Origin of the sequence: Nostoc sp. C117, assembly GCF_043099735.1 — a bacterium.
Taxonomy (GTDB): domain Bacteria; phylum Cyanobacteriota; class Cyanobacteriia; order Cyanobacteriales; family Nostocaceae; genus Nostoc.
Genome location: NZ_CP170991.1, coordinates 5,482,301 through 5,539,971 on the forward strand (window position 1 = coordinate 5,482,301; position 57,671 = coordinate 5,539,971).

Sequence of the window (57,671 nt, forward strand, 5' to 3'; positions counted from 1 at the left end):
TAGCTGATTAACCATAAAAGGGACAGCATACATAGTAGGAAATAAATGAAATGCGTGCCCTCCATCGCGTAATAAGTTCCAAACATTTTTGTGAAAAAGATGTCCATTAGGAACATGCTCTGCCAGCATTATACTGAAGATTAAATCAAATTTTCCATCCAAATTAAAGGTAGGAGATGAAATATCCGCTTGAATCTTGTCATATTCCTTTGGTGCTTTGGCTAGTTCTTCTGATGAGATATCAAGTAGGGTGTAATTTAATCCATATTTCTCAATCACATCTAAAGGAATAGCTGGCTTAGCACCACCACCTACTTCACAAATCTTTTTTACTTCTGGACTGACTACCAATTTATTCAAATAGTTTCTAAAATCTACATAATGGGCATTATTTTTTGCTTGTCTGTATTCAATCTTCATGGAGTTTTGAACGTCAATCTTCATGGGTTTCTCAATTATTAACTAAATGTTATTACTAGAAAATAGTTTCCAGATTTAAATTAATTTCATTCATTAGCTATTGAACTTCAGCGAAAAAAACAGAAAAAAGTCTCTATATCTGAGAATATATACTGCATTGGCTTTGCGGCTAGAACAGGGGCGGCTGTCCTCAAAATGGGTATTTCCAGTCGGAAACTCTTATCAATTAGCGTATAAACCGTTATTGAGCCATTTACTAATCATCCTGGGAAAATTAATGACGATTAGCTTCATGAGGCATCAGAGCAGGTTTAACTCATTTTTTCTGCGCCGCTTAATTAGTTCAAGTTTAGTTCATAAAAATACAAATCTTTGATGCAAGTATAACAGAGAATTTATGGAATAAAAATCTGACCGAAACCTTAAGCATTCAGCCTAAGACTATATATTCGTGTATTCCCTTTAAAGGTGTTCATTAACGATGCAGAGGCAACGCCGCAAGCAAGCTCTCTTGAAATCTGGACAGAGGCTTTAACTTGACACCAATGGCAACATAAGCGCCCTAATTATGCAAATCAAAAGCATATCATGCTTAAAAACCTTTATTACATCCACTAACTAACGTAACCTTATTTTAAAATATTTAACATAATTTAACATACTTTGACTTATTCTGTGATAATATTATCACCGTAAGCTTGATGTAAGTAATTATTCGTAAAGAAACAAAGAAGCTTATAAGCAAAACTAAATCGATCTAGTTAAACATGTTACAGTAATTTTGGAAAGCATGCTGTTTATCATATAAACCTCTGTAATAGAAGGATCTAATTGAGTTTAAATATTACACAAGTTAAAAATTCCGTATCTTTGAGTTCTCTTGTTTTATTATCAAGATCGCGAACTTGATTAAAGTATAATTAAATCATAAATAATTACTCTCTTTTAGTAGCATCAAAGCTCAAAGGTTCAAAAAAAATTGATGATATTCCTTCTGTAAAAAGCTAAATACCTGGGTGGTGGCAATTTTTAAATTTCCCTTTAAAAATGCTCGTAATCCAGAATTAGGATAGAGTTTTTTTATAATTTTAATAAATTGGGTAGCAAATAACATAACACAAAATTGAAGTTTCCTTTAAAAAAATACGATATATCACATTTTTATTAACCATAGCATCAAGAAAATATTGGAACAAAAATTATCAAAATTAATCTAATTACTATATGGGAAAAAACCGTAAATTAATAAGTAATTCCCTATCAATGATAATTAATCGTCTAGCACAAAGTATTACAACCTTTGTGTTAACAGCATGTATTGCTCGCATTTTAGGTGCTGAAGCTCTAGGGCAATATCTACTGGGATTTACCTACTACTTTATATTTGTAAACATTGCCTCACAGGGGCTAAAGACTTTATTTACTAGAGAAATAGCCCGTGAACCAGAAAAAACACCAGTTTATTTAATCAGTGGAACCTGGTTGCAGCTAATTTTCGGTTTCTTAAGTTATGTAGTTTTGGTAATTGTAGTATTTTTACTTCCTTATAGTTCCGAAACATCCACTGTTTGCTACATAATGGGCTTAGCGATCATTCCATTTTCGCTTTCCAATATTACTGAGGCAATTTTTCAAGCGAAAGAAAAGATGCATTTGATTGCGATCGCTACAGTTCCAGTGTATGTCATACGCTTATTGATCATGCTTTGGGCAATGCGAATGAATTACGGAATTGATTATCTAGCAGCAATACTAGTTATTTCAGAATCAGTAATTCTGATTATTGAATGGATTTTAATTACGGGAATAGTAAAAACAAAATGGGAAATTGATGGAGATTTTGTCTGGAATACAATCAAAAATGCACGTACCTTTTTGGCTATTGAAGCACTAGCTGTAGTCAATGGCAGAATTCAAATTTTGATTCTTTCATTATCAGGAAGTGAGTTTATAATTGGCGTATATGGTGGAATAATGCAATTATTTCAACCATTTTTTATTATTTCCAATAGTATATGTATAGCAATTTTTCCTGGTTTATCAAAAGCAGTAAGCCAAGGACGTGAAAACCAGCAGAGAATTATCTCAAATTGTATTGAGATATTATTAATAATCGCATTACCTTTATGTATCGGTCTGCTGTTTATTGGGAAAAATCTACTAACTTTTATCTATAACCCTAGCTTTGCTCAAGGAAGTTTAGCTCTTAGTGTTATTGCCTTATCATTAATTTTCACACCCTTCAATCAGTCACTATCTTTTTTACTTGTGGCAAATGGTTTCGAGATCGTAAACCTGCGTCAAGTAGCTATTAACACTACACTAGGAAGCTTGGTAGGTATAGTGTTAGTTTCCCAATATAACTTACTAGGTGCAGCAATAATGACTTTTTTAATGAGTTTTATTGCTTTTATCCAGTATGTTTACTTCAGCTATACTCTTTTATTCCCGTTAAACCTATGGCAAATTGTGCGCTCCCCCCTGCTAATGAGCATTCTGATGGTAATTGTATTTATAATATTAGAAAAAATTCATCTAAACTTTTTATGGACTTTGGCGATCGCTACTTGCTCCTATACTCTATTTGTTAACATTCTGAGTATTCATACATTAGGTGGAATGCATACTGTCTGGCAAAAACTTGTTAGAAAGGGATGAGAGTTAAATTACTAACCAATTTGCAAAATTAAAGTCGCTAACATACGTAATAAATATGGAATTTATTCAAGCAGAAAAAACAGCAGATCAAAATTTGGTAATGCTCAACGAAAGCAATCAACCAGTAGTGAGCGTTGTTATTCCTACACTTAACAGACCACAAATTGTTGTCAGGGGTGCGAGAAGCGCGTTAAGTCAGACCGTGAAATCAATTGAAGTGATTGTCATAGTAGATGGTCCAGATCGGGAAACAGTCAATGCACTATCTCAGATAGGCGATCCAAGACTCAGAGTAATAGAACTACCAAAAAATATTGGACCATCAGGGGCCAGAAATACTGGGGTCAGAGAAGCTAAAGGTACTTGGATAGCCTTTTTAGATGATGATGATGAATGGTTTCCACAAAAATTAGAGCGTCAACTTGAACTAGCAAATAATTCCGATTATGATTTTCCAGTTATCGCTAGTCGTTTCATTTCACAGACACAGAAAGGTGACTTTATTTATCCGAGAAGGCTGCCTAACCTCTCTGAACATTTAAGTGAATATCTTTTTGCGCGTCAGTCTTTTTTTCAAGGAGAAACTTGTATACAAACCTCGACTATTTTCGTAAAAAAAGAATTAATGCAAAAAATGCCTTTGGAAGAAAAATTTTACAGACACGAAGATTGGGAATGGTTGCTTAGGGTTAGTGCGCTCGAAGGTGTAGGACTAGAGTTTGTGCCTGAACCTATGGCAATCTGGCATTCAGAAATGGGAATTAAGCGCTTAAGCAACATCAAAGACTGGCAATATTCCTTGGATTGGATTCGTTCCACCCGCAATTTAGTAACACCGAAAGCTTATTCAGGCTTCATTGCAACAATTATCACTCCTTCTGCGTCTTCAGTAGGTGATTGGAAAGCCTTCTTTCCTTTGTTGTGGGAAGCTATACGCTGGGGCAAGCTTAGACCAATTGATATATTCTTGTACTTAACTATGTGGGTGTTTCCTGAACAGGTGAGGCAGAAAGTTCGCTCTATTTTCATCAAAAAGTTCAAAACATAAGAGGCTCTTTACAAGACAAAAGTAGAAGGCAGAAGATAAAAAAATGACAAAAAATCTTGAAGCGTTAATTGAAGCACTTTGATAAAAGGTAGTTGTGGGTATAAACATACCGCAATCTGCAAAATATCTCTGGTGAAAATATACACTTTAAAGGTTACTTTCTTTCTGTCTTCTAGCTTGATAAAAAATCTGAATCGTCAAAAGATAAACACAAAAGTGAGTCAATTATTTTTCAAACGCAACTAACTGATTATTCCTAATGATAATTTAGTCAATTTATTTAATATTAAATATAAATTTATACGATTCATAAAAAATGAATAAAAATTTAATTTTTGCTGAAAAATTACTTACAATAGCTTTTTTGATGATCTATTCAGGAACTCCACTAGATCCCTTTGTAACGGATGGATTTACCCTCAAAGACGGTGATAGAGGTATATTTCGGTTGCTTTTCATTTCTACGTATCTAGTTAGCCTTTTCTTAATTAGTCTACGTTGGAAGAAGGTTACTTACGTCTTTAGCAGAGATAAATTTATTTGGCTATTACTGGGAGTTTGTGCACTTTCTAGTTTTTGGTCTTTTGATTCAGATACTACTATCCGTCGTGTTTTTGGTCTGGCAGGAACAATGGTATTTGGGCTTTATTTCGCTTCACGATACACCTTAAAAGAACAGCTCAAATTATGTGCATACATGTTTGGTATTTCAGCAGTAGTTTGTGTATTATTCGTTCTATTAATACCACACCTAGGTATTGCAGAAGATGGTTCTTGGAAAGGAATTTACCCACAGAAAAATATTCTTGGCAAAAGATTTGGACTTAGTGGAGCAATATTTTTCTTCCTCGCAATGACTAATCGAGAAAATCGCTGGGTTTTATGGCTTGGCTATGTTACTTCTGCAATACTTGTCTTATTTTCAAAATCAACAACATCTGTCCTGAATCTAATAATTCTTACATTAGCTTTTTTTGTATACGATCGGGTTTTACGCTTAAATTATAGGATAATGATGCCGGTTTTGACGTTTATTTCAACTGTAAGCATAGTCCTTTATACTGTTTTTGTAACTAGTGCTGATAAAATTCTAGGTTCAATAGGTAAAGACACAACACTCACAGGACGTTCAGAAATATGGCCAGTTGTGTTGGAACTGATTGCAAAAAAACCGTGGCTAGGATATGGTTATGGAGCATTTTGGCTAGACGATAATAGTGACGTTGTTACTCTTAGAGAAGCACTACAATGGGATGCTCCTAATTCTCATAATGGGTTTCTAGATGTCTGCCTAGGGATAGGTCTGTTAGGAATTTTAGTTTTTACAGTTGGGTTCGTTACTAATTGGTTAAGAGCAGTATATTCAATCCGCTCGAATCCAACATCCGAAACTAATGTGTGGCTCTTAATTTATTTTACATTTGTTATCATTTCAAACCTAACTGAAACTACAATGTTAGAGCAAAATAGTATTGAATGGGTACTTTATGTATCAACAATATTATCAAGCAAGGTCTCTCCACGTGCTAATTTGTAATAAATCAATTAATAAACTTAAGTCTTTGAAACTTCACTTTAGGGAATAAAACGAGAATAAGTATTTTTTATTCTAGATATTAAAAAACATTCTGATTTACTATTTATGGTTCTTCAGTACCTGTTATGCCAAATTATTAGTTAAACATCAAAACTAGACTTTAAAATCAAGTTTAGAACGCTTAAGTCCCAACAATGGACTAAAATGTTAAAAACAATGCCTATTTTTGTTGTGCAGCAATGTTTTCAGCTTTTTAGCAGATTAATTTAGCATACTAAGTACTGAAGAGCCCTATTTATTTTTTGTGCCAGTATGGTTCAAGTTGCTCAAAAGTACAAGTATCATAATTTTGACTAACGCGATCGCTATCGTGAATCGTGACTTGCAAAATTCTCCCCTTGGTGATGAGGCTAAAGTAAAACCTTCTACCACTGAAATACTAACTGCAAGCTAAATTACCATAAACTTGTAGCCCATATACTTTTAATGACGTTCCTCAATACTCATAAAGGTTGAGTTGAGATTTATGAAACTAAAGCCTGTAGGTGATTTCAGGGCTTTGTAACTCAAATAGTCTATACTATATGTCATATTGTAAAATAGCACTAGTTTTATTCATACCTGTGCTTTGTACTTAGCTTAGATATACGTCAAGATTGAATTTTTCGCTTAAAACCTGTACTTTTGAAGATTTATGTCACAAAAATCTATGGAATCTAGAGAATCTATTGATTTAGACCTTAGTCGTTACTTATTGATATTGAAACGTTGGTGGCTACCTGCTACGGTTATATTTGCAGCTACAGTTACACTCAGTGTAATAGCTACACAATTTATGAAGCCATCCTATGAAGCAGAAGGGAAACTATTGTTCAAAATTCCCTCTTTTAAAGTAGTAGGAAACAATCTTTTGCCGACAACCTCTGAAGGCGGGTCTACAGGAGATTTGAAGTCACTGTTAGCAAGTCAAAATCCGATAAACACTCAAATAGAAGTTATTTCTTCGCCCGCTTTATTGCAAAAGACAATAGATAAACTACAACTTAAAAACAAAGAAGGCGAACCTGTAACAGTAAAAGCTCTACAAAAATCGCTGGTATTAAAAATTATCAGCGGAACAGATGTATTGCGAATTACTTATGCCAGTATTGACCCTGAAGAAGCTGCGGCAGTGGTCAACACAGTCATGAATAATTATTTACAAAATGATATTCTCGTAAATCGGTCTGAGGCAGCAGCAACTCGTCGCTTTATTGCTAAGCAGATTCCTCAAACTCAAGAAGCTGTTGAGAAAGCAGAACGAGAACTACGTATATTCAAACAGAAAAACCGCATTGCAGATTTATCAGAGGAAACAAAGTCAGCAGTTACCATTATTGGAAATCTAGACCAGGAGATTAATACTGTTCAGGCTCAACTTGACGAGGTAAACGCCCAAACAAATGAACTCCGCCAAAAAGTAAATCTCAATTCCCGAAACGCCCTCGCAGTAAGTGCCCTCAGTCAGTCACCTGCTGTACAAGGGATTCTCGCACAACTTCAAGATATCGACCGACAATTAGCGTCTGAGCGTAGCCGTTTCCAAGATGATAACCCTTCAATTATTAATCTAGAAGCAAAAAAAGCTAACTTAAGAACCCTCTTACAACAACAAATTTCCCAGACTATTGGTAACAACACAGAAGTTCCCCAGAATCTATTACAGATTGGAGAACTCAGACAAAGCCTAATCCAGAATTTTTTGCAATCAGAAGTGCAACGCTTTGGATTAACAAAAAGACTCTCCTCTTTGTATAATTCTCGTTCTAGCTACGAACAACGTGTGAAAAACATACCTCAGTTGGTACAAAATCAGCGGGAGTTAGAGCGGAAAGTTGAAGTTGCAGAATCCACATATCAAACTGTATTAACAAAGGTTCAAGAATTACAGCTAGTTGAGAATACAAATAGTCCTAGTTCCCGGATTATTTCTCAGGCATTAGTGCCCACTGACCCAGTAACAGGCAAAAAAATTATCGTTGTCCTGATAGGAGTGATGTTGGGTTTATTTTTGGCTACTACAACTGTTCTCTACTTAGGTATGAGAGATAGATCTTTAAAAACACTCAAGGAAGTCAAAGATATATATAGATATACTTTGCTGGGAATTGTTCCTTTGTCTGTTAAAAAGGTTCGCTCTCGTTATTCGAGTACAGAATCAATAACTCAAAAAATTGCTGTGAGAGATACGCCTCACTCTTTAACGAGTGAAATGTATCGGATGATTCAAGCTAATCTAAAATTTCTGAGTTCAGATAAAGTACTGAAAACAATTGTAGTAACTAGCGCAGTTCCGAAAGAAGGCAAGTCTACAGTTTCAGCTAATCTGGCAGCAGCGATCGCCCAACTAGGACGTAAAGTTTTACTAATTGATGCAGATATGCGAGTTCCTTCTCAGCATCATCTGTGGCAACTAACTAATGCAGTTGGTTTAAGTGAGGTTCTTGTAGGTCAAGCCGAATTTAACATCGCTGTATCTAAAGTAATGGATAATCTTGATGTCTTAACCGCTGGAGTTAGACCTCCCAATCCCCTTGCTTTGCTTGACTCAAAACGTATGGCATCACTCATTGATAACTTCTCATCTCAATATAACTATGACTTTGTGATTATTGATGCCCCTCCGCTTCTTTTAGCAGCCGATGCTCTGACTTTAAGTCAGATGACTGATGGAATTTTATTAGTCGCTCGACCTGGGGTAATTGATTCTAACAGTGCTAACGCAGCTCAAGAGATGTTAGAGAGATCTAACTATAACGTCTTAGGTTTAGTTGTGAATGGAATCACTGATAAAAATGAATCTAGTACCTACAAATATCATAATCACGAATATTTTCAACCCAGAGAGTTGACAAAAGAGCTTAAGGGACTTGCAAAAAAATAAAACCTCCAAAATTAATTATGTTGGCTCTAACTATCTCCTTATGGGAATTAAACCATAAGTAAAGTGAAAGCCTTACAAAGTGAGTGTAAGTTATGAATAGGTGCGAAGGAGTTTCAAGCTAATTTAACTTATGGGTTAAAACTTTTACTACCTCGACAAAAACCACGAATAAGCTGATCTTGTAATGACCACCTCATGATTTTTAACGGCATCCAGAGGATGTCGGAAGTTTAACTCTCAACTTTCTGAAATTGGTATTGGTATAAGTTCCAAAGAAAGAAATGAGTGAACGATGAATTACAAAAATGGGTTGTAGATAAAAGCCCTGTAGAAATCAGGATTTTGCCATACAACCCAATAATAGTATCCTCTTAACTATTTATTATTGATTTTCGTATGCTCCTCTATCGGGTGCTAAACCCTCTACACGAGGACCGCCTAGAAAATCGTTTGTTACACTGGGAAACCTCACACCACTATTGATTGCCGGACTTGTCGATTTGACTCTAAAGTCACCACCAGGGGCATTTACAAACTGTGGATCTGCGACAATATCGTTCGGTCCGGGACGATTTGCAGTATAACCGTTGTTGTTGTAAATGTTGTAGTTAAAAACAGTGTTGGTATTTTTCGACGGATTATAGTTTATTGGTACGCCACGCTGAGAATAAAGGATGTTATTGAGAACTCTGACATTCTTTCCATCATTAATCGAGATTTGTCCGTATAAAATTTCTGGACTTTGGCTATTCTGATAAGAAGTGTTGTTGATAATGTCGATATGATCGCTTTTGAATGTATGAATGCCGCCACCACCATTTTTATATGTGATGTTGTTGGCAATCAAAATACGTCCTTGATATGCACTCAATTTTGATCCAGCCTGATCGTTTCTTGCACGATCAACAATAATCCCATTGCCGTCTTCGATTTTTCCGTTCTTAAACCAAGGAATATACATTCGATTGTTATAGACCTTGTTCCTTGTCAGAACCATTCTATAGCTATCGGTGTTGTTATTGTAATTCCAATTGTTGAGGAGTGAAATACCACTACAGCCGTAGACTGCATACCAGGCATTATTGTACACCTCATTGTTATCCAATGTCAGATAGTCAGATTCCAGCGCTCCAATTCCTGCACCACCGCAATCATGTACCTTATTGTTCAGAATACGTATGTGATGAGTATGACCCCTTCCTCGCCCAGAAATAGTGATACAGTTTCCATTCGTCAGGGGATTTGATGCATTGCTCCTCTGACTCATGGCATAATCCAAATTTGTATTATTATTGTTCCCTACAACCTCTAGCCCGTTCACCTCTATATAGGCAGCTCCATCTGTAATCAAAATTCCATGCCATCCATTGTGCTGAATTTTGGGGGAATCTCCAGGATAAGCTGTATACGTAATCCATGCATCTGGAGTGCCAGAGCGTGTAATTCCTAGTACTACACCACTGGGATGGCTATTCTTATAGACTCCGTTCATAATGAATACCGTGTCACCAGGGTTGGTAAGGTTTGCGGCTCTTTGAATAGTTCTAAATGGGTATTTAGTAGAAAGTCCGTTATTTTTGTCGCTTCCACTACCACTAACGTAGTATTTTGTCCCAGTCGGAACTGCGCCGATCAATTTGCGATTGGGTAGTGTCTTTTCTGGAACACTCGATGACTGAGGAACGTCTCTAATTGCAGACCCTGTTATTTTCTGTCCTTGAACTAGACCAGTTAGTGCCCAGGGAAGTACAACAGAGGCACTCAAACTGAGAAAACTCAAACCATGAATCATCATAGGGTAAAAAAAGAAAGGTTATGTTGCAAAAACTGAACTGTCAATGGTTACTCACTCTAGCCTTAGTAAGTAACTGATTAGTGGATACGGTCGTATGACTGCCGTTTGTAAGTTTATACACGGTTTTTTAGGTTTGCACCTGCGAGTTTCCTCGCAAATATTCCTCAAAGTGTTTTTGAGCTTGTGTTCCAAAAATTGTCTAATATCTGGTAATAATACTGAGAATATATTATTACTAATCAGGATTACCCTTTTAATGGACATCAAGCAACCGTACAAATGGCGTCATTTCTAATTCGACATCATTCTACTGTGTGTATGTGGGATCTGTGGTTAAGATAGTGTATCTCTCATCAATCAGTTAATTTAGTTAAATAATTCTTATGATAATAAGAATCAAAATATGGACGAAAACAAGGTAGAAAGCAGTACAGCTTACATATACTTGTAAAGTATTCTCATTATCATAAAAATTCAGAGTAACTACAATAAGCTTTCAAAGATTCTATGAATGCAGATTGAGAATTTTCAGTAAGGACTCTAAGTAAGTTGGCTAAGATCGAGATAACTATATTAAGAAGGGTAAAGAGAAAGGGAAAAGGGGAAAAACTTTTATCCCTTTCCCGTTTCCCCTTAACAAAACTTTAGATCATTGATTTAATTGCGTCTGAGTAAATAAGATATCTAATATTTGTCAATGAGTAATACTACTTAAAAATTGCCAATGATTTTATTTTCTACCCAATTTTCGGTGAGCAATGCCTAAAGTCAAGCAATTTTTTACCGCAGTATTCTCTAATTGCTTCAGCATAAGTTTAAAAACTTTTAAATACCAAGTTGGCTGATATCCCTCTCCCAAGCAAATACGGTTTCTTAGGAGAAGGATAAACAAGAATTGTAAGTTAATAAATCCGTGTTCCTTAGAGTCAACACCCTACTACGGCGCTCCTAGAGAGGAAATCGACTCTTGGAGCGATCGCCATTGTAATTTCTCCGTGGATGATGGGTGATGGGCAGATTGCATAAAACTTTCAACACCAAACTATAAGTCAATGTATTGGTGTTCATCTCAAATTATTTGCCATCAAGGCAGGAAAAACACGCAATGTACATTCAGAAACTTTCTGCATCTCTATTTTCGGCAACTGCCTTATTAACTGGAACTACTTTGGCTGTCTTGGTTAGCTCTACAACTCTTTCACTTGTGTTTGGTCATTCTGCTCAAGCCCAAGGACTACCTTATGGGCCAGATACTTGTCGTCAAGGCTATGTTTGGCGCGAAGCCGTTCCTAATGACCATGTTTGTGTCACACCCAAAACCCGTTCTCAAGCTGCAAAAGACAATAGTCAAGTCGCTAATCGGATTCAGCCTGGTGGAGGCCCCTATGGTTCTTTCACTTGTCGTCAAGGCTATGTTTGGCGCGAAGCTGTTCCTAATGATTATGTTTGTGTCACACCCAAAACCCGTTCTCAAGCTTCAAAAGACAATAGTCAAGCCAATAATCGCCGAGCTTCAAGTGGTGTGACCATTGACAATGGAACCCAACTCAATCCAGTTCGCGACTAATTGTATGGGCCGATAGCTCAAAGTCTTCATCTTTTGTAACCATTCAGGGGGTAGAAAAGCGTTGCTTGCGGCCGTTAGGCATCGCTCCCCAGCAAATACAAGCGAACGCCTAGAACATCGCCCCCATCAAATCAAGAGAGGAAAAGTTACACCAAACAGCGATCGTTGCAACAAAGTTAGTCCAGGGGGCGATCGCCTAATTCAGCCAAAATCCACCTATTTTTCCATCTTTGAGGCTAAGTCTAGCTAAGACATCATCACCACCATCAAAAAATGTCAGTTTCCATAAATAAACTTGATACCCTTGCTGTTTCAGATTTGCCAAGAAAACTGCCGAATACCCTTTTTTGATGCGAGGAGCTAACTGTCCACTAACTTGTGTAAATGTTTGCTTTGTAATACCTTCTTTGAAAGCAGCATTTCCAAGAGAAATAAACTGAGTGTAGTTGTTTTGTTCAAGAGCATTTATCAGGCTTGTAAAAGTTCTTTGCACAGACTGTTCTGGTTGATTACTATGAGTTGGTTTTACTTGCTCGTTCACAGCTTGTACATTTTTTACAGCTAAGGTCAAAGGTGACATGATAACAACTGCTGCAACTACCAATCCGATCTTATTCATTTATTTTGTTGACCTCCTTGAAGACTTATTTAGTTAAATATATTCGTAAAAGCAGGGTGTATATACTAAAAACGGCTTGAAACTTTACTTTGAAACGCTAGAAATATTTAAAATATAATGCTTAAATTTTTTTATAGTATATAAATACTATGAAAAGTTAACCCGATTACTTCTAAAACAGTGAGTATCGAGTATGATGGCTGCGCCGTTTCCTAAAAGAAAAACTACCGACCCTTAGTAGTTTTAGCAATAGCGATCGCGTTGGAAAAAAAAATGGATAACGATAATGGAATTACGGGGGCAAGAAAGTTTGACTAACGCCCCCAATTGGTACGTGTATCTTAAATCTAGATGCCGAACAATCTCAAAAAACTAAAGATAACACCTAAAGGTCCAGTTATAGTGTTTGTGGTATCACCGACTTGCGCTATGCCAGAGCGGCCAACTACTACAACATCATTATTGCGGAGTATAGGATTAGTTTGCTCGTTGATCCCAGCGGAGAAATCCATTTTTACTATACGTTTAGTGACAGAACCATTAGGGTTGAGGCGAATCAAATCAACAGCCTTACTATTAGCTCTCGCATCATTAAATCCGCCAGCAGCGAGTATGGCTTGATTTAAAGAGCTATTTGGCTGAACGTTTGTTAACCCTGGTTTTTTAACTTCGCCGACCACACCAACTTGAATGCTTGTAGGAGACAAAGTAGTGGTAGCTAATTGAGTAGCTTCTGCGGGGTTGATTTCAGTTGCTGTCGGAATAACAATCGTATCTCCGTCTTGCACGATGATATCTTGGTTGGCATCACCACTTTGCAATAGTTGCCAAAGATTGATATCTATAGCTTGTTCTGAACCAGTTCTTGTAGATCGGCGTAGCTTGAGATGACGAACATCAGCTTGTGCTGTAATTCCCCCAGCTAGTTGAATAACTCGTGTCACATTTGGTAGACCAGTGGGAGTAGAACTACCGCTGTTAGTGGCTCCGGCTCCCTGGTCAGTTACGCTACCTGGGGTGACAAGATACGAACCGGGACGGTTAACTTCTCCAATAATTGTTACCGTGCGGGGTGTGGTTTGGCTGGCGGCAAAGTTAGCAGCAAATAAATTGCGCGATTCTGCTATGTTGAAGTTAGTCGCAGTTGGTACAACTATAGTATCTCCATCTCGCAAGGTAATATCCTGTGATAACTTACCTGTTTGGATCAACTCTTTCAAATTGATGGTGACGGTTTGCTCTGAAGAGCGTCCTAATTTACGCCTTAATTGCACTTGAGTCACATCCGCAGCTAGAGTGACTCCCTGAGCTGTTGTCAATGCGGCTAATATCGTGGGGTATTGTACACCTGGATTGTTCCCTGCACCTCCGCTCAAGCTTAGAGTATAAGCTCCTGGACGTGTCACTTCCCCGGCAACAAAAACATTGATGGGGCGAGGCGATAACAAATTAACTGAGATTAAGGGACGTTTGAGAAAGCGAGAATATCTTCTGGCAATTTCATCGGATGCCTGTTCAGTTGTTAGCCCGAGGACTGGCACACTACCAACTAAAGGTAGGTTGATGGCTCCACCTGGAGGAATTTGGTATTCACCTGTATATTCGGGTACTTCAAATACATTTACACGTATGAGATCGCCTCCTCCCAATGAATAATTAGTATCTAATTGTGTTTCTGTGTTTGGTGTAGTTGGTGATAATGGTTGTGTCTGAGCTTGGCTGGCAGATGACACAGCAACATTGACAGCAGTTAACAAAGCCACACCCACAAATGACTGGGTAAGGAATTTAAACAAACTTGTGTTAAGCATATTTTTCTAATACTCTGAAACTACGATCAATAAAGTACTGTCTAAACATTTTTCTTTTGACTATACCTAAGTATTCAAGTTCCCCGACACTCTTATTTTCCTAGAAAAGTGTGATTTTCCGGATAAAATTTGTCTGTTGAATTTGATTTTTTAATGAAGTTAATTTAAAGTTAACTTTGTTGAGATATAGCAATTATCAAAAAAACATCAGACTTATACAAATTAAGTAGGTCTATACAATAGTTTTTTTTGTTGTCTAATGAGGCAATTATGAATAGATTTTTTTACCAAAGTCAACTTAATGATACTTTAAGTTTGATTTTATTAAAAATTACAGTAAGTAATAATTTTTCCGATAATTTTTATGCCTAGATATTCACTTTGCGGACAGAGAATTATTTGGCAATAAGCTTAATTGAGGGAGTTCTTTTTTCCTTGAATTTGTTCAATAAAAAATTCTTCTAGGGAGTGACGGGACAAGTTCATCGCAATAATTTTACCCTCCATCAGACGAAGACTAGCAAGAAAATCATAGTAATCATTTTGTAGTGTACCTTGCCAGGAACCATCAGGCTCAAATATGAGAGTGGGCATCCATTTTTTGAGAATTTCCCAATCACCACCTTGACCTTTAACGTGATATGTGTCGTTTCGGTCTAAAAGTTCATTGAGAGAACCAGAGCAAATTAATTCACCTTGAGCGAGGATAGCAATGCGATCGCAAATCTGTTCTACTTCACTCAGAATATGGCTATTGAAAAAAATCGTCTTCCCAGCTGCTTTAAGTGCCAGGATAATTTCCCGCATTTGATAGCGCCCCACCGGATCGAGACCAGACATTGGTTCATCCAGAAAAACTAATTCTGGCTCGTTAATTAGCGCCTGTGCCATGCCAACACGCTGTAGCATACCTTTGGAGTAGCGACGTAGTAGCTTTTTCCGGGCATCGACTTGGGATAAACCCACTAACTCCAACAGTTGGGGAATGCGTTGGCGTTGGACGCTGTGAGGAATTTGGAATAATCCAGCGGCTAACTCTAAAAACTCCCAGCCGGTGAGATAGTCATATAAATAGGGATTTTCAGGCAGATAGCCGATATGTTGCTTAACACTGCGATCGCCTATAGGCTTACCCAATAATAATCCTTGTCCAGTGGTTGGACGGATAATCCCCAACAATAATTTTAAAAGGGTGGTTTTACCTGCGCCATTTGGTCCGAGCAAACCAAAGGTTTCGCCTTTGTAAACTTTTAAAGAACAGCTTTTAAGAGATACGACTTTTTGATTGAGCCAAAAACCAGTGCGATAAACTTTTCGCAACTCAGAAGTTAGAACTACTGGCTGAGTGTCAGTCGTATTAAGTTGAGAATCAGAGTCATCTGCAACAGACTTCATCTCGGTTAAATCACTATTTACCAGCTTAATATTAATTACAATTTACCCAGTAGGCTGATAATAACCATCTCCATCTGGTCTGTCAATCATCCCAAATTGGGGAGTAGAGACGCGATTAATCAGGTATTTACAGGAGTAAACAGTTTTCTCTTCCCCTACTCCCCCTGTCTCTCCCCACCTCCTACAACACGCCCTTAGAACTGGGAATTACGCCAGCACGACGGGGGTCGATTTCCACCGCCAATCGCGTTGCCCTGGCAAACGCCTTAAATGTCGCCTCAATAATGTGATGGGAATTAATGCCATCCAGTTGGCGAATATGGAGTGTCATTTGGCTATGGTTTACTAGTGCCACGAAAAATTCGCGCACCAGTTGGGTGTCATAAGTTCCTACGCGTTGGGTAGGAATTTGCAAACCGTAGCTGAGGTGAGGGCGTCCGGAAAAGTCTAACGCTACCTGAACTAAAGCTTCATCCAATGGTGCGAGAAAATTACCAAAGCGGACAATACCTTTTCTGTCGCCTAATGCTTGATGCAAAGCTTGTCCCAAGGTAATGCCTACATCTTCGTTGGTGTGATGGTCATCAATTTCCCAGTCTCCCTTGGCTTGGATATCTAGATCGATCAGTCCGTGAGAGGAAATTTGATGCAACATATGATCCAAAAATGGAACACCTGTTGTTGCTGTGCATTTTCCTGTCCCATCAAGGTTGATAGTAACTTGGACATTAGTTTCCCCTGTGGTGCGTTTAACTGTAGCAATCCGAGGGGTTTTAGTTGACTGATCGTCGTAGTTTGAAGAATTAACTTGCCGATTAGTTGTTTGCATAGGGAATGGGAAATGGGGACTGGGGACTGGGGACTGGTGGGAAATGGGGACTGGGGATGGGGACTGGGGACTGAATTCTTCCCAATACCAAATCTCCAATCCCCAGTCCCTAATTACATTCCCATAATTTCATATCCTGCATCTACATACAGAATTTGTCCGGTAATGCCGCTGGACAAATCACTACACAAAAAAGCCGCAGCATTGCCTACTTCTAACTGAGTGACTGTGCGTTTTAGGGGAGCTACTTGCTCTACATGATGAATCATATCCAATATTCCGCCCACTGCTGAAGATGCCAAGGTGCGGATTGGGCCTGCGGAAATGGCATTGACGCGGATATTTTGCGACCCTAGTTCAGCAGCTAGGTAACGCACACTCATTTCTAAGCCGGCTTTGGCAACTCCCATAACGTTATAGTTAGGGATTGCTTTGACACCGCCTAAATATGTGAGAGTGACAATACTACCGCCCTCTGTCATCAAGGGTTTAGCTGCACCACTTAACTGCACTAGAGAATAGGTACTGATTTCTAAAGCGGTGTTGAAGCCAGAACGAGAGGTTTGGCTAAAATCTCCGGTCAAATCGTCTTTGTTGGCAAAGGCAAGACAATGGATGAGGATGTCTAGTTTTCCCCACTTTTCGCGTACTGTCTCAAAGGTAGATTGAATTTGTTCGTCGTTTTGGACATTACAGGGAAGAAATAAGCTGGGATTAAGGGGTTCTACTAATTCCGCAACTTTTGTCTCCATTTTGCCGCGTTCATCTGGGAGGTAAGTAATTCCCAGATTAGCTCCTGCTTTATGTAATTGCTGGGCGATGCCCCAGGCGATGGAGCGGTTATTGGCAATACCTGTAACAAGAGCATTTTTTCCAGTCAGATTAAGCATAAAAATTGTAAATGCGATCGATGATTAGGAGCATACTAGAATCTGAGTCACGTTTTGTCTTTGTTTTATACACGATTTGCAAAAATGAATATTGCCAGGGGTGTTTGCTGTCACAAAATTCTTGATTCTTTCTAAAGATATTCTCAAATTATCTTTATTTGTTCTTCAAAAAACCTTTTTAATACACCTAGTTAGAACTAATTATCAACGATTTATAGCTGAATAGATCAACAATTATGTATCATTATAAACAAAGAGTTAGGAAGCAATTAGTTGGAGTATAGGAAAGAACAGAAAGGTTGACGGTGCTTTATTGTTTTTTCGGGTGTATTCTTAGGTAATCAGTTTTTGTTTTTCCGGCATTGGGTAGGGGAAGGGAGATGATCGTGGTACAAGATAAAGCCCTAGCAAATGTTTTTCGTCAGATGGCGACCGGGGCGTTTCCGCCAGTTGTGGAAACGTTTGAACGCAATAAAACGATCTTTTTTCCTGGCGATCCTGCCGAACGAGTTTATTTTCTTTTAAAAGGTGCTGTTAAACTTTCCAGGGTGTACGAGGCAGGAGAGGAAATAACGGTAGCGTTGCTGCGAGAAAATAGTGTTTTTGGTGTATTGTCATTGCTGACGGGAAATAAATCCGATAGGTTTTACCATGCGGTTGCATTTACACCTGTGGAATTACTGTCAGCGCCAATTGAACAAGTCGAGCAAGCACTCAAGGAAAATCCAGAATTATCAATGTTAATGTTGCGGGGTCTGTCTTCGCGAATTTTACAGACGGAGATGATGATTGAAACTCTTGCTCACCGAGATATGGGTTCCAGGTTGGTAAGTTTTTTATTAATTCTTTGTCGTGATTTTGGAGTTCCTTGTGCAGATGGGATCACAATTGATTTGAAATTATCTCATCAAGCGATCGCTGAGGCAATTGGTTCGACTCGTGTTACAGTTACTAGGCTACTAGGGGATTTGCGTGAAAAAAAGATGATTTCTATCCACAAGAAGAAGATTACTGTGCATAAACCCGTTACTTTAAGTAGGCAGTTCACATAAAAACAATTGGAGGAAGGGGAGTCGGCGCGTGTTGTGTTTTTAAAGATCGCACAAATAGCTAAAGGAAAATTGAAAATTGACTAATTTCAGCTATTGCCAATCTCCACTTCCGCACAGACAATGGTCAAAAGTAGTAGGCTGTATCTGGAAGGATTTCCGTAGCTAAAGATGACCACCGGATACATCCTCATCGCAGCAATTTTAATTCTGGGAGGCGTAATTGCAACCGTGGGCGATCGCATCGGCACACGAGTTGGCAAAGCCCGCCTCTCACTTTTTAACCTCCGTCCGAAAAATACCGCTGTAGTAGTAACTATTTTTACAGGCGGCTTAATTTCAGCATCAACCTTAGGTATTTTATTCACTGCTGACGATAAATTGCGGCAGGGAGTCTTTGAGTTAGAAGATATTCAAACAGACCTCAGACAAAAGCGGGAACAACTAAAAACCGCAGAAACTCAAAAAAGTCAGGTAGAAAGTGAGTTATATCAAGCAAGAATTGCCCAAGCAAAGGCACAGCAAGACTTGCAAACAATTAATCAATCCTTGCAGGCGGCAAATACCAAGCAAAGGCAAACCCAAGCCCAGCTAAATCGCACCATTAGCCAACAAGCCCAAACTCAAACTGAACTCCAACGCACTCAAGGGCAACTAGATCGAGTTGTCAGTCAGTATCAGAAGGCCATAGCTGAACTACAAAGCGTTTATAACCAGAGAAAGGAACTACAGGCGGCAGTTGAATTATTGAAAACAGAACGTCAACGACTCTATGCTGACGCCAAAAAAGCAATTGATGAAGCCAAAACAGCAATAGAAAAACGCGATCGCGAACTTGCTAACCGCCAAGAAGCTATAGAACTGCGCGATCAAAAAATTGGGCAACTAGATCAACTAATTCAAAAGCGTAATTTAGAAATTACAGCTAGAGAACAAGTGATTGCCAAACGGGAATCTCGCCTGAAAGAATTAGAAGCACAACAGGAACAACTAGAACAAGAAGTAGCAAGATTAGAAAAATATTATCAGTCCTACCGCGACCTGCGTCTGGGTAAACTAGCTTTAGTTCGCGGTCAAGTTTTGGCTGCTGGTGTAGTTCGTGTCACCCAAGTCGCTGCTGCCCGTCAGGCAGTGATCCAAATTTTACAAGAAGCCAATCGCAACGCCAACCTGGAATTGAGTGAACCTGGCGCAAATTCTGCAAATGTAGAGCTTGTGCGCGTGACTGAAGAGAGGGTTGAGCAATTGAGCAAGCAAATTGAGGATGGTCGAGAATACGTGGTGCGAATTTTCTCAGCTGGTAATTATGTCAGAGGAGAAAAGCAAATAGAATTTTTCACCGACATAGCGCGAAATCAATTGGTCTTTTCTGGGGGGGCGCAGCTAGCTACAACGAATGCTGACCCCAGAACCATGACATCCTATCAGTTACAGCAGCGATTGGAAATACTGATTTCTGCTTCCCAATTTCGGGCGCGTAATGCTGGAATTGTCGAAAATGTGCAAGTAGATGGAACTTTCTTGCGTTTTGTCACCCAACTCAGGCAATATAATCAGGCATTGGAAATTAGAGCGATCGCCGCAGAGGACACTTATACAGCTGGTCCCTTAAGAGTGAAACTAGTAGCAATAGTCAACGGACAAATTATTTTTAGCACTTAAATTAAAGAAGTCAGGAGCCAGAATTTAGGAGTTAGAAGTCAGAATACAATTGAGATGAGTGCGGAAAGTCACGACTCGGCGGCTTACGCCCTATACGCCGAGAGGGCAGTTTGCCTTAGGCATTACAACTTGCCAAGACAGACTCGCCACTAATTGATTCTGATTACTGTTAGCGCAGCGGGGCGTAGCCCATTTTGAATTCTGAATTCTTCTTTTTAATTACTTATGACTTTTCGTGAATTTTCACCCACGCAACCAGTAATCTTGGGCTTTGATCCAGGTCGAGATAAGTGTGGTCTAGCGGTGATGGGACTCGATCGGCAATTGTACTATCATCAAGTCGTGCTGGCAAAAGAGGCGATCGCCACCATTGAGACACTGCGTCAAAAATTTCCTATCTCCTTAATGGTGATGGGCGACCAAACTACAGCCAATCAGTGGAAACAGCAACTGTATCAGAAATTATTAGAACCGCTTAATATCATTTTAGTAGATGAGCGTTACACAACCTTAGAAGCACGCGATCGCTATTGGCAAATGTACCCACCGAAAGGGCTAATAAAACTATTGCCACAGGGTATGCGACAGCCACCAAGACCGATAGATGACATTGTTGCTATCCTCCTCATCGAAAGATATTTAAATCGCCTCACTGAATCAACAGTCAATTAGTTTTAGATTTTGGGTTGCACAAAAAATATGCTGACGGCACAAGTTAGATTTTGGATTGAAGAAAAAATCTCAAATCCAAAATCTTAAATCCAAAATTGAATGGCTTCTAACTTTTAAAGTTCCGCCCGAATAGTAAAAGCATAGTCTCCTCCAGGCTCCAACTGATAATCTTGTTTCTCCAAAAATCGACCGAGAGGTTCTTTGATTAAGGCGCGACCTTGGGAAGGCTTGACGGCAAGTTCTCCCCGCCGAAAATGCCACTGGAAATGCCACTCAAACTCACCGGCACTGACTTCACCCTCAAGGAAGCCGTGTTGCCAGGATTGGCGGGTAATTTTGACATGGGCAATGGTTTCTGGTAGACGTTTCGCACTCACAATGCTTTATGTCAAGTGTGGAATAACAGCCAATTATTTAGGCTACTTATTTTATTTACCAAACATAGCTTAAATAGACAAACTGACAAAATAGGTATTTGTCGTTGACTGGGTTGTGTTAATCAGCCGAAATATTTGAGGATAGGGAAGTTGGGGCGATCGCTAAAAAATCTTTCACTAGCTGGTTCATAATTGAGTCAGAAAGCTGTGACTAAAAGCATGGAAACCAAACAACTAGGAAAAACTGGTATCTTTGTGAGTGCCATCGGTTTAGGTGGTATGCCGATGTCAATCTATAATCGCCCTCCCGAATCGGAATCTATCCAAGTTATTCATCGAGCTTTAGATCTGGGTATTACATTGATTGACACTGCTGACTCTTACTGCAAAGATGAATCAGATAAGCATCACAATGAGCGGCTAATTCACAATGCACTTGGTAGTTACAAAGGCGATATCAGCCAAGTGATTGTCGCAACCAAGGGTGGTTTAATGCGTCCTGATGGTAACTGGACAGCCAATGGTAACCCAGAACATTTGCGGCAAACAATTAGAGTCAGCTTTGAGGCTTTGGGTGGCACTAAACCCATCGATGTTTGGCAACTCCACTCCCCAGATCAAAATTACACCATTGAAGAATCACTTGCACCAGTTAAAGAAGCAGTAGAAGCAGGTTTAATTCGGTTTGCGGGAGTTTCTAACTTTTCCGTGGAACAAATTAAGCGGGCGCAGGATGTGGTGGATATTGTCTCAGTGCAGAATCAATACAGTCCTTGGCAACGACAGCCAGAAATTGACGGGGTATTAGAGTATTGCGAACAACAAGGATTGACTTTTTTGCCTTGGAGTCCCTTTGGTGGTAGGCGTCGTCATCAAAATTTACAAGATATCCCCGCGATCGCTCAGTTGTCTAAAGAAAAAGGCGTATCAGTGTACAATATCGTTTTGGCGTGGTTGCGTTCCAAATCGTCTGTTATTTTGCCAATTCCTGGTGCTAGCAAAATTTCCAGCATTGAAGACTCAGTACAAGCTATCAATGTGAAACTATCCGATCAAGAAGTGCAAAAAATTGATCGCGCAACTTAATCATTGCTCAACCTCAGTAATAACAATTTCTCCAAGACTATTATCTAGTAATTAATGTATTTTTATGCAGCCTTATTCTGCAAATTACAAATTTAAGCACATAGTAAAATTATTTGCAGTTTTCCTATTGCTTTTCCCCTTTTACTGGCAAAATATGGTAGAGGCACAGCCAGAACAAGAGACTAAACTTCTGCCATTCTTCGATAATGTAGATAACCCAGTTCCTGTTCACTTCCCTCCCGGAAAACAGGTAGATATTACACCACCCCCACCGCTACTAAACTCTTTTGATCGAGCTGTATTAAAAATTTGTGGACCTATTGGCGCGAGAGTTAGCTCTAATAATTTTAAAAAATTGTTATATTCTTACCCAGATGTGTTGCAGAAAGTTCAGCAAGCTAGCGGCGGGGAACTGCATTCGGGACGGAGAAATAAAGCACAATTTATCGAAGATTTAACCAATATTTGGTTTAAACATCGGGGGTTTGAACATATATTTTGTGGGGAAATATATAACGCCAATGATATTGGTGGCTTACATTTTTACGGCAGATATTTAGAGTTGCAAAATGAAGGTATAGGGGGACGCCTACCGAATAATCAAGGACGAGAAGAAGTAATTCCTGGGATCGTTTATACAATGGGTATAGTAATTAAAGAGAGAAATCGTACTGTAACAGATGTTATCAAAGGGTATGGTTATCTCAGCAATGCCGAAGAAATACTTTCAGATGCCACGAAAATATTTAAGCTTCAAGGAAACAATGAGGGCTCGTGTATTTATAATGTACGCGATCGAGAAACGAACAAATCCTTTCCTACAGTTTTTGTGAGGAAAGAAAAAGGAATCATTACCTATTATCCTGACGCTACTCCTCAAGGTGCAAAATGTAAAAATTGAACAATTTTGACGGTCAGACGTGTTTGTAGTAAGGACTTTAGTCCTTGATTTTTCAACACTAAAGTCTTTACTATGAACCTCTCAAAAATAGCTTAGCAAAGTACTACCAAAAATTAGAGCAATTGAATCTTATTTGCTGCTCTAGTGGCTTTTTCTCTAGCTTCTTCGACATTCAGAGCTTTCGCTAAAGCTACTCCCATACGCCGATAAGGATGGGCATTAGGTTTGCCAAATAATCTGATATCTACATCTTTCTCTGATAAAGCATCTGCTACACCACTAAAAGCAATAGAATCAGATTTTTCAGAAGCTAAAATTACCGCACTAGCTGATGCTCCTAACTGTTCTATATGAGGAATTGGCAAGTTTAAAATAGCTCGTAGATGTAGTTCAAACTCGTTAAGATTTTGTGAGATTAATGTCACCATACCCGTATCATGGGGTCTGGGAGAAAGTTCAGAAAAAATCACTTCATCTTTAGTAATAAAAAATTCAACACCAAAAATTCCGGCTCCTCCTAAAGCATCGGTAACTTTTATCGCTATTTCTTGAGCTTTTAATATTTTATCTTCCGAAATTTCTGTGGGTTGCCACGATTCTTGATAATCGCCTCTTTCTTGACGATGACCAATGGGAATACAAAAAATAGTGGGGTCATTCCACTGTTTAATTGTCAGTAAAGTTATCTCAATTTCAAAGTTAATAAATTCTTCGACAATGACTTTTTGACTGTCACCTCTAGAATTAGCGATCGCATAATTCCAAGCTTTCTCAACTTCACTCTTATCCTGCACTACAGACTGACCTTTACCAGATGATGACATCACGGGTTTGACAACGTTAGGAAACCTAATTTCTTCAGAAAGTTTAATCAATTCTTCTAAAGTTATTGCATAACCATATCTAGCAGTTCTAATGCCTAATTGTTGATGTACTAGTTCCCGAATTCTATCGCGGTTCATCGTATAGTTAGTGGCAGCCGCAGTTGGTATAACTGTAATTCCTCGCTGCTCGAATTCAAGCAGTTTTTCTGTTCTAATAGCTTCAATTTCAGGTATAATAAAATCAGGCTGATGTTTCGTAACGATAGCTTCTAAATCATCGCCATTCAGCATTGAAATCACTTCATATGCATCAGCAACTTGCATCGCTGGAGCATTGGGGTAACGGTCAACAGCAATTACATAATTACCAAGACGTTGAGCAGCGATCGCAAATTCTTTGCCTAGTTCCCCAGAACCAAGCAGCATCAATTTTTGGGGCAGCTTAATACTCATTAACTTATCAGGTGAAAAAAGAAAGGGTAGAAGGGTGTAGGGAATAAATAGAGACGCGATTAATCGCATCTGTGATTTTAGACCACCAAATCTACAAATTTTCTATTTTTTGCCTACACCCCGAATGTTTGTCAATCTCAATTTAATCATCTTATAACTTTTTGTATTTTAATTATCACTAGAGTTAAATTTACCTCCGCGCAGTTGTAAATCTTGGCATTGCAGATCTGTTAAACCAATACCTGTACCAAATTGACACTCATCTACTAAAGTATCTAACCAAATCGTTTCATTCAAAGTTGCACCTCGTAAATCTGCATTTCTCAAGTCAGCTTTCGTGAAATTTACAAATAATAAATCGGCATTTACTAAACTACTACCTTGCAGATTTACTGCTGATAAGTTTCCCCGTATAAAGTTTTCCCCATCTAAACTTAAACCAGACAAATCTGCTCCTTGAAGATTAGGAAATTTTAGCTGAGTTTGATACTTTAAAAACCGCATCATAGAAATAATATTTGCTTCATTAAGTCGTATTTTAGTTAAAAACTCATAACGAGCGATACCCAATTGCTTAAGAATTTGCAGACGTTGTGAGGGAGTTTGTTCTAAAAACTGGATGGCTTTATAGCGTAAGTCTTGAGTCACGATATTTAATATGATTATGAGATTATTGTGCAGATTTGACTTTTAAACGTTGATGTGTACAAATCAAGATAATAAGCTGAAAAATATCTAATTTATATGACTGAATTAAAAATAAATTTTGTGGGTTATACATCTTACCCGCGCTGATTATGCAATTTAAATATGAACACCTTATATTGTTGCTAAATGATTCGTGAAAAACAAAATCCCCAACTTTTTATAAGTTGGGGATATAACCTATCTCAACTACTAAATTAACGTCCTGCTAACAACGCTTTTGTTGCAGATTCACCGGCTAATCTCACCTGTTTGGTTAACTGGAAGTTTAATAATGCTAGAACACTCAACTGTGCTAGGAATGCCATAAAAATTGTCGTCGTTCCAGAATATTGGATCGCTACCCAAGGAAAAGTTGAAAACAGCCAGATAGTGGGATGTTTCACCAAGGACATACCAATAAGTTCTAAAATTATCGGTGGGAGAAACATTACTGCACTAATAGTCCCAAGTGCCCAAAAAGAACGTTTGGGAGTTTTTAACAAAAGCATTAATTGAGCAATAGTAGCATAAATCAAGATGATGCTGATAGACAAAGCTAGGGCTAAAAGTAATTTAAACTTGTCAAAATTGTCACCTGCCCAATTTGGGGTACGATCTGTATTGAAAACAGATGTAAATGTAATCCAGACTAGCCAAGGAATACTAACAATTGTCAGATTAATGGCGATCGCCACCAGTGCAGGACTTTTTTCGCTCCAAATTAAATCTTGCCAAACACTCTTGTGGCTAGAAACTTCTTGATGTCGATATCTTGCCCAATCTTGTACATCTTGACGATGAGGAGAAAGAATCGCAATCAAACTGAAAAGTAAGACCAAGTTGTATAATCCTAGAAAAACAAAATTTCGCTCAATGTGTTCATCCAAATTGTAATGTTGTAAGGTAAATCCCCACATCATTACCTGGGAAAAACATACTACTACATAACTTTGTCCCTTACTGATTATTGAAGCTTGAGGATTACGGAAGCAACGTTTTAGTGCTTGCAAAATCCCATAAGTACACAATCCAAAATTAAATAGATGGAAGCCAATGATAGTAACAGTATTTGTCCCTAATGATACATAGAAAAACTGCAACTCTTTCAGGGGAGAACCTCTGTATACATGAAATAAGTTAGGAAACAGATAATTTGTTACATCCCAAGGATTAAAAAGTCTCAACCAAGTACCTGCATTATTCAAACTGTTGCCATAAGACAATGCTGTTACCATTGTGAGGAACAAGAAAAATAGAACTGCACCACTACCTAACCAAGGCTGAAAACCACTAAACCAACGACTAACTAAGCCAAATAGTAATGCAGCACTGTAAAAGAAAATACAGTTAGCAACAAGAATAGCGTAGTAACTGAAAATGTTACCAAAAGCGATGTTGGCAGAATGTCCAGCCCAGAAATGTAAAGGAAGTGCTACTAAGACTACGAGATAAATTAAACTCGGAACTCCTAATAACTTGCCAGTCAATACGCTTGTTTCTGATTGGGGACTCAGACGAATGAAATTGAGCGTACCGCGACGTTCTTCTTTCGCTAAATCATTAATTAGTAAATAAGTTCCGGCAACTAATAGTGTAAATACAAAAATTACACTAAAAGAAAAGAATATATATTCCCAATGATCTCGCCACCACAACTGCCAATCAATTTCGTTTTGGAGGCAGAAATTATTAGAGAGAAAATCATTTATTTCAGCAATTTTAAATTGATCTGATTGCCGATAAGCCTCTGTTTGTCGCTGCTCATATACTTGACGTAAACGACAATATGTCCCAATTAGGGAATATCTATTATCAGGAAAATCGCGGAATTGACATAAAACAACTACTAGTTGCAGTAGTAGGGAAAATACAACAGCGATCGCCACATTCAAAAATTTCAGGCGTCCTTTGAGTTCCCGCAATAGTTGCGGATTCCAATCGCCGATTTTGTCTATCCAATTGAGCATCATAGGAAAAAAATCTCCAAAAACGGGGAGTGATATTTATTGACGAATTAAGATGCTTGTTTGTGACCTAATTTTAAGAAAATAGTTTCTAAGTCTTCTTGTGTGCAGTGGAAATCAGTCAGAGGAATGCCAATACTAATTAGCGATCGCAACAACTGGGCACAATCTTCCTGTGTCCCCGAAAAATTCACCCGCACGCTGTTTGTTCCTGGTATTACCTCCCATTCTTCTACTAAAGGATGATGTTTCACTTCCTTCAAAAGTGTCTCTAAGTTTCCCAAAGTGGATAACACAATTTGTTGGCGTGAAAGACGTTGGTAAAGTTGCTGTAGCGATGTACTTTCTACCAAAAAGCCAAGTTCCATAATTCCCACAGAAGTACACAGTTCCGCTAAATCACTGAGAACGTGGGAGGAAATTAATATTGTCATCCCGGCTTCTCGTAAGGCTTTGATGATTTCTCGGAAATGCATTCTCGCAATGGGGTCAAGTCCAGAAACCGGCTCATCTAGTAGTAGTAAAATTGGTTCGTGAATAATGGTTCGCGCTAAACTCAAGCGCTGTTTCATCCCCCGCGACAAAGTAGAAATCTGACTATGACGTTTGTTACCAAGTTGGATTAATTCTAAAACTTCATGTAGACGTTGGGTGCGGCGGGGTTCTCGCAACCGATACAAACGCGCAAAATAATCTAAGTAGTCCCACACTGTTAAATCTTCATACAGTGGATAGTCATCAGGTAGGTAACCAAGACGACGCTTGAGTTTGGGGTTACTCTTGTCACGTAGTAGGCGATCGCCATTAATATAAATCTCACCCGTCGTTGGTTCCTCAGCGGTTGCCAACATTCGGATCAGAGTAGTTTTACCCGCGCCATTGGGCCCAATCAATCCATATACCTCACCCGCTTGGATTTCTAAATCAACATCATTAACAGCAACATGTCGATCGAATTGCTTAGTTAGTCCACGGGTGCAAATTGCTAATTCTTTTACCATCGCTGCTGGGGTGCGGCTTGTGATTAACAGTTAAGCTAACCTGTTTCTACAGTATTTGTCAGGCTTGTTACGGAAATTGAAACTAGTTTTGAAAAAATTTGCAACATAAAAAAGTAGGTAAGGTATATGCCTTAACTACTTTTTCATTCTTATTCTGCTATGGGACAAATATTTGCAAATGAAACCTAGACTTTTTACTCAGTAACCTTTTAGAAAGGGAACAAAAAAGAGTGAGCAACATATCTCACCCTTTTTTGTTTATTCGCTCATAACGGAAGCACAGGCTTGAGCTTCCTGCCAAAGTTTGTGCAAAAAGAACTCAGCGCGATCGCTCATTGTGGTAATAAACACACCCTCAGCATCTTCAGAACCATCAGATAACCAAGAACCCCGCAAGGTGACTTCCACATATTCGCTATCGCAGACACACAGAGCAATTATTTCTCTGTCATCTCTTCTTACCTCAGCTTTCAGCACTTCTACTCCCGATAAATCAACAGGAAGCAAAAAGGAAGCTGTACTAGGTTCAACACTAAGAGTTTGACCAACTCGTAGTGCCAAAATCACTCGCTGCGCTACCCATTCTTCTAGCGACAGAGTGAGGCATTCTAAATAAAAGCTGTTTTCGGTGTAAGTTAATTTCAGCATTCCTCATGCTCTCCTGTTATTCCAGGTTTGCTGGCATATTTATCCAAAACTGTTTATCGCCAGGCTGGTGCTTTTGGCTTGATACGCAGTTGCATACCAGCCTCACGAGGGATGTGTAGACGCACAGCAGCGAATTAGTAGACATCATCTTTTAATGAGAGCTACTTTTTTGACAAAACTTAATACTCGGTGAGTAAATTCGCCATCGGCATTCCGTGGTAAAACTCAGAGATTCGGTCTTGTTTGTTACTAATAGCACAATCACCCGCTTGATATTAACCCAACATAGTGGTAAATAACTTTGATAAACCACCACTACGGATTTCTCTAACACTTGTATTGCACTCGTCACAGCTTCACTCCTTATAAAAAACCCCCGCTTCTTCTTTTCCTGAAGCGGGGGTTAGAGATTGACCGGAAAACTTTCTGGTCTTATATCGGTACAGTATTCCTTTGCCTGTACCCCCCGCTTTCTTCATCTAGTTGTGGTTTTGCAATCAGTGCGCTAATGCTGAGATGTTTAAAATCATCTTTACCCTCTGTGATTTGCCCATGATTTCGGCTAATATCCCCCATAAATAAATACTCCACTCCCACAGCAGCTGATTCCCAACCGGCTCGACAATTGGTAGCGCATAAGGAAGTGGAGATGGGGTAAATGGATTTCACAGAAAATTTCACCTATTGAACATTCCTTTAAACATACTACACTTGTATTACTATCCTGTCTATACCTTTAAGGAGAAAAACTCATGCATACAATCGCTCGCACCCCAACCACCGATATGGAAGTTACTAGCATCCGCCTAGAGCGGGAACTCAAAGATAAACTCAAAGAAATAGCTGGCAATCAGGGATATCAAGCGCTGATCAGAGATATCCTTTGGAATTATGTCCAGCAAAAATCAGGTGAGTGGAAGCCGCGATTTTCGCGATCCGACATTCGAGCTAGCATAGCTGCCACAGCTCAGCAGGAAGAACGCTGTGTACTCACTGGTCAATTAATTCAACCCCAACAACCAATGTTGTTAGGACTGACGAGGAATGGCGATATGGTTCCCTTAAGTGTCGAAAGCTTGGCTGGATAGTTTTATATCCAGGCGAATGCAGTTCAGTTGTTCTGACTAAATAATTGGGCTGCATTTAAAACTTCGGTTTCTTGTCTCCTCTGAATCAATAGTTATATTTAAAAAAGTTATAAATTATTTATTTAAATTAAATTTTAATTATACATCTAAGAGTACTGCTAATCGAGAAATTACTCATAATTTCTTGCCAATTAGCAAACCCAAAGACCACACCTGCCTAATATGCATTTAAAGCCGATCCGAAAATCCGGCTCGATCCTTTTAAAAGGAACAGGGAATAGGGTTGCGGAATATGACAGGTGTTGGACGGAGCTCAATACTTGTCGGGTTTTGGGGAAAAGGGGAAGGTGGGGTCCCAAGAAGGGGATAAGGGGCGGGGAAAAGGGGAAAGAAAAAATCTTTAACCTTTACCCAAAACCCAATTCCGAGTTAAAAATGCTTTACCCGAGCAGTATTGGGACGGAGCTTCTAACGCGATGAGGGTAATAATAACCTGATGCGCGTCTAAAGTATATAAACACTCTTGATGGTCGTTGACTGTTGACTGTTGACGGGTTTTCAGTCATCAGTCATCAGGTGAATTTATATTGAATTTTTCTTGCCGACTTACTTAGGTTCTAAGTTTAATTTTTTTGAAGCTTCGGCTTTTTTATACCTTTCTGACACTAAGAGAGATAAAAGGTATTCTGTCAATATATTTAAATTGAAATAAATCTTACAAAAATTTTAAATTGATATAGTGTTTTTACGGATGAAACTATCGGTGACTGTGGTTTAATTCTAGAGAAATTACGGTTTATGTATACTTACAGACAAGATATTCTGAGGTCAAAGTTACTTAATCATATCAATAATCAATATAAAGAAACCCAAAACAAGTGGACTGAGGCATTTTAGGATATCTTAAAGTATCTCAGTACCTGTGTAGCAATTTGCTTGATGCATTCGGAAACTTGGCCATCTGGCATAGAAAAGGGCTATAACAGGTGAGAGAAACGATTCATACAAAATTTGTCAATTATCAAGGTGTAGCAACACAACTAACGGTGAACAATATGCCAAAAGGTTGGGTGCAAAAAGAATGGGTTTATTATCCAAGGGCGTGCCAGGAATGAAAAAGCCTGTATCATCATCGCCACCACACTACTTAAATGACGTAGATCTACTACAACCTTACCAAGTCAAGCTGATGCAGCATCAGGAACAACCAGCCCGCCAGTTGGTACAAAAGATTAACCAAATCATTGCTAATAGCTCGGCTACAGCATTGATGCTGCAAGATATTGCCCAATTGCTAGGAGTTGCGTTTCAAGTAGATTGCTGCTGCTTGGTTTCAGTAACGGGTGAGATATCCGACGAACCGACTGCTATTAATTGGTGTGCTGACGAGTATTTAGGGTTGCCACATCCAGAAGAGATTTTTTCGATGGAACGGTTGCTGATGCACTCGCCAGTGCTGCAATGTGCTGCTGAACCGTTGACTATTGAAGATGTTTCCACGATTCAGAAAAGCTTGGTAATTGGGTGTCGATATTTGCCACTACCGATCAAAGCAGTTTTGGCAATTCCTACTCGGTTTGGTGGCAATAACAACGGGGTGATTTGTCTGATTAAATTCCAACCCTATGATTGGAGTGAATCAGAAAAACAACTGATCAAAGAGGTAGAGTCGTCTTGCGCGATCGCTTTTTCTCAAGTCGCACAAGGCCAGTTAATTGCTCATCAACAGCGGGACTTACAAAAGACCAGTCAGCATCAAAGTTTGATTAAGCAATTAACTGTATTAAGTCGCAGCAACTTGGAACTTAATCAAATGCTCCAAGTAGTTGTCGGGTCTACTGCTGAATCTTTACAGGCAGATCGGGGTTTGCTGATCATGCTCAAATATACAGATCCCCTATTTAGAACTCAAGCGAAAAAACAAATTCCTAAAGCCAGAGCCACGGTAGTTGGAGAATGGGCAAAGACAACCCAAAATTCCGGGGCTATTAAACCAGATATCTTGCAGCAGTCTTTCTTGCTTTCAGAGTGTGGTTTATGTGAGCGTGTCTTCATGGATTCTGGAAAACCAGTAATTGTGGATGACTATACAGCCGAAAAGGATAACTCCCCAGCTGCTCCATTATTTAGGGTAGAGGAATTGCCTGCGGCACTGTTAATGCCATTAGAGAGTCAAGGTAAAATCTTAGGATTCTTGGTGCTACAGCAATCGGTTGCTCGCAATTGGCAAGCAGCAGAATTAAATCTTGTGGAAATGGTTTGCGCTCAAGTGAGTAACGCCATCATTCAATCACAGACATTGCGCCAAGTGCAAACGTTGGTAGATGAGCGGACGGCGAAATTACAAAGCAGTCTGGAACTCCAAGCCAAATTGCATGAAAGAACGCGGCAATATGTCGAGCAGTTGCGGAAACTTAACGAACTCAAAGATGAATTTTTGAGTAATATGAGCGATCGCCTGCGCTACCCCCTGACAAACATGCTAATGTCAATTCGCAACTTACGTTTGCCAGGAATAGCACCAGAGCGTCAGGCTAGATATTTCGATATCCTCGAGCAGGAATGTACCAAGGAAATCAATTTAATTAATGATTTGTTGACACTCCAGAAACTAGAGTCGCCTCACGAAGCTCCGCAATTAGAAACTATAGATTTAAATACTAGAATCCACCATATAGCAGCCTCTTTTGAAAAAAAGCTGGGTGAAAGGGGGTTAAAAATTTCTTTAAATTTACCAGAAGAATCGCTAAAACTCCAAACTGAATTAGAGAGTTTTGACCGCATTCTCCAAGAGTTGCTAACAAATGCCTGTAAATACTCAGAGCATGATACGGTAGTTCACCTGCACGCCTTTCATCAAGTCGATGAACAAATCGATCGAGTTATCATGAAAGTGACGAATACAGGACGCGCCATCTCTGAGGAAGAAGCGACCTATATCTTTGACAAGTTCCGTCGCGGTAAAGGACGCTGGACTCCAGGAACCGGCTTGGGACTTGCTCTAGTCAAGTCTTTAGTACAGCATTTGAATGGGGCGATCGCAGTTGAAAGTCTAGAAATCCCAAATTCTCAACAGAGCGAAATTTGCTTCACCTTGACTCTGCCCCAATTTTCTGACGAAAGCAAACCATAATTCTGACAGTGACTAAAGAACATAACACAACAGAGAACCCTGATTTCCCGTCTCCTAGTGATGACATAAATCTAGAAGGGGATTATTTATCTCCTGATGCAGCTACTTTGTTGGCTAAGGTAGAAGTGGAAATTGAGAAGACAGCACAACGACAGCGACAAATCAGCGCTAAAGTCCAAATTCCCCAACCAGTGGAAAAAATCTGGAAGGTTCTAACGGATTATGAGGCTTTGGCTGACTTCATTCCTAATCTTGCCAAGAGTCGTCTTATGGAGCATCCTGAAGGCGGTATTCGACTCGAACAAATAGGCTCTCAGCGCGTACTCAACTTCAATTTTTGTGCGCGGGTAGTTTTAGATTTGGAAGAATACTTCCCTAAAGAAATTAATTTCCGCATGGTAGAGGGAGATTTTAAAGGCTTTTCTGGAAGCTGGTGCTTAGAGCCTTATTCCTTCGGTGAGGATGTAGGAACAAATCTCTGTTATACAATTCAAGTTTGGCCTAAACTCACTATGCCAATAGGAATGATTGAAAACCGACTGAGTAAAGACCTGCGCTTAAATCTTCTAGCTATTTACCAACGTGTAGAAGAATTAGCCCGCAAAAAAGATGATGGTTAGTTACATTATCATTCAGGGTTAAACCTGAATGATAAATTTCATTCATAGATGCACTCTACAAAAAAACATCTTTGTGATTTGTTTATTAGTACCCCCAGGGGAATTCGAATCCCCGTTACCTCCGTGAAAGGGAGGTGTCCTAGGCCTCTAGACGATGGGGGCATCGGACTCAGACCTTTTATAAGGTAACTAATTTCCTTGGTGATGTCAACAGGTTTTGCGAAAAAAAGTTTGTGGCAGCTAAACTGGTTGGAAGCAAAAGTTTGAAGAGGACACACAGAGATGGATACACAAAAAAAAGCCCGTAGATGCTGGTTTGGCTTTGGGCAGATTGCGTCAACATCCGGCGCTGGGAATTTTGGCGGATGCCCAAATAGAAAAAACCCGAAATTCAGGAAAGGAGAAAGGGTATGATGTTGTACCCTGTAGAGTTAATATCTACGTTTTTTTTACAAAAGATTTTGAAATAAATAGCTCAAAATCTACAACATGGAAGCATCTCTTGAAATCACTCTACAGATGGCGATCGCTGTGCTTGCAGGTATCAGCGCCCAAGTGTTGGCTGCATACCTCCGGGTACCCAGTATCGTCTTGTTATTGCTGTTGGGCATCCTCTTTGGCTCTGATGGCTTAGGACTATTACATCCCCAGTTGCTTGGCAGTGGACTGGAAGTTATTGTCGCCCTAGCAACGGCAATCATTTTGTTTGAAGGTGGACTGAATTTGGATCTGCGAGAGTTAGGCAGAGTTTCAGTCAGCCTACAATTGCTCGTCACTCAAGGAACCCTAATCACACTCCTTGGTGGGAGTATGGCTGCTCATTGGCTGGGTGAATTTCCTTGGAACATAGCTTTTCTCTATGCTTCGATAGTTGTGGTTACTGGGCCAACGGTGGTTGGTCCTTTGCTCAAACAAATCAATGTAGATCGGCAAGTGGCAACCCTTTTAGAAGGAGAAGGGGTTTTAATTGACCCTGTAGGAGCTATCCTCGCCTTCGTTGTCCTGGATACGATTTTAAATGGTGATGCCGATCCAATTAATGCGATCGCAGGTTTACTCATGCGGCTCGGTGTTGGTGCAGCAATTGGTGGTGCTGGCGGTTATCTGATGAGTTTGATTTTCAAACGCGCTAGTTTTCTGTCATTCGAGCTTAAAAACTTAGTAGTGCTGGCAATACTTTGGAGTCTGTTTACCTTATCGCAAATGATCCGTAGTGAATCTGGAGTAATGACAACAGTAGTTGCAGGAGCAGTCTTTGCTAACTCCTCAGTGCCAGAAGAACGTCTGTTAAGGAGCTTTAAGGGTCAGCTAACAATTCTCAGCGTCTCGGTTCTATTCATCCTATTAGCAGCCGATCTATCCATTGCCAGCGTGTTTGCTTTGGGCTGGGGTAGTTTATTCACTGTTTTGGTGCTAATGTTCGTTGTTCGCCCAATTAACATCCTCTTGTGTACTTGGAACAGTGACCTAAATTGGCGACAGAAATTGTTTTTAAGCTGGGTTGCGCCCAGAGGAATTGTTTCTGCCTCCGTTGCTTCTCTATTTGCGATTTTGCTGACACAACGGGGTATCAATGGCGGTGACTCCATCAAAGCTCTAGTTTTTCTCACAATCATCATGACTGTGGTTTGCCAAGGGCTAACAGCTGGCTGGGTTGCTAGGTGTCTGCAAATTACCTCAAAAGATGCAACTGGGGCGGTGATTGTCGGTTGCAATCCCTTGAGTCTGTTAATTGCCCGATTCTTTCAAGAACGGGGAGAAAACGTAGTCATGATTGATACTGACCCGGAATGTCTTGTCCAAGCTGAAGCCCAAAATCTCCGGGTGATTGCTAGTAGTGCTTTGGATGCTGCTGTTTTAGAAGAGGCCGGACTTGCCTCTATGGGGACTTTTTTGGCCATGACAAGTAATGGCGAGGTGAATTTTGTTTTGGCTCAACGAGCGGCTGAGGAGTTTAATCCGCCCCGTGTCTTAGCAGTTTTCCCCCGCGATCCCCAAGCGAATAGCTCAGCGAATAATAAAGTTCATCAAGCTTTTATCTCAGACTTAGCGATTAAGACTTGGAATGAGTATCTCAATGATGGCCGAGTCAAGCTGGGGACAACCACCCTGACAGATTTAGAATTTTCCACTCAATACGATCGCATTCAAGAAAAGATTCGGACTGGGATATTGATACCGCTATTGGTAGAGCGAGAAGAACGCTTACAGGTAATGACAGCTAACCAAGATTGGGAAATTGGCGATCGCATTATCTACCTTTTGCATGACCCCAGACCTAGCCTTTTAAAACGTTTATCTGGCGCTACCCAATCCACTCCCCTGTCTCTGGAAAAGTTACCAGAGGTTGAAGACTTAGCCCTTGCTCAGTTAACTCAACTTTCCGCTAGCGAGAGTGGGGGGAGATGAGGGGGATAGGGAAGGAAGAAAAAACTCCTAACTCAGCCGTCAGCACTCACTTGCCATTCTTGCCACAGTAAAGCAGATAAATGCACTACGGCAAGAAGTAGCGTTGTCATCGCAATTAAATAACTATGTATTGTGTAAAGGTGTTCAACGGTAACTGTGCTAATGGCTCCACCGCCTGTCAGGATGTCGCGCAGTTGTCCGCCAATAAAGGGAATTGCTTCGATGGTTCCTAGCTCAATGCTAAAACGCCAGTATCCTTCCTGAGTCCAGTCTAGAATTATGGCTGTCCAATCCAGCCCGATGGCACTTAGGGTAAACAAAATCCCACTAATCCAAGCAGTCAGCCAACTCTTGCGAAATTGCCGACCTAAAAACATCACTACAATTTGAATTAAGGCGATCGCAATTACCACGTTACCAGCAAGATCGTGCGCTCTCCGAAACAACCAGCCATACGGCAGTTGTGTATTAATCATCTTCAATGAGTTATAAGCACCGCCCGCTGTCGGTTCGTAGTAAAAAGAAAGCAAAATTCCGGTAGAAACGTAAATTAAGCACAGAGTCAGAATTACAACCGATAATATCGTCGCTATTCGCCGCAAAATTCTGTCGAACTGGGTGCTTTGCATAATTCACCCCTCCTGTCCTTAAGTAGGTATTTATTCTTATACAATTTTAGCTAATAAATCTTAATATATTTTGCTTTTCTTATATAAAAGTAAAGTTTTTTAAATCAAATATTGCACCCAAGCTTTTAAGGGTTCTGGTGAGCCATACCAAATTCCGGCGCTTCTAGGAGAATGCTTTACACCTTCAATCACAAGATTTTCTGCGCCTTCAAGGTGGGCTGCTTCTATTGGCGTGATTCCATCTCCCCAAGTGTTACCCTTACCACAGGTTAATTGATAGCTACTGTAAGCTAACCAGCTACCAGGCCGCCTTTGTCCAAAGATCGTTTTGCCAGCCACACAAACGTAACGAACGTTTTTGTAAAAAGCTCCAGGATAGTTATTAGTGACAAAATCGAGATTTGAGCGTGTCCAGCGTTCTTGGCTGATGTGGGGTGTACCTAAGGTGATGAGAGTCGCAACCAGGGGATGGGCTTCCCAAAGGGATGGTTTGAAATCGCCGCGTGGCAAATAAGGTTTTTCTCCCATGTAAATGCGCGATATCCAACCTCCGGCCGAGTGACCAATCAAGTTAATTTGAGTAACGTTATATTGCTGCAATATTTGCTTGACTGTGCGATCGAGTTGTTGCAAAATTCGCGTTATCGGTCTTGTGCCAATAGTGGGAAGCCAATCACGCCTCCGCAGTGGTACTGTGACAACAGGAAAACCAAACTGTTCTAGGGATTGTTCTAGTTGACGATAGGCGATCGCGCTTTCTAGATATCCAGGCACAATAACTATTGGTAACGGCATTTGAATTTTTGGCTACAAGGATTGAAGGGTTGGAATTTTTGAATGAACAACTACTCAGTAGTTAGAAGCTAAAATCGCCATTGTCTGGCTGACTCCTAAATCCTGAATCCGCCGATGAAAAAGCAAATACCTCTGGCACGGTTTTACAGCTAGAATGTCAAGAAAATGGTACAAGTTGTAACAGTTTTAGGGTAACCTGATATGGTAGGATTTTTATGAAGGGTTTACTCTATATTATTGAAGCGTGACATTTGTTAAATAAGGTTGGCTGACTGAAAAACAGTGCCAAAAACAGCTCGACCTTTTGGCAAATGTTGTGATTGAATCAAACGTCTACAAGTTCTTAGACTTTAATGAATAACCGAGATATTAGTTTTAATTGTGCGTTTTAGAACAAAAAAACATCAGAAGTACTAATTTTTCAAAACTCTCTTTAGTAAGTCAAACTTGAAAATATGATACAGGATCGTTAAGAAAATAAAAACTTGAATAAGTGGCAACCTTAGCGTTTGGATTGCCAGCATAGGAAGTTATTATTTCCTTAAAGGGAAGCATCTATTGCAAGATATTGCAATATAGTCTGAAAGAAAAAATTTGTTAGTCAACTGCAACTGAGCCGAGTGAACGATAACAGCTATGTCTTACGTCTCCCTGCTGAAAAGTATACCAGAAATCATCAGCCAGCCAATTGGGATAGCAGCTATAGCGTCTCTTGGCATCCACGGTGCGATCGCCATGTTTGTGCCATTGATGCCTATGGACTCTAGCAAGCCCAAAGAAACAGCATCATCAAAAACAGTCGGACTTCTGGAATTAAGCCAAGCCGATCAAAGCCGCTTGCCCCAAACGACACCCCAAATTGGTTTACAACAATTACCGCCAGTAGCGCCACTTTCTCCTCCAAACTTTAGCGCTCAAACTCTTCTACCTCCATTAGCACCACCGCCATCAAGTCAGTTAGTACTGCCTCCGCTGCCTCCATCATCAAATAACTATCGGGTATCTTCGTTGCCTACAAGGCAGTCATTACGGATGATTCCTAGTGACAATTTGCGATTTGATGCCTCTAAATTTGATAGTTCTAAATTCAATAACACCGCCAAATTCACGCGTCCAGTTACCCCTTTAAATGAGAGTGATGGCAAATACGAGGCACCTAAGCTCCCAGCTCAACCTGGGTTGCCGAATTTGCAGCCGCAGCCAATCTCTAACGATCTTCTCCAGAATTCCCAATCTCAGGCTCTCGCTGAGACTAGCCCCATTACCACACCACAGCTAAATCCGACTTCAGCAATGACGCAGGTGGGTAATAATGATGGGTCTAAAATTGCTCAAAACTCGTTAATAAACTCTCTAAAACAAGCTCCAAGGAATGGAAATACCTTAATTGGAACTAGAGGAAGCACGCCTCAGGCAGCCGATTTATTTGGAAAAGGAACTCAACAGATTTCACAACTAGATTCTTATGCTGTTCTTAGAAAAGAAGTCCAACAACAGTACCCCAGCGCTGAACAAAAACCAGTTATCCGCGAAACACTAGCCACCGATAAGCCAAATCTAGAAGGCAGCGTTTTGGGTGTATTAGTAGTAGATGCTGATGGCAAGGTCTTAGATATCAAGTTCCAAGACAAGTTAGTTTCCCCGGAATTGCGAACAAAAGCTAGGGAATACTTTAGCAAGCAATCCCTCAAGGGAAATAAAAATATCAGCTCTTATCCATTTAACCTAGTTTTTCAAAACAACACTAGCAACACTACTGGAACTAATAGCCAAGGGCAAAAGTTAACACCATTATTTGCGCCTGGAGTCAATGGCAGTCAGCGGACTCCCTCAGCAGTACCTACTTCTAAGCCATTATCTGAAACACCAATCAGAACTAACTCACCTGCGTCTTTACCCACAGGTACTCTTAAACCATTAGTTTTACCAGGCTTCAATAAGAATCAGCCTAGTTCCTCACCGACAAGTACTCTCAGACCATTATCTGTACCGAGAGTCAATAGCAATCAGCTGCGCCCTTTCCCAACAGCTACTTCTAAACCATTGTCAGAAGTGCAAATCAAAAACAATCTGCCCACGCCTTCATCAGCAGCTAGCACTTCTCAACCATTAGCGCCAGGAGTAAATAAAAATCAGCAGACACCCGCTGCTGAAACTGAGCAAGAACTACTAGAACAGTTGCGCCAACTGAAGACAAAGAGAGAAAAGTCTAATCTAGAAAAATAGTTCCTGGCTATTGAAAGAATAATTTATTTAGGGAACTCCAAGAAATAAATTATCCCGCTTAAAGTTGCTTACTGTTGACTGTTGACCGTGAGCAGTGGGATATTTTTTTATTTGTTAGTCCCTTATTGGAAATATTTCAAACCCGGTTTTGAGACTTATAGTTGTTCCAATACTGCTCGGGTAAAGCATTTTTAACTCGGAATTGGGTTTGGGGAAAAGGTTAAAGGGTAAAGGTTAAAGGTTTTTTCTTTCCCCTTTCCCCTTTTCCCCTTAACCGACAAGTATTGATAGCTGTTCTCATTTGTTGAATGAGTTACATACACAGGTAGGGGGCACAGCTAGCTGTGTCCCCTAGTTATTGCTTAAAGTCATAATTTTTGTCTACTTACCAACCTTGTTCCGCATTCTGAAAAACGTAAGCAGCTAGGTCCAGAATCTCCTGAGAAGTTAACTTGTCTTTAAAGGCAGGCATAGCATTTTTACCATTTTGTACTTGATGGATAATCGCTTCGATTGAGTCGCTATCATAATCTTTTAGGTACTTTGACAATGCTTCCTTTTTCAAGGTTTTCTCGGTAATCAGGATGTTACCGCCACCGATATGGCAAGAAGCGCAATTAGCCTCGAAAATTTTAGCACCGTTGGATATTTCGGCAGCTAGTGCTGGACGAATGAATGTTAATTTGAATAGGGCGATCGCTAACAGTAGAATTAATAAAAATATTCTCAAAACAATTTCCTCGTAACAAGCCTCCAGGAAGAGTATAAACGCGATTAATCATTGATTAAGTCAAATTTGAGCAAAATTGGCGGTAACGAGTTCACCCCTCAATCGCCCCAGGTTCTTTAGCGTATTAAGGGGAGCAGGACTCGTTACCGCCATTTATCCATTTTGTGCGTCACTCTGGGAATGTGGCGTGTTGCTAGTTAGTAGCTCTATTTCACTGAAGCAAGCTGAGAAAACCGTCTTGTGTCAATAAGGATATTTCTAGCTTTTAACAGTGATTGTACCAATCATACCAGCACCACGGTGAGGTTCGCAGTAGAAGGTATACTCACCAACAGGTGCATCTGCGGGGAAAGTGGTTGTTTCCTTTTGACCAGGACTCATCAACATCTTTTTATGAGACAGAGATGCTGCTAATTCCTTGTTCTGACCTGGGTTTTTGCCAGGATCAAACACAACATTATGGGGAGGAACTTTATTGTTTATCCATTTAATCGTGTCACCTGGTTTAATTGTCAACTTTTTCGGTTCAAATGCCAGCATTCCTTTATCGCTACCCAGTTTCACCTCGTAGGTTTCAGCCGAAGCACTAGGAGTAAAAACAGCAAAGCTGCTAACAACTAAAAGGATTGTCAACACAGCTAAACTGAGGCGTCGCCAGCTTGCCGAAATTAATTTCATGAGTCTCTCCTGACCAATAATTTTTTTTCCTTTCTCATTTTAAATAAAATCAACACCAAATATGACAGATTGTCATAGATCAAATTTTTTTTTAAGAATGGAGAGCAATTTTCAGGAAAAAGCTATGCAAACAGTCATAAATACTAGATTGCTCTAGTCAAAAAGTTCGTGAATTATGGTAATGGATAAAATAAGAGATTGTTATTTTTTTCACTGTGAAAACAGGGTATTGGGTATTGGGTACTGGGAATTGGGGACTGAATTGTTCCCTATACCCTATGCCCTATGCCCAATACCCAATACCCAAAAACTCAGCACTCAGTACTAGTTCAGAGATTTAGTAATAAATTTTTCCGCCTCCCCACTTATTACCGACAACTTTCGGTTGTAGAAGAATATAACCGGCGATCGCTACCAAGTCGTCATCTGTCAGATTTCGCATTTCTGTGAAAATATCTGCGCTCTTAGTGCTTGGATGTAGTTCGGAAATTTCGTCTACCCCGTCATAAGTGGTGGGGTTTTTCATGTAATCCACCAAACCTTCAATATTATTACGGTTTGGTGTTGCCAATGCCAGAGCTTCTGGTTCTAGTCCCACATTCTGGTTGACCTTGGTAACGCCACCAACATGACATTGGGCACAAGCGTATTGAAATAAGGCTTTGCCTTCTTTGACTTGTTTGAGGCTAAGTACAACGGTATCTCCCTGAGCGTTTAATGCCACTGTTCGGGTAGCTTTGTCCAATTCCAGTGCTGTCGCGCTACCGACAACTAACTGAAATGTGAGTAAAAAAGTAGCCACAACAACGCCAATTAGTCTTCTAAACATGTTTCCCCTTAAAGATTTTGACGCTCAACACAGCTAAATAAAGCGATCCTCAATCTCCATAGCCTGCATCGTGAGACAGCCCTTGAGGTGACTTCGGTCACCCACCGAGTCGCTCACCTTTTAGGTCTGTTTGAGACGATATTTGAGAAATAATTGCCTTTGCATCCTCTAACGCCAAACGGGTCTTTTGGTGTTTGTCGGCAATTAAAAGTTGGTTGTACAGAGAAAACAATTTTTCTACAGGAATGCTGTAGTCATCTGCTATCTCTGCGATCGATAGGTCTGCAAAACCCATAATGCTTGTTAACTGATAGATAGAGATTGAGTCACTGTAATACCAATATCACGTTAGGAGTGCAATTTGTTGCCGAAAATACGGTTTGGGCAATGGGGAGTATAGGTAGATGGGCAAAGGAAGAATAACAACTCCTAACTAAGCACCCAGTACTGCCAATGCCTAAGATTATTAACCTTTCCCCAGGTAAATGTAACGCTTTAGATAAAGTAATAATTAAAAAAGGCTCATATATCAAGCTGGGTGGCTTCCTGTAATTCTTTAGGAAAATTAACGAAAAACTAACGTATCGTAACGCTGATGGCAATCACTCCCTACTGTAGCGATGGGTAGTGCATGATGAATTATCGTACTTCTGCAAAAAAGCTTAACCTAATTAAATGAGTATCTATAAGTTTGGAAAGCAGATACCCAAAGCAGTTAAGCTGTTACGCATTTAATTTGTACATTTACCTGATGACTGATGACTGTTAAGGGACTTCCAAATAAAAAAAATAATCAATCGCTTTGGAGAGACAAGGGAGAGGTATTGCTACCTTGTCTACCTTGTCTACCTTGTCTACCTTGTTCCCCTGCTCCTATTGGATGCAAAAATTGAGTAATGTAATTTTTGGATGTCCCTAAGCATTAACCGTCAACAGTCAACAGTCATCTAGAGTGTTTATATACTTTAGACGCACATCAGCTTAATCAAGAGATATTGCTTGTGTGAGTTAGCTACATATGTAAGTTAGGGAACTATATATTTATAGCGTTTCCTAGTAAGCCGGTGAGGTTAACTTGTACTCATTTGCTTAGGAAAGGCTATATGGGGATTTAAGAGATCGCCTGAAGCCGACGCTCCGACTTTTGGCAAAATCTAAAATCCAAAATAGTATGAGTTTACTTAAAAATACTAATTAATCCGAGTCAAACAAGAGGATAAACAATGTCATATACAGCCTACTTACGTTCAATTAAAAGTGAACTTCAAAGAACTGGTAAAACTCAAAAAAACTTACGAGTCAAAACTATCATAGAACAGTTTGGCTACCAGCGTAGAAGTCAATCATTCATAGATAATTTTAATACTGCTCTTGATGAAATAGGGCTTTGTGCAAATCCTAAATTTGATTTGTATATTCCATTAGATACAAAGATAGCTATTTCTATTAAAGGTGTAGAGCCAATCAATCAAGTAGGTGAATCTCAATTAATATCAGCCAAACTAAAAGAGGCAATTTCAGTCAAGCATGATTTTTTCTACTACTTATTTGATTTTGGCTCTGAACAAGAATATGAACGATTCCAAGCATGTTTAGATTCTCAGCAGCCGGTAGGTATTTTTTTGATTCCACAAGTAGAAGATTTCTTCTGTGATATTGTTGTCAAAATATTTAATTATGAATTAATTAGAAAATATCAGTATGGAGGCTATAATAGTATACCCAAAGTTGCCACTAAGAAAATTCCTACAAGTATTGCCTCAGATGATAAAGATTGTGAAGATGAGCAAGAAAAACCGATTTTTGATGCTAGCATTTTCCAGTTTTATCGCTCAACCATGACCAGCATTATCCTTGGCAACACTGGTTTAGAATTGCTTGATTCTGAAAAATTTGACCAGCAATTTGAACAGATCTCTCTATATGCTAATAAATATAATTCTGAACAGTTCTTTATTTTATTTCATTGCCCATCGGTATTAGAAATCCAAGCTCATCAGCAAGAAGATGCTTTAGGATACTTAGTAGATAGAGTTGCTAGTAAAATTCCTTTTACTTTTACTCTCAGGTGTAAATATCCAAATCAAGCTTCTATTGAAAATAAAGACGAAATATACGCTCATTTCCGTCTACTAATGGAACTTCCATATTATGAAATAGAGGAAGATGATGCATCTTTGGGAGATTATTTTTTAGAGTTACAAAAATCCCAAATCCAGGCTGAATCACAGTTATTTATGAAGATGAAGTCAGAGTATTTTTACACCTTGAAGTGGCAACAAGAAAGTAAAGAATATATATATCTCAAGTATTTTGCGATTAAAACTTTGGAAAGTCTAGGATATGGATTATCTAATATAGGCTGTGAAGTTGAGTTGACTTCTAGAGATGAGGAAACAATAGATGAAGATACATCAGATGATGATGGCGAGTATCAAAGTGAGATTATAGAAGTATATGTAAAAAATCAGGTAGTAGTGGAGATAGAAACTCTGAAATACCAAGAATTTCAGGATAATAATCTTTTCTTAGATTCAATTAAAAGAGTTTTGCGAAAATCAAAAGTATGGCCAAATAAACTAGAAAGTCTTTGGTTGGTAATTCCCGGTTTTGAGATTGCACGCAACTATTACCAACTGAAAAAAGCTAAGGAAATATTAGAGTATAAATTTTCTGAATATTATGGCGATCGCTTTCAGGTTGTAATCATGGCTCCTGATTATGAAAAACACCAAGTAGTCCCAGTATCATTTGACTCTATCGATTATCCATCTTTTGAGTATACAGTTAAAAAACCTAGCTTAACACAAGGATATCCAATTACTAACCGCATCAAAGAAATAAAACTTGACTTTAGCCAAGTACAAGGGCTAAACGAAGAAAAAGAAAAACTAACTAGACTCCTGAAGCTGCAATCTAAAGGACATAAGGGTTCAATTGGTGGAATTCTTTTTTATGGCTTACCAGGATGCGGTAAAACTCTTTTGGCAAATGCTTTTGCTAATGAATCTGGGAGATATTTCTTTAAATTCTCTCCGGCCGATATTATTAGCGTTTGGATAGGTCAAAGTCAAAAAAATATTCGAGATATCTTTGCTCAAGCGAAGAAAAAAGCTCCTTCGCTTTTATTCATTGATGAGTTAGACAGTATTGGGTTTAATCGGAACGAAGACAACGCACACACAGACCAAAAAGCAACAATTAACCAATTACTCATAGAACTAAATAATCTGCAAAATAGTGATGTAATTGTCATTGCTGCGACTAATTATTTGAGTGGTATTGATAGTGCTTTGAAACGTTCTGGTAGATTGGATTGGAAGATTCCTGTTTTCCCACCTGCTCAAGCAGAAAGAAGAGATTTATTTAAACACTACTTGTCAAAAATTGATATTCATCAGCTAGTTAACTTTGAAATTCTCGCAGATAAAAGTGCAAGATTTACTTCATCTGATATTGAGTTGGTTTGCCGGGAAGTTAGAAATGCTATTCTTCTAGAAGAAATAAATTCGGCTTTAACAACTTCAGATGTGATTACTTACATCAATAATCTGCAAGATGGCGGGTTAAGTCTTAACGAAGAACAAGTAAAGGAATTTTTGGAAGAGTGTAAGAGAATGAGTGTAAAGAATCCTAAGTTAGAAACCCTGAAATTAGAATGGGGATTGGATTAGAAATAGCTTCATAAAATGGCGTAGGCGTAGCCCGTCGTAGACATCGCTTATTTTGGCAGTGTTGGAAAATAACTGGACATCAACTTAATTAACCTCAAATAAAGCACGAGCTAATCCTGATTGGCGAATAATAGAGCGCAAAGTACCAACCCGTAATTCTTCGTAGTTAGGGATAGGAACAGTAATTGTTGAATCTTCGGTTTGCATCTGGATGATAATATGACTACCACGCTGACGCACTTGTACAAAACCATTCTCTTCTAAAATGCGACAGACTTCGCTGGCGGAAAGAACACGCAGTTTACCCAATATTCACCACTAAGCGTGTCACAAAAACTTCAGTGTGCATCCGTTCCTCGACTTCAGAAGGATCTGCTAATTCAAAAAAGAGTTGCAATGCTTCAATCAGATTATTCCGTGCTTCTTCAATCGTGTCTCCTTGGCTAGCAATATCGAATTCGGGACACAGCGATACATAGCCGTCTCCTTCCCGTTCAATAATGCCAGTGAGTTGTTTTGTTTGCTTCATTATGTATCTTTGGTTGAGATAGAGTTATTAATCTCGATTTTAAGTTATTGCTCAATCAGATCCCCAGATCCCCTATAAAGAGCGATCGGATCGCTTCCCACTCTCCATTTAAACTGAGTTTCGTAATCGGCGATCGCATCTCATACGTGTCAACTTTTGCCTTGGCGAATGGAATTTGCGGCTACACAGGCTTTCGTCCTCCTGCGCGGACTAAGGTCAAATTAAGGTTTTCAAACCCAGGATCGGTAGCTTTTGTTTGCGTAGACGCGGTTTATAACCGCCCATTACGCTTGGGAGATGGTATTTTTATTCATCAGTCTCAGGTATTACTTCTTTTGCTGTCGCTTCATTCTCAGAAATTTCAATGGCTTGTAGAACCTGTTTAACTATTTTTGGGTGCAATATTTTTCCTGAATGAAAAGGAATGACTACTCTCACTTCTTCTCGAAAATAAATCCTGTGACTTCCTTTACTTCTAATTTGAATAAAGTCTGCATCTAATAAAAGTTTTTCAGCTTCTGTTGCAGTCAAACGTGGCAGCTTAGGCAACTTTTACCTCTAAGGTTATTGTGAATGTTTCCTTGTTCTGAAGCGCCTGTTTTTCTGAATCTGACAAGGTTTCTATATAAAGCTCAACTGCTTCTTTAATATTTGCCTGTACTTCTTCTAGGGAATCACCTTGAGATTGACAACCAGGAAGTTCAGGAGAATAAGCATAATATCCATATTCATCTTTTTCGATAACAATGCTAACTTTATACGACATATCAAAATTACCTTATGTATCTTTGCTTGAGATAGATTTATTAATTTCGTAAAATCAACATTGAGATCGGGTTATTCTTAATGTTTAATTTACCAATTAACTACCGTTAGAATTGTTACCTTCGCAAATTCTAGATCGGCAGTCACTAAGCTTGCTGAATTTTGAATCGTCATTGCTGCAATTACTGCATCTGGTAATTTCAACCGATATTGCTGGCGAATTTCAATGATTTTCTTAATTAAAACACCATCACTCGCCACTAAACTGATAACCTCAACTCGTTGTAAAAAATGCTCAAAAAGTTGACTATCCTCTTGACTCAGCCCAGAAAACGCCAGAAATTCAATTTGGCTAATAACTGAAACTCCAATCCAATCAGCATCTTGAAGTAATTGAATAAGTTGAGAATTTCCTTGAAGCAGAGCTACTATCGCATTCGTATCCAACACGTAGCGATTACCATTCATCGCGTAGATTCCTCTGCATTCCTACCGCATCTCCCTGCCAAGTTAATCGCCCCACCAAATCGGAGAAATCATAATTAGGTTGTTGCTTTCCCTGTAAAGAAACTGGATTTAAAACAACTACAACGTTCACTTCAACAGCCGCTAACTGCGTTGGAATATTAAGATTTAAATATCCTGATTCATCAATTTTAGTCGTCAGTTTTAAAATTTCCATTGCCAAATAATTAGTAAACCTCATTTCATTCTAGATTTTGTAGAGCGAACATTGCTCAATCAGATCCCAAGAACCCCGACTTTTCAAAAAAGTCGGGGTTCTTGTCGCTGACGATAAATTTTCTCTTGTTCTCATTTTTCTCTCTTCTCCAGCCCCTAGCCCCAAAAAAATCTGTTACCAAAACTGCAACCACAGATGAGTCCGCTAGCTGCACCTATAAAATCAACATAAAGTTTCAGCAATATTACTGGCGACAATTAAATAATTTACTAATAATCGGAATTGATGCCGACGGGATAGAGCTGCAAATAATCACTGATTGAGGCTGTGAGGCTACAGAATGAAGAGAAGTGCAAAGTCTCAACGAGTTTGCTGGTGGTTTCTACCAAAATTGACCCGCTACAGTTTAACTTTATTGCTGAGTGCGATAATGCTTGCTGATGCTGTGGGAGCGACACCGAGAAACCGAGGGTTGCAGATAGCACAGCAGTCAGAAACCACTCAACAAAATGCCACTCGCGCTGCTGCGGAACGGGTTTTTCAAGAGGGGATGCAGCTTTATCAACAAGGTACAGCAGAATCACTGCGACAGGCGATTGCGAAATGGCAAGAAGCGCTGAAGCTTTGGCAACAAATTGATGATAAAGGCTCGGAAGCTGCCACCCTCAACAATATTGGCAGAGTTTACGACTTATTAGGAGAAAAGCAAGAAGCGCTCAAATACTACAACCAAGCTTTACCCATAATCCGTGTAGTGGGAGACAGAGGAGGGGAAGCCACCACCCTCAACAATATTGGCTTAGTCTACCACTCATTAGGAAAAAAGCAAGAAGCGCTCAAATACTACAACCAAGCTTTACCCATAAGCCGTGCAGTCGGGGACAGAGGAGGAGAAGCCACCACTCTCAACAATATTGGTGGTGTCTACGACTTATTAGGAGAAAAGCAAGAAGCGCTCAAATACTACAACCAAGCTTTACCCATACTCCGTGCAGTCGAGGACAGGGGAGTGGAAGCCACCACCCTCAACAATATTGGCAAGGTCTACGACGATTTAGGAGAAAAGCAAGAAGCGCTCAAATACTACAACCAAGCCTTACCCATACGCCGTGCAGTGGGGGACAGAGGAGGGGAAGCTACCACCCTCAACAATATTGGCGCTGTGTACTCCTCATTAGGAGAAAAGCAAGAAGCACTCAAATACTACAACCAAGCTTTACCTATACTCCGTACAGTGGGGGACAAGGGAGTGGAAGCCACCACCCTCAACAATATTGGCAAGGTCTACGACGATTTAGGAGAAAAGCAAGAAGCGCTCAAATACTACAACCAAGCCTTACCCATACGCCGTGTAGTCGGGGACAGAGGAGGAGAAGCCATAACCCTCAACAATATTGGCATAGTCTACGACGATTTAGGAGAAAAGCAAGAAGCGCTCAAACACTACAACCAAGCCTTACTCATACCCCTCTTCTGTCACTCTCCGAGATAAGCAAGTAGTAACAAAGTGAAATTATCCAGAAGCATAACAGGTTTTAAATTGATTCATTGCACTAATTAATTGATTGAATCCCAGCAATAATTTAGAATTTGGGAAAATATGTATCCAGGGATAAATTAACCAAAATAGTAAGAGTGGTTGGGCAATGAGACGCAGATTATTTAGAGTATTTTTCCATCCGCATTCATGGTTCCATTGTTGATGATTAGAAAAATCAACATCACTATTTTTTTGAACCTCAGCTTCAATTTGACGAGATTTATTTAAGCTTAAGAAGGCTGGAGAATTTAAACTAATCATTGTGTACACACAAAAAATAATTTCCCACCACCTTTCTATATGTTGAAAATTTGTGAACCGATAATCTGTCCAGCCGAGTTCCTGTTTACACTGTCGAAATCCATATTCTACCCAGGTTCTTAATCCATATAAATCGCCTAAAGTTTTTTTGAGTTTTCCTTGAAGATTTGTCATCACAAATGTTGTAGAATTTTCTGGCATGGTTTCTGGGTCAGTAGTTATTTCCCAGTAAGTTATGGCTCTTTTTTTACCATAAATTATTTCCCTAATGTATCGGGTTTCTGATTTTTGATTGCTAAATGTTCTTTCAAATTTACACCACTTATTAGCCCTAACGCTTTGTCCTGCTGGCAACCAGACTCCATGATTACTTCTTATTGCTACGACATAATCTAATTTATATTCAGCTACTTTTCTAATAAATTGGCTACTTTCACCATATAAACTATCTGCCAGTACCAGTTTAATGTTAAAACCTGATTCAATTAATTCTGTAATGATGTCTGACGCTAACTCTATTTTAGTTTTATATTTATCCTCCTCTTTTAACGTTCCTTTGGGTTTGAATACTTTTACAGTTAATGGAAACGTTATATTAGAATAAACTCCATAGGCATTGACTGAAACTATTCCATTATCGACTTTTCCTACACTTCCTAGATATTGCCTGGCTACATAATCAGTCTTTTTACCTTTTTTTCTATCTCCGGTTTCATCTATTACTACTGTAATCGCATTTCCATTTAGTGCTTTTTTAAGTTTATTTAATCTTAGTTGTTTTAATTTATCTACTGACCAGTCTGAATTGGCTAAAAAATGATGTAATGACTGTGCGGAGTTTATACTTACGACTTTCGCTATCTCTGGTAATGATTTTCTTTTAATTTGTGACATTATTCCCAGATGTAAATATTTGAAGCATTCATAATTTCTTACTTCTTTAAACAGGTCTTTATACTCTGCACAATATTCATCTATGGTCGCAACTGTTGGGTGAGCATCTCTTGCCAAATGTTTCAAAATTTGTAATTCTACATCCATTGCCCTACTTACCTTTCAGGGTTTTCTTTTTTTATTCTTTTATTTAGAATAACCGGAAAGTGACAGAAGAGGGATACTCCGTGCAGTGGGAAACAGGGGCGGGGAAGCCAACACCCTTAACAATATTGGCTTAGTCTACAACTCATTAGGAGAAAAGCAAGAAGCGCTCAAATACTACAACCAAGCTTTGCCAATACTTCGTGCAGTGGGGGACAGGGGAGGGGAAGCCACCACCCTCAGCAATATTGGCTTAGTCTACTCCTCATTAGGAGAAAAGCAAGAAGCACTCAAATACTACAACCAAGCTTTACCAATACTTCGTGCAGTGAGCGACAAGTCAGGGGAAGCTACCATCCTCTCTAACATGGCTAAACTAGAACGCGATCGCGGTAATCTAAAACAAGCTCAAACACATATTCAAGCAGCTATTAAAATCATTGAAGATTTACGCACCAAAATAGCTGACAAAGAACTACGCGCTTCTTACTTTGCCTCAGTCCAAGACTACTACAAGTTCTATATCGACTTGCTGATGCAACTGCACAAAAAAGACCCATCAAAAGGATACGATGCTTTGGCACTGGAAGTTAGCGATCGCTCCCGCGCCCGTGGTCTAATTGAACTACTAAGCGAAGCTAAAATAGACATCAAAAAAGGCATTGACCCAACACTTTTAGCAGAAGAACGCCGTCTACAATGGCAAATCAATGCTAAAGAAAAATTATTATCAGAACTATCATCTAAAAAAGAAACTCCAGAACAAGTTTTAGCGAACACTAAACAACAAATCGAAGACATACTCAAACAACAGCGAGAACTTCAGATACAAATCCGCGCCAAAAATCCTGAATATGCCGATTTGATATATCCCCAACCTCTGACTCTCAAAGAAATTCAGCAACAACTAGATAAAGACACACTGCTATTGCAATATTCTTTAGGTGAAGAACGTAGCTATCTTTGGGCTGTCACACCCGATTCTCTCTATAGCTATGAACTCCCAGGACGTGAAAAGATAGACAAAGCAGCCAAGAATTTATACAACAATTACTTAAAAAATCCGGGGATGCAGGGAGTTTCCCCAGAAGAAACGGCGAAAGCTGCTAATGAACTGAGTCAACTTATCCTCGCGCCTGTTGCTGATAAGTTGGGGCAAAAACGCCTAGTAATTGTTTGTGATGAAGCCCTACAATACATTCCCTTTGCGGCATTAACTGACCTAACCCCCCAGCCCCCTTCCCTATCAGGGAAGGGGGAGCAAGATAAACTCCCCTCTCCTCCCAGGAGAGGGGTTGGGGGAGAGGTCAATTATCAACCATTGGTAATCAACCATGAAATTATCAGTTTACCTTCCGCTTCCACCATTGCCATTCTTAGGAAACAAATCAAAGGGCGGATAAAAGCACCGAAAACCCTCGCTATCCTTGCAGACCCAGTATTTAGCGCTAATGATGAGCGATTTACTGGTAAACCCTCCAATGTTGCTAATAATAACATTGACCAGCAACTAGAAAACTCTGCCCTAAAGCGGTCGATGAGAAACATCAACCGCAGCGAAATTCAAAGACTCGAAGGCACAGAACAAGAGGCGCGGGAGATTCTCAAACTTGTCTCACCCTCAGAGAGCATCCAAGCTTTTGGTTTTGACGCTAACTACAACTGGGCTACCAGTGACCAACTGAGTCAATACAAGATGCTGCATTTTGCTACCCACGGCTTCCTAGACAGCACTGACCCAGAGTTATCAGGAATTGTCCTTTCCCTGATAGATAAACAAGGTAAGTCCCAAAGAGGCTTTTTACGCCTCACTGATATCTTTAACCTCAACTTCCCAGCGGAGTTGGTGGTGCTGAGTGCTTGCGAAACCGGGCTGGGTAAGGAAGTTAAAGGAGAAGGGTTAGTGGGGTTGACAAGAGGATTAATGTATGCAGGTGCAGCACGGGTGGTAGTGTCTTTATGGAGTGTTGATGATGAAGCGACATCGTTATTGATGAGCCAATTTTACAGCCAAATGTTGCAGCAAGGGAAAACTCCGGCTGCTGCCCTCAGAGCCGCACAACTCAAAATGTGGTCACAAGAAAAGTGGCGTAACCCCTATTCTTGGTCGGCTTTTACCCTCCTGGGTGAATGGCGGTGAACGTTATAACCCCTTTTCAAACCTCTCCCTCACAGGGCTACGGTGTACACACAAATCTTTTAGAGTTGCTGCGTAACGTAGGCTAAGTTAATTTTTGCAGGTTGATCCAATAAAGGTACAGGTCGATGCAACTAAGGTGCAGGTCAATGCAATAAAGGTACAAGTCGATGCAACTAAGATGCAGGTTAATGCAATAAAGGTACAAGTCGATGCAACTAAGGTGCAGGTCAATGCAATAAAGGTGCAGGTCGATGCAACTAAGGTGCAGGTCAAAAGGGAAGGGGGCTGGGGGTTAGGTTTGAAAGAAAGTCGCACACGGCACTGTGTAGTAAATACTGTAAGAGGTTGTTTAAAAAGTGGTTGGCTGTGATTTTAGGCACTTATTGATCCCCCCTAGCCCCCCTTAAAAAAGGGGGGAACCGCAATTAAAGTCCCCCTTTTTAAGGGGGATTTAGGGGGATCTAAAACGTTTTGCTACCGAGAAGAGGACTTTTCAAACATCCTCTAAGACAAAATTTATTAGGAGTGATTTTTCATGAAAAGCATATTTCCATCCAGACAATTTATTCTTCCCTGCGTAGCAACAATTGGAGTAGGAATTTTGGGGTTTTGGGCTTCAGTCTCAGCCGAACCACAAACCCCACCTAGCTTTACCAAAGTTGAAAATCCCGGAGAATTTAAACTAGAAGGAAAAGGGGAGCCTTCCGTGCTAAATCAGAAAGAAAAACTCCCCGGAGAACGAGCAATTATTGGTTCAGATGACCGTATCCCCATGACTAGCAGAGACTACCCTTGGTCAGCCATTGGTAAAATCGAGGGGGTAGATGCTGATGGTGGTGGTTACAGTTGCACGGGAACGTTGATTGCTGAAGACGTTGTTTTGACAAATGCTCACTGTGTCATTAACCCAGAAACCCGAAAAGTTAGTCAAGCGATCGCATTTGAGCCAAACTTAGTTAATGGTGTCGTCAAAAGTAAAAATGATATAGCCTACGCCACTAATGTTTATTACGGCACAGACTTTAAAAATGGCGATTTAGCAGATTACGCAAACGACTGGGCGGTTTTGAAGCTCAATAAGCCTATCGGTAAAAAATATGGTTATTTGGGCTGGAAATCCCTACCATCTTCTCGTTTGGTTGGCGATACGAAAAAGTTCGCTTTGGTAGGTTATTCTGGTGATTTTCCCAACCCCAAGAAAAAAGGTTATGAAACTCTAACTGCTGGTGAAAGTATGACTGCTGGCGTTCACCTCAAATGCAGTATTTTACGTCATCAAGATAAGTTATTTTACCACAACTGTGATACTAATCATGGTGCTTCGGGAGGTGCAATTATCGGTAATATAAACGGCAAATATTATATTTTCGCCCTCCACTCCGGCTCAAACGAGGTTAATGGATTGCTGTTGAATCGTGCGGTGGAAATGTCTCGCTTGGATGAGTGGTTGCAAGGGAATTAAGCAAGCCTAATAGAGCAGAATTCAGGAGTCAGAATTAGAATAGTCTCTATCAGGAAATAGGGGAGTGGCACAGCAAGGGAGGCAGCGGAGGCAAAGAAAGCAGGGAGAAGAATAACTATTACCCAATGCCCAATGCCCCATGCCCCATACTCTATTCTGCGGCGGTAGAAGTCAAAGACATTGTTTCCCATAACACCATATGTGGTGTTGTGAGTACAGGCTGGTGTAAGGCAATCAGCTGCGCCAAGGTGTTCTTTAATTGGGTACGAGGTACGATATCATCAACAAAACCGTGTAAGAGTAAATCTTCAGCAGTTTGAAAATTTTCAGGTAATTTTTCGCGTAAGGTTTGCTCAATCACTCGCCGACCGGCAAAACCAATAGTTGCCTTGGGTTCTGCCACAATAATATCGCCCAACATGGCAAAACTAGCGGTAACACCGCCTGTTGTAGGATTTGTCAAAACGGGAATATATAATAATCGAGCGTCTTGATGGCGCTGTAGGGCTGCGGATATTTTCGCCATTTGCATCAAGGAAAGCATTCCTTCTTGCATTCTTGCGCCACCAGAGGTACAGACGATAATTACAGGATAGCGCCGTTGAGTGGCTTGCTCAATCATTCGGGTGAGCTTTTCTCCCACAACCGAACCCATGCTACCACCCATAAACCGGAAATCCATTACCCCAAGGGCAACAGGCAAGCCATTGATTTGACCCAAACCAGTTTTAACTGCGTCTATTAAGCCAATTTTGTCTTGCATTTCCCGTAGGCGATCGCTATATAATTTGCGATCGCGAAATTGCAGGGGATCGGTTGGACGCAAATGCTCGTCCAGTGGTTTCCAGGTATTGTGATCTATCAATTGACGGATACGTTCATCGCTATCTACGCGATTGTGATGACCACATTCGACACAAACCATCTGATTAGCTCTCAGGTCTTTTGTGTATGTCAACACACCACAACTAGAACATTTATGCCATAGCCCATCAGCAATTTCACGTTCTTGACGTTCGAGGCTGGTAGACCCTGATTTACGTCGATTTGCAAACCAATCAAATAGAGACTTTAAACCGCGTGATTCTTCGTTGTTAGCCATTTTTATCTTATTTTAAGTGGGTATGAGATCGAAAACATATCAAGCCATATCGGGTTATCCTTAGCCATTAGCCATTAAACATTTGTTTTTACCAATGAATAATGACTACATTGTCAAATTAAGCTTTTAAGCAATTCAGACCTTAATTTTCATCTTTGGTTGCCAGCTTAACGAAAATGCTTATGCCAATACAAGTCTTTTGCTCTTTTTTTAGAGGACTTATTATATCAATCTAGTGACAAAGCCATACAAATGCTAACCTCCAAATAAGATGCTCTCTCCTCCTACCCAAATCAATTATTCGTTTTGCTGGATCATAAGCAATCAGCATTGGTTTCATTAGTTGTGCTTGCTAACGGATAATCGTCGTTAACAGAGTAATACAAGTCACAAGCTAAATCTTATCAAAATGTGAAGGGGTGATGAGGTAATGCAGGTTACAGTCACGAATTATTATGAGGGATTGGGGATCGGGGACTGGGTATTGGGTACTAAGTATTGGATATTAATTTTTAATTCCTATCCCCAGTCCCCATTCATGACGCTGGAAAAAACAACCGCAGGTAGGTAGATAAAATAATTTCGCCAACAAACAGAGTAATTACAGATCCTAAAGCCAAAAAAGGCCCAAAAGGTATCTTTTGTCCTAACCGTTGTCGTCCTCCGATAATCGCACCGCCACCTACTAACGCTCCCAACGCACAGGCAATAAAACTGGCCAAGAGCAAGTATTTCCAGCCTAACCAAGCTCCCATCATGGCTGCTAACTTAGGGTCACCCGTACCCATTGCAGCTTTACCGAAGGCAATCGAAGCTAATAGGACGATCGCTTCAAATAGCCATAAGCCCAATACTGCGCCAACTATCGCCATCATCAGGTGATTTACCAAAGCTACAGAACTAGACTCTGGTAAAAAACCAACCATCATTTGAAATAAAATCCCCACCACTAAACCCGACTTAGTAAGTGCATTGGGTAGGGTCATTGTATCTAAATCAATCAGCGATAGCGCCAATAACCAACTACAAAAAGCCCAATAGCCTATTGTTAAAGTTGAAACTTGGAATACCAAAAAAACCAGCAAAAAAATTATGCCCGTTACCCCCTCTACCACAGGATAACGGACAGAAATTTTGCTTTTGCAATATCGACATCGGCCTCTTAAGGAAATCCAGCCGAATACAGGTATATTGTCGTAGGCTTTTAGCTGATTTAAGCAATGTGGACAACGAGAAGGTGGCCAAAGAATTGACAACCCAGCAGGTAGTCGATAAACAACAACATTGATAAAACTGCCAATACATGCACCCAAAGCAAAGACAATTACACTCGCCGGGATGGCGAACAAAATGTCCATATAGTCATTTGTCCTTTGTCATTTGTCCTTTGTCATTTATCCTTTGTCATTTGCCCTTTGTCGAGAGCTAATGACTAATGACTAATGACTAATGACCAATGACTGATGACTAATACATGTGCGATTCAATTTGACTCAAGGGCACAAAGCACTCTTGAGGTAAGAGAACTGGCTGGTTAGTAAAAATAACCTTACCTCGATGATTCACGCGATTAATTGCTACACCGGAAGGTTGCCCAGCTATTTCGGGATGTACTTCACAGTGAGTATAGTAGATCTGCCCAGCGGCTCTGATTACGGCGGTGTCAATCAAAGACGGGTGATTTTTTGGGGCGGTAAAAGTTGTTTGGCCTTGTCGTAATGCGTACACTATCGACTGTTATTTGATTGCTAGATTTCTCTCTAGTCTACTCGAAACTTATGGCAACGGTTGCCAAATTGCCAAGGTTGGATTAAGAAATTATTGAGCTTCAAGAGCAGAAATCAGTGCATTGCCCATAGCGCGGCAACCTAAAAGATTTTTTCCAGGAGAAATTATATCCCCAGTGCGATCGCCTTGTTCTAAAACTTGTAGTACGGCTTTTTCTATATTGTCTGCGGCTTTCGGCTGATCTAAACCGTAGCGTAACATCATCGCCGCACTCAAAACTTGTGCCAGAGGATTTGCCTTATCAAGTCCAGCGATATCTGGGGCGGAACCATGAACTGGTTCAAACACACCAGGTCCAGAAGCGCCCAAACTAGCGGAAGGTAACATCCCAATACTACCTGTGAGCATGGCAGCAGCATCAGAGAGAATATCACCAAACAAATTGCCTGTGACGATGGTATCGAACTGCTTGGGAGCGCGTACCAACTGCATAGCAGCATTATCTACATAAAGATGAGACAGTTCGATGTCTGGATATTCTGAGGAAAGTTGAGTAATGCGATCGCGCCACAACTGAGATACTTCTAAGACGTTCGCTTTATCTACTGAACAAAGTTTGCCCCCGCGTTTGCGGGCTGCTTCAAAAGCCACTCGTCCAATGCGATCGATTTCTGATTCGGTGTAAACCATTGTATTGAGACCGCGTTTTTCACCCGTTTCGGTGGCAAAAATTCCCTTGGGCTTACCGAAATAAATCCCACCAGTGAGTTCCCGCACCACCATAATATCCACGCCTT

General features: G+C 39.9%; 49 protein-coding genes, 1 tRNA gene and 3 pseudogenes (2 of these 53 running past the window's edge). 20 read left to right on the top strand and 33 right to left on the bottom strand.

What is annotated here, in order from left to right:
- Positions 1-420, bottom strand: the 5' portion of a protein-coding gene (locus tag ACFG4S_RS23575; protein WP_392531411.1) for a class I SAM-dependent methyltransferase. The gene continues 333 nt to the left of window position 1, outside the view; 420 of the gene's 753 nt are visible here — the first part of the coding sequence; the start codon lies at positions 418-420; its stop codon lies beyond the left edge, outside the window.
- A 1,263-nt stretch (positions 421-1,683) separates the two neighbouring features.
- Between ACFG4S_RS23575 and ACFG4S_RS23580 the strand changes: the two genes are divergently transcribed.
- The 4 genes from ACFG4S_RS23580 (at position 1,684) to ACFG4S_RS23595 (ending at position 8,586) form a co-directional block, all read left to right on the top strand.
- Positions 1,684-3,078 carry an oligosaccharide flippase family protein gene (locus ACFG4S_RS23580; RefSeq protein ID WP_392531412.1) on the top strand — a complete coding sequence of 465 codons (1,395 nt, stop codon included), beginning with the start codon at positions 1,684-1,686 and terminating at the stop codon, positions 3,076-3,078.
- 55 nt (positions 3,079-3,133) lie between these two features.
- The gene (locus ACFG4S_RS23585; protein WP_392531413.1) at positions 3,134-4,126 is read left to right on the top strand and encodes a glycosyltransferase family 2 protein; all 993 of its coding nucleotides are present in this window, start codon (positions 3,134-3,136) and stop codon (positions 4,124-4,126) included.
- A 316-nt stretch (positions 4,127-4,442) separates the two neighbouring features.
- Positions 4,443-5,663 carry an O-antigen ligase family protein gene (locus ACFG4S_RS23590; protein WP_392531414.1) on the top strand — a complete coding sequence of 407 codons (1,221 nt, stop codon included), beginning with the start codon at positions 4,443-4,445 and terminating at the stop codon, positions 5,661-5,663.
- A 694-nt stretch (positions 5,664-6,357) separates the two neighbouring features.
- Positions 6,358-8,586, top strand: coding sequence for a GumC family protein (locus tag ACFG4S_RS23595; protein WP_392531415.1), 2,229 nt, complete (start codon positions 6,358-6,360; stop codon positions 8,584-8,586).
- Positions 8,587-8,968: 382 nt separating this feature from the next.
- Here ACFG4S_RS23595 and ACFG4S_RS23600 read toward each other — a convergent pair whose 3' ends face one another.
- Positions 8,969-10,381, bottom strand: a complete 1,413-nt coding sequence (locus ACFG4S_RS23600) for a choice-of-anchor Q domain-containing protein (protein ID WP_392531416.1) — start codon at positions 10,379-10,381, stop codon at positions 8,969-8,971.
- 1,105 nt (positions 10,382-11,486) lie between these two features.
- On the opposite strand from ACFG4S_RS23600, the gene ACFG4S_RS23605 reads away from it, so the two are divergent.
- Complete coding sequence (locus ACFG4S_RS23605) at positions 11,487-11,948, top strand: hypothetical protein (RefSeq protein ID WP_392531417.1); 462 nt, start codon at positions 11,487-11,489, stop codon at positions 11,946-11,948.
- A gap of 196 nt (positions 11,949-12,144) precedes the next feature.
- Here ACFG4S_RS23605 and ACFG4S_RS23610 read toward each other — a convergent pair whose 3' ends face one another.
- The 5 genes from ACFG4S_RS23610 to fabI all read right to left on the bottom strand — a co-directional run bounded on the left by ACFG4S_RS23610 (position 12,145) and on the right by fabI (position 17,492).
- Positions 12,145-12,567 (bottom strand): hypothetical protein, encoded by a 423-nt coding sequence (locus ACFG4S_RS23610; RefSeq protein WP_392531418.1) that lies wholly within the window; start codon positions 12,565-12,567, stop codon positions 12,145-12,147.
- Positions 12,568-12,914: 347 nt separating this feature from the next.
- Positions 12,915-14,378 carry an SLBB domain-containing protein gene (locus ACFG4S_RS23615; protein ID WP_392531419.1) on the bottom strand — a complete coding sequence of 488 codons (1,464 nt, stop codon included), beginning with the start codon at positions 14,376-14,378 and terminating at the stop codon, positions 12,915-12,917.
- Between the two features lie 411 nt (positions 14,379-14,789).
- Positions 14,790-15,773: an ABC transporter ATP-binding protein gene (locus tag ACFG4S_RS23620; protein ID WP_392531420.1), complete on the bottom strand. Its 984-nt coding sequence runs from the start codon at positions 15,771-15,773 to the stop codon at positions 14,790-14,792.
- Between the two features lie 181 nt (positions 15,774-15,954).
- Positions 15,955-16,602, bottom strand: a complete 648-nt coding sequence (gene hisB, locus ACFG4S_RS23625; protein ID WP_392531421.1) for an imidazoleglycerol-phosphate dehydratase HisB — start codon at positions 16,600-16,602, stop codon at positions 15,955-15,957.
- 113 nt (positions 16,603-16,715) lie between these two features.
- A complete protein-coding gene (gene fabI, locus ACFG4S_RS23630) occupies positions 16,716-17,492 on the bottom strand; it encodes an enoyl-ACP reductase FabI (protein ID WP_392531422.1) in 777 nt (258 codons plus the stop codon).
- A 380-nt stretch (positions 17,493-17,872) separates the two neighbouring features.
- On the opposite strand from fabI, the gene ntcA reads away from it, so the two are divergent.
- The 3 genes from ntcA (at position 17,873) to ACFG4S_RS23645 (ending at position 20,875) form a co-directional block, all read left to right on the top strand.
- Entirely contained in the window at positions 17,873-18,544 is a 672-nt protein-coding gene (gene ntcA / locus ACFG4S_RS23635; protein ID WP_073643102.1) for a global nitrogen regulator NtcA, read from the top strand.
- 168 nt (positions 18,545-18,712) lie between these two features.
- Positions 18,713-20,203 carry a DUF3084 domain-containing protein gene (locus ACFG4S_RS23640; protein ID WP_392531423.1) on the top strand — a complete coding sequence of 497 codons (1,491 nt, stop codon included), beginning with the start codon at positions 18,713-18,715 and terminating at the stop codon, positions 20,201-20,203.
- Between the two features lie 225 nt (positions 20,204-20,428).
- Positions 20,429-20,875 (top strand): resolvase, encoded by a 447-nt coding sequence (locus tag ACFG4S_RS23645; protein ID WP_392531424.1) that lies wholly within the window; start codon positions 20,429-20,431, stop codon positions 20,873-20,875.
- A 113-nt stretch (positions 20,876-20,988) separates the two neighbouring features.
- On the opposite strand, the gene ACFG4S_RS23650 is transcribed toward ACFG4S_RS23645, so the two are convergent.
- Positions 20,989-21,252, bottom strand: a complete 264-nt coding sequence (locus tag ACFG4S_RS23650; protein WP_073643105.1) for a DUF3146 family protein — start codon at positions 21,250-21,252, stop codon at positions 20,989-20,991.
- Between the two features lie 219 nt (positions 21,253-21,471).
- Here ACFG4S_RS23650 and ACFG4S_RS23655 point away from each other — a divergent pair, with 219 nt between their 5' ends.
- Both ACFG4S_RS23655 and ACFG4S_RS23660 read left to right on the top strand, forming a co-directional pair.
- On the top strand, positions 21,472-22,338 hold the full coding sequence (locus ACFG4S_RS23655) for an aldo/keto reductase (protein ID WP_392531425.1): 867 nt from the start codon (positions 21,472-21,474) through the stop codon (positions 22,336-22,338).
- A gap of 64 nt (positions 22,339-22,402) precedes the next feature.
- Entirely contained in the window at positions 22,403-23,239 is an 837-nt protein-coding gene (locus ACFG4S_RS23660; protein ID WP_392531426.1) for an EndoU domain-containing protein, read from the top strand.
- A 113-nt stretch (positions 23,240-23,352) separates the two neighbouring features.
- Here ACFG4S_RS23660 and purT read toward each other — a convergent pair whose 3' ends face one another.
- From purT to ACFG4S_RS23695, 7 genes and pseudogenes are all read right to left on the bottom strand, one after another.
- Positions 23,353-24,516 (bottom strand): formate-dependent phosphoribosylglycinamide formyltransferase, encoded by a 1,164-nt coding sequence (gene purT / locus ACFG4S_RS23665; RefSeq protein ID WP_392531427.1) that lies wholly within the window; start codon positions 24,514-24,516, stop codon positions 23,353-23,355.
- A gap of 168 nt (positions 24,517-24,684) precedes the next feature.
- On the bottom strand, positions 24,685-25,176 hold the full coding sequence (locus ACFG4S_RS23670; protein WP_392536064.1) for a pentapeptide repeat-containing protein: 492 nt from the start codon (positions 25,174-25,176) through the stop codon (positions 24,685-24,687).
- A gap of 242 nt (positions 25,177-25,418) precedes the next feature.
- Positions 25,419-27,173: an ABC transporter permease subunit gene (locus ACFG4S_RS23675; protein WP_392531428.1), complete on the bottom strand. Its 1,755-nt coding sequence runs from the start codon at positions 27,171-27,173 to the stop codon at positions 25,419-25,421.
- A gap of 44 nt (positions 27,174-27,217) precedes the next feature.
- Positions 27,218-28,168, bottom strand: a complete 951-nt coding sequence (locus ACFG4S_RS23680) for an ABC transporter ATP-binding protein (RefSeq protein ID WP_392531429.1) — start codon at positions 28,166-28,168, stop codon at positions 27,218-27,220.
- 258 nt (positions 28,169-28,426) lie between these two features.
- Positions 28,427-28,816 carry an alr0857 family protein gene (locus tag ACFG4S_RS23685; RefSeq protein WP_392531430.1) on the bottom strand — a complete coding sequence of 130 codons (390 nt, stop codon included), beginning with the start codon at positions 28,814-28,816 and terminating at the stop codon, positions 28,427-28,429.
- Between the two features lie 181 nt (positions 28,817-28,997).
- Positions 28,998-29,168 (bottom strand): annotated as a pseudogene (locus tag ACFG4S_RS23690) (HNH endonuclease); the annotation flags it as partial.
- 80 nt (positions 29,169-29,248) lie between these two features.
- The gene (locus ACFG4S_RS23695) at positions 29,249-29,497 is read right to left on the bottom strand and encodes a hypothetical protein (protein ID WP_392531431.1); all 249 of its coding nucleotides are present in this window, start codon (positions 29,495-29,497) and stop codon (positions 29,249-29,251) included.
- Between the two features lie 71 nt (positions 29,498-29,568).
- Here ACFG4S_RS23695 and ACFG4S_RS23700 point away from each other — a divergent pair, with 71 nt between their 5' ends.
- The 3 genes from ACFG4S_RS23700 (at position 29,569) to ACFG4S_RS23710 (ending at position 33,657) form a co-directional block, all read left to right on the top strand.
- Positions 29,569-29,904 carry a hypothetical protein gene (locus tag ACFG4S_RS23700; protein WP_096535028.1) on the top strand — a complete coding sequence of 112 codons (336 nt, stop codon included), beginning with the start codon at positions 29,569-29,571 and terminating at the stop codon, positions 29,902-29,904.
- Positions 29,905-31,015: 1,111 nt separating this feature from the next.
- Positions 31,016-33,037 carry a GAF domain-containing protein gene (locus ACFG4S_RS23705; protein ID WP_392531432.1) on the top strand — a complete coding sequence of 674 codons (2,022 nt, stop codon included), beginning with the start codon at positions 31,016-31,018 and terminating at the stop codon, positions 33,035-33,037.
- 8 nt (positions 33,038-33,045) lie between these two features.
- Positions 33,046-33,657 (top strand): SRPBCC family protein, encoded by a 612-nt coding sequence (locus tag ACFG4S_RS23710; RefSeq protein WP_392531433.1) that lies wholly within the window; start codon positions 33,046-33,048, stop codon positions 33,655-33,657.
- 89 nt (positions 33,658-33,746) lie between these two features.
- Here ACFG4S_RS23710 and ACFG4S_RS23715 read toward each other — a convergent pair.
- Positions 33,747-33,819, bottom strand: a tRNA-Glu gene (locus ACFG4S_RS23715).
- A 327-nt stretch (positions 33,820-34,146) separates the two neighbouring features.
- On the opposite strand from ACFG4S_RS23715, the gene ACFG4S_RS23720 reads away from it, so the two are divergent.
- The gene (locus tag ACFG4S_RS23720; RefSeq protein ID WP_392531434.1) at positions 34,147-36,066 is read left to right on the top strand and encodes a cation:proton antiporter; all 1,920 of its coding nucleotides are present in this window, start codon (positions 34,147-34,149) and stop codon (positions 36,064-36,066) included.
- 32 nt (positions 36,067-36,098) lie between these two features.
- Here the strand turns inward: ACFG4S_RS23720 and ACFG4S_RS23725 are convergent, their stop codons facing one another.
- Both ACFG4S_RS23725 and ACFG4S_RS23730 read right to left on the bottom strand, forming a co-directional pair.
- Positions 36,099-36,695 (bottom strand): cytochrome b N-terminal domain-containing protein, encoded by a 597-nt coding sequence (locus ACFG4S_RS23725; protein WP_392531435.1) that lies wholly within the window; start codon positions 36,693-36,695, stop codon positions 36,099-36,101.
- Positions 36,696-36,794: 99 nt separating this feature from the next.
- On the bottom strand, positions 36,795-37,490 hold the full coding sequence (locus ACFG4S_RS23730) for an esterase/lipase family protein (RefSeq protein WP_392531436.1): 696 nt from the start codon (positions 37,488-37,490) through the stop codon (positions 36,795-36,797).
- A 636-nt stretch (positions 37,491-38,126) separates the two neighbouring features.
- On the opposite strand from ACFG4S_RS23730, the gene ACFG4S_RS23735 reads away from it, so the two are divergent.
- Positions 38,127-39,716: a hypothetical protein gene (locus ACFG4S_RS23735; RefSeq protein ID WP_392531437.1), complete on the top strand. Its 1,590-nt coding sequence runs from the start codon at positions 38,127-38,129 to the stop codon at positions 39,714-39,716.
- A 385-nt stretch (positions 39,717-40,101) separates the two neighbouring features.
- On the opposite strand, the gene petJ is transcribed toward ACFG4S_RS23735, so the two are convergent.
- From petJ to ACFG4S_RS23755, 4 genes are all read right to left on the bottom strand, one after another.
- Positions 40,102-40,446 carry a cytochrome c6 PetJ gene (gene petJ / locus ACFG4S_RS23740; RefSeq protein ID WP_392531438.1) on the bottom strand — a complete coding sequence of 115 codons (345 nt, stop codon included), beginning with the start codon at positions 40,444-40,446 and terminating at the stop codon, positions 40,102-40,104.
- Positions 40,447-40,704: 258 nt separating this feature from the next.
- Positions 40,705-41,124 carry a plastocyanin gene (gene petE / locus ACFG4S_RS23745; protein ID WP_392531439.1) on the bottom strand — a complete coding sequence of 140 codons (420 nt, stop codon included), beginning with the start codon at positions 41,122-41,124 and terminating at the stop codon, positions 40,705-40,707.
- Positions 41,125-41,461: 337 nt separating this feature from the next.
- A complete protein-coding gene (gene psbV, locus ACFG4S_RS23750) occupies positions 41,462-41,953 on the bottom strand; it encodes a photosystem II cytochrome c-550 (protein ID WP_392531440.1) in 492 nt (163 codons plus the stop codon).
- A 97-nt stretch (positions 41,954-42,050) separates the two neighbouring features.
- Positions 42,051-42,248 carry a hypothetical protein gene (locus tag ACFG4S_RS23755; RefSeq protein ID WP_392531441.1) on the bottom strand — a complete coding sequence of 66 codons (198 nt, stop codon included), beginning with the start codon at positions 42,246-42,248 and terminating at the stop codon, positions 42,051-42,053.
- 928 nt (positions 42,249-43,176) lie between these two features.
- On the opposite strand from ACFG4S_RS23755, the gene ACFG4S_RS23760 reads away from it, so the two are divergent.
- Positions 43,177-45,627 (top strand): ATP-binding protein, encoded by a 2,451-nt coding sequence (locus ACFG4S_RS23760; RefSeq protein ID WP_392531442.1) that lies wholly within the window; start codon positions 43,177-43,179, stop codon positions 45,625-45,627.
- 84 nt (positions 45,628-45,711) lie between these two features.
- Here the strand turns inward: ACFG4S_RS23760 and ACFG4S_RS23765 are convergent, their stop codons facing one another.
- From ACFG4S_RS23765 to ACFG4S_RS23790, 6 genes are all read right to left on the bottom strand, one after another.
- Positions 45,712-45,936: a type II toxin-antitoxin system HicA family toxin gene (locus tag ACFG4S_RS23765; protein ID WP_392531443.1), complete on the bottom strand. Its 225-nt coding sequence runs from the start codon at positions 45,934-45,936 to the stop codon at positions 45,712-45,714.
- On the bottom strand, positions 45,929-46,156 hold the full coding sequence (locus tag ACFG4S_RS23770; protein ID WP_392531444.1) for a type II toxin-antitoxin system HicB family antitoxin: 228 nt from the start codon (positions 46,154-46,156) through the stop codon (positions 45,929-45,931). The genes ACFG4S_RS23765 and ACFG4S_RS23770 overlap by 8 nt, the downstream gene beginning before the upstream one ends.
- A gap of 306 nt (positions 46,157-46,462) precedes the next feature.
- Positions 46,463-46,705 (bottom strand): type II toxin-antitoxin system HicA family toxin, encoded by a 243-nt coding sequence (locus ACFG4S_RS23775; RefSeq protein WP_392531445.1) that lies wholly within the window; start codon positions 46,703-46,705, stop codon positions 46,463-46,465.
- Positions 46,698-46,922, bottom strand: a complete 225-nt coding sequence (locus ACFG4S_RS23780) for a type II toxin-antitoxin system HicB family antitoxin (protein WP_392531446.1) — start codon at positions 46,920-46,922, stop codon at positions 46,698-46,700. The genes ACFG4S_RS23775 and ACFG4S_RS23780 overlap by 8 nt, the downstream gene beginning before the upstream one ends.
- A gap of 89 nt (positions 46,923-47,011) precedes the next feature.
- Positions 47,012-47,389 carry a type II toxin-antitoxin system VapC family toxin gene (locus tag ACFG4S_RS23785; RefSeq protein ID WP_392531447.1) on the bottom strand — a complete coding sequence of 126 codons (378 nt, stop codon included), beginning with the start codon at positions 47,387-47,389 and terminating at the stop codon, positions 47,012-47,014.
- The gene (locus ACFG4S_RS23790; RefSeq protein WP_392531448.1) at positions 47,379-47,627 is read right to left on the bottom strand and encodes a hypothetical protein; all 249 of its coding nucleotides are present in this window, start codon (positions 47,625-47,627) and stop codon (positions 47,379-47,381) included. Before ACFG4S_RS23790 ends, ACFG4S_RS23785 begins: the two co-directional genes overlap by 11 nt.
- A gap of 316 nt (positions 47,628-47,943) precedes the next feature.
- Here ACFG4S_RS23790 and ACFG4S_RS23795 point away from each other — a divergent pair.
- A pseudogene (locus ACFG4S_RS23795) lies at positions 47,944-49,062 on the top strand (tetratricopeptide repeat protein); the annotation flags it as partial.
- Between the two features lie 54 nt (positions 49,063-49,116).
- Here ACFG4S_RS23795 and ACFG4S_RS23800 read toward each other — a convergent pair.
- Complete coding sequence (locus tag ACFG4S_RS23800) at positions 49,117-50,445, bottom strand: IS701 family transposase (protein WP_392530294.1); 1,329 nt, start codon at positions 50,443-50,445, stop codon at positions 49,117-49,119.
- 79 nt (positions 50,446-50,524) lie between these two features.
- Here ACFG4S_RS23800 and ACFG4S_RS23805 point away from each other — a divergent pair.
- The 3 genes and pseudogenes from ACFG4S_RS23805 to ACFG4S_RS23815 form a co-directional block, all read left to right on the top strand.
- Positions 50,525-52,582, top strand: a pseudogene (locus tag ACFG4S_RS23805) (CHAT domain-containing protein); the annotation flags it as partial.
- 94 nt (positions 52,583-52,676) lie between these two features.
- Entirely contained in the window at positions 52,677-52,952 is a 276-nt protein-coding gene (locus ACFG4S_RS23810) for a hypothetical protein (RefSeq protein WP_392531449.1), read from the top strand.
- Positions 52,953-53,117: 165 nt separating this feature from the next.
- On the top strand, positions 53,118-54,044 hold the full coding sequence (locus ACFG4S_RS23815; RefSeq protein ID WP_392531450.1) for a trypsin-like serine peptidase: 927 nt from the start codon (positions 53,118-53,120) through the stop codon (positions 54,042-54,044).
- Between the two features lie 151 nt (positions 54,045-54,195).
- On the opposite strand, the gene accD is transcribed toward ACFG4S_RS23815, so the two are convergent.
- The 4 genes from accD to leuB all read right to left on the bottom strand — a co-directional run.
- Positions 54,196-55,146 carry an acetyl-CoA carboxylase, carboxyltransferase subunit beta gene (gene accD / locus ACFG4S_RS23820; RefSeq protein WP_392531451.1) on the bottom strand — a complete coding sequence of 317 codons (951 nt, stop codon included), beginning with the start codon at positions 55,144-55,146 and terminating at the stop codon, positions 54,196-54,198.
- Between the two features lie 536 nt (positions 55,147-55,682).
- The gene (locus ACFG4S_RS23825) at positions 55,683-56,504 is read right to left on the bottom strand and encodes a prepilin peptidase (protein WP_392531452.1); all 822 of its coding nucleotides are present in this window, start codon (positions 56,502-56,504) and stop codon (positions 55,683-55,685) included.
- A 109-nt stretch (positions 56,505-56,613) separates the two neighbouring features.
- Positions 56,614-56,874 (bottom strand): hypothetical protein, encoded by a 261-nt coding sequence (locus ACFG4S_RS23830; RefSeq protein ID WP_392531453.1) that lies wholly within the window; start codon positions 56,872-56,874, stop codon positions 56,614-56,616.
- A 90-nt stretch (positions 56,875-56,964) separates the two neighbouring features.
- Positions 56,965-57,671: the 3' portion of a 3-isopropylmalate dehydrogenase gene (gene leuB, locus ACFG4S_RS23835; protein WP_392531454.1), read on the bottom strand. 382 nt of this gene lie beyond the right edge of the window; the window shows 707 of its 1,089 coding nt (coding positions 383-1,089); its start codon lies beyond the right edge, outside the window — the gene reads right to left on this strand; it ends in the stop codon at positions 56,965-56,967.

What these genes read in the sequence shown, in the direction of transcription:
- ACFG4S_RS23610 (WP_392531418.1), bottom strand. Translation starts at nt 12,567, where the DNA reads ATGAATAAGATCGGATTGGTAGTTGCAGCAGTTGTTATCATGTCACCT.
- ACFG4S_RS23785 (WP_392531447.1), bottom strand. Translation starts at nt 47,389, where the DNA reads ATGAATGGTAATCGCTACGTGTTGGATACGAATGCGATAGTAGCTCTG.
- hisB (WP_392531421.1), bottom strand. Translation starts at nt 16,602, where the DNA reads ATGCAAACAACTAATCGGCAAGTTAATTCTTCAAACTACGACGATCAG.
- petE (WP_392531439.1), bottom strand. Translation starts at nt 41,124, where the DNA reads ATGAAATTAATTTCGGCAAGCTGGCGACGCCTCAGTTTAGCTGTGTTG.
- ACFG4S_RS23585 (WP_392531413.1), top strand. Translation starts at nt 3,134, where the DNA reads ATGGAATTTATTCAAGCAGAAAAAACAGCAGATCAAAATTTGGTAATG.
- ACFG4S_RS23605 (WP_392531417.1), top strand. Translation starts at nt 11,487, where the DNA reads ATGTACATTCAGAAACTTTCTGCATCTCTATTTTCGGCAACTGCCTTA.
- ntcA (WP_073643102.1), top strand. Translation starts at nt 17,873, where the DNA reads ATGATCGTGGTACAAGATAAAGCCCTAGCAAATGTTTTTCGTCAGATG.
- ACFG4S_RS23675 (WP_392531428.1), bottom strand. Translation starts at nt 27,173, where the DNA reads ATGATGCTCAATTGGATAGACAAAATCGGCGATTGGAATCCGCAACTA.
- ACFG4S_RS23645 (WP_392531424.1), top strand. Translation starts at nt 20,429, where the DNA reads ATGACTTTTCGTGAATTTTCACCCACGCAACCAGTAATCTTGGGCTTT.
- ACFG4S_RS23640 (WP_392531423.1), top strand. Translation starts at nt 18,713, where the DNA reads ATGACCACCGGATACATCCTCATCGCAGCAATTTTAATTCTGGGAGGC.
- ACFG4S_RS23615 (WP_392531419.1), bottom strand. Translation starts at nt 14,378, where the DNA reads ATGCTTAACACAAGTTTGTTTAAATTCCTTACCCAGTCATTTGTGGGT.
- ACFG4S_RS23660 (WP_392531426.1), top strand. Translation starts at nt 22,403, where the DNA reads ATGCAGCCTTATTCTGCAAATTACAAATTTAAGCACATAGTAAAATTA.
- ACFG4S_RS23770 (WP_392531444.1), bottom strand. Translation starts at nt 46,156, where the DNA reads ATGAAGCAAACAAAACAACTCACTGGCATTATTGAACGGGAAGGAGAC.
- accD (WP_392531451.1), bottom strand. Translation starts at nt 55,146, where the DNA reads ATGGCTAACAACGAAGAATCACGCGGTTTAAAGTCTCTATTTGATTGG.
- ACFG4S_RS23725 (WP_392531435.1), bottom strand. Translation starts at nt 36,695, where the DNA reads ATGCAAAGCACCCAGTTCGACAGAATTTTGCGGCGAATAGCGACGATA.
- ACFG4S_RS23580 (WP_392531412.1), top strand. Translation starts at nt 1,684, where the DNA reads ATGATAATTAATCGTCTAGCACAAAGTATTACAACCTTTGTGTTAACA.
- ACFG4S_RS23685 (WP_392531430.1), bottom strand. Translation starts at nt 28,816, where the DNA reads ATGCTGAAATTAACTTACACCGAAAACAGCTTTTATTTAGAATGCCTC.
- ACFG4S_RS23780 (WP_392531446.1), bottom strand. Translation starts at nt 46,922, where the DNA reads ATGTCGTATAAAGTTAGCATTGTTATCGAAAAAGATGAATATGGATAT.
- ACFG4S_RS23595 (WP_392531415.1), top strand. Translation starts at nt 6,358, where the DNA reads ATGTCACAAAAATCTATGGAATCTAGAGAATCTATTGATTTAGACCTT.
- ACFG4S_RS23755 (WP_392531441.1), bottom strand. Translation starts at nt 42,248, where the DNA reads ATGGGTTTTGCAGACCTATCGATCGCAGAGATAGCAGATGACTACAGC.
- ACFG4S_RS23590 (WP_392531414.1), top strand. Translation starts at nt 4,443, where the DNA reads ATGAATAAAAATTTAATTTTTGCTGAAAAATTACTTACAATAGCTTTT.
- ACFG4S_RS23600 (WP_392531416.1), bottom strand. Translation starts at nt 10,381, where the DNA reads ATGATGATTCATGGTTTGAGTTTTCTCAGTTTGAGTGCCTCTGTTGTA.
- purT (WP_392531427.1), bottom strand. Translation starts at nt 24,516, where the DNA reads ATGAGTATTAAGCTGCCCCAAAAATTGATGCTGCTTGGTTCTGGGGAA.
- ACFG4S_RS23720 (WP_392531434.1), top strand. Translation starts at nt 34,147, where the DNA reads ATGGAAGCATCTCTTGAAATCACTCTACAGATGGCGATCGCTGTGCTT.
- ACFG4S_RS23825 (WP_392531452.1), bottom strand. Translation starts at nt 56,504, where the DNA reads ATGGACATTTTGTTCGCCATCCCGGCGAGTGTAATTGTCTTTGCTTTG.
- ACFG4S_RS23800 (WP_392530294.1), bottom strand. Translation starts at nt 50,445, where the DNA reads ATGGATGTAGAATTACAAATTTTGAAACATTTGGCAAGAGATGCTCAC.
- ACFG4S_RS23700 (WP_096535028.1), top strand. Translation starts at nt 29,569, where the DNA reads ATGCATACAATCGCTCGCACCCCAACCACCGATATGGAAGTTACTAGC.
- ACFG4S_RS23790 (WP_392531448.1), bottom strand. Translation starts at nt 47,627, where the DNA reads ATGAGGTTTACTAATTATTTGGCAATGGAAATTTTAAAACTGACGACT.
- fabI (WP_392531422.1), bottom strand. Translation starts at nt 17,492, where the DNA reads ATGCTTAATCTGACTGGAAAAAATGCTCTTGTTACAGGTATTGCCAAT.
- ACFG4S_RS23705 (WP_392531432.1), top strand. Translation starts at nt 31,016, where the DNA reads ATGAAAAAGCCTGTATCATCATCGCCACCACACTACTTAAATGACGTA.
- ACFG4S_RS23730 (WP_392531436.1), bottom strand. Translation starts at nt 37,490, where the DNA reads ATGCCGTTACCAATAGTTATTGTGCCTGGATATCTAGAAAGCGCGATC.
- psbV (WP_392531440.1), bottom strand. Translation starts at nt 41,953, where the DNA reads ATGTTTAGAAGACTAATTGGCGTTGTTGTGGCTACTTTTTTACTCACA.
- ACFG4S_RS23655 (WP_392531425.1), top strand. Translation starts at nt 21,472, where the DNA reads ATGGAAACCAAACAACTAGGAAAAACTGGTATCTTTGTGAGTGCCATC.
- ACFG4S_RS23760 (WP_392531442.1), top strand. Translation starts at nt 43,177, where the DNA reads ATGTCATATACAGCCTACTTACGTTCAATTAAAAGTGAACTTCAAAGA.
- ACFG4S_RS23680 (WP_392531429.1), bottom strand. Translation starts at nt 28,168, where the DNA reads ATGGTAAAAGAATTAGCAATTTGCACCCGTGGACTAACTAAGCAATTC.
- ACFG4S_RS23815 (WP_392531450.1), top strand. Translation starts at nt 53,118, where the DNA reads ATGAAAAGCATATTTCCATCCAGACAATTTATTCTTCCCTGCGTAGCA.
- ACFG4S_RS23620 (WP_392531420.1), bottom strand. Translation starts at nt 15,773, where the DNA reads ATGAAGTCTGTTGCAGATGACTCTGATTCTCAACTTAATACGACTGAC.
- ACFG4S_RS23735 (WP_392531437.1), top strand. Translation starts at nt 38,127, where the DNA reads ATGTCTTACGTCTCCCTGCTGAAAAGTATACCAGAAATCATCAGCCAG.